50 protein-coding genes and 1 pseudogene are annotated in these 57,671 nt (G+C 68.4%); 25 read left to right on the top strand and 26 right to left on the bottom strand.

The genetic code is table 11. The annotated features are described in order from the left end of the window. From CLM62_RS38585 to CLM62_RS38600, 4 genes are all read right to left on the bottom strand, one after another. On the bottom strand, positions 1-401 hold a 401-nt coding region (locus tag CLM62_RS38585; RefSeq protein WP_107483850.1), incomplete at its 3' end, for a hypothetical protein. A 150-nt stretch (positions 402-551) separates the two neighbouring features. Next, the gene (locus CLM62_RS38590) at positions 552-1,331 is read right to left on the bottom strand and encodes an HAD-IIA family hydrolase (protein ID WP_095754542.1); all 780 of its coding nucleotides are present in this window, start codon (positions 1,329-1,331) and stop codon (positions 552-554) included. Positions 1,332-1,599: 268 nt separating this feature from the next. Further along, the gene (locus CLM62_RS38595) at positions 1,600-2,427 is read right to left on the bottom strand and encodes a hypothetical protein (RefSeq protein WP_257004335.1); all 828 of its coding nucleotides are present in this window, start codon (positions 2,425-2,427) and stop codon (positions 1,600-1,602) included. 146 nt (positions 2,428-2,573) lie between these two features. Continuing rightward, complete coding sequence (locus CLM62_RS38600) at positions 2,574-3,725, bottom strand: ROK family transcriptional regulator (RefSeq protein ID WP_095754543.1); 1,152 nt, start codon at positions 3,723-3,725, stop codon at positions 2,574-2,576. 48 nt (positions 3,726-3,773) lie between these two features. Here CLM62_RS38600 and CLM62_RS38605 point away from each other — a divergent pair, with 48 nt between their 5' ends. From CLM62_RS38605 to CLM62_RS38615, 3 genes are all read left to right on the top strand, one after another. Then, positions 3,774-4,859, top strand: coding sequence for a Gfo/Idh/MocA family oxidoreductase (locus tag CLM62_RS38605; RefSeq protein ID WP_095754544.1), 1,086 nt, complete (start codon positions 3,774-3,776; stop codon positions 4,857-4,859). Next, entirely contained in the window at positions 4,856-5,371 is a 516-nt protein-coding gene (locus CLM62_RS38610) for a heme-degrading domain-containing protein (RefSeq protein WP_095754545.1), read from the top strand. Before CLM62_RS38605 ends, CLM62_RS38610 begins: the two co-directional genes overlap by 4 nt. Positions 5,372-5,446: 75 nt before the next feature. Continuing rightward, positions 5,447-6,313 (top strand): LLM class F420-dependent oxidoreductase, encoded by an 867-nt coding sequence (locus tag CLM62_RS38615; protein ID WP_095754546.1) that lies wholly within the window; start codon positions 5,447-5,449, stop codon positions 6,311-6,313. Between the two features lie 124 nt (positions 6,314-6,437). On the opposite strand, the gene CLM62_RS38620 is transcribed toward CLM62_RS38615, so the two are convergent. After that, positions 6,438-6,764, bottom strand: coding sequence for a hypothetical protein (locus CLM62_RS38620; RefSeq protein ID WP_143659223.1), 327 nt, complete (start codon positions 6,762-6,764; stop codon positions 6,438-6,440). Positions 6,765-7,325: 561 nt separating this feature from the next. Here CLM62_RS38620 and CLM62_RS38625 point away from each other — a divergent pair. Further along, positions 7,326-9,854, top strand: a complete 2,529-nt coding sequence (locus CLM62_RS38625) for a peptidoglycan recognition protein (RefSeq protein ID WP_095754548.1) — start codon at positions 7,326-7,328, stop codon at positions 9,852-9,854. 390 nt (positions 9,855-10,244) lie between these two features. Here the strand turns inward: CLM62_RS38625 and CLM62_RS38630 are convergent, their stop codons facing one another. The 3 genes from CLM62_RS38630 to CLM62_RS38640 all read right to left on the bottom strand — a co-directional run bounded on the left by CLM62_RS38630 (position 10,245) and on the right by CLM62_RS38640 (position 12,368). Beyond that, positions 10,245-11,102 carry a fumarylacetoacetate hydrolase family protein gene (locus tag CLM62_RS38630; RefSeq protein WP_095754619.1) on the bottom strand — a complete coding sequence of 286 codons (858 nt, stop codon included), beginning with the start codon at positions 11,100-11,102 and terminating at the stop codon, positions 10,245-10,247. A gap of 143 nt (positions 11,103-11,245) precedes the next feature. Then, on the bottom strand, positions 11,246-11,968 hold the full coding sequence (locus CLM62_RS38635) for a YidC/Oxa1 family membrane protein insertase (protein WP_095754549.1): 723 nt from the start codon (positions 11,966-11,968) through the stop codon (positions 11,246-11,248). 88 nt (positions 11,969-12,056) lie between these two features. Next, complete coding sequence (locus tag CLM62_RS38640) at positions 12,057-12,368, bottom strand: DUF6412 domain-containing protein (RefSeq protein ID WP_095754620.1); 312 nt, start codon at positions 12,366-12,368, stop codon at positions 12,057-12,059. 266 nt (positions 12,369-12,634) lie between these two features. Here CLM62_RS38640 and CLM62_RS38645 point away from each other — a divergent pair, with 266 nt between their 5' ends. The 3 genes from CLM62_RS38645 (at position 12,635) to CLM62_RS38655 (ending at position 16,629) form a co-directional block, all read left to right on the top strand. Continuing rightward, positions 12,635-14,107 (top strand): glycoside hydrolase, encoded by a 1,473-nt coding sequence (locus CLM62_RS38645; protein ID WP_095754550.1) that lies wholly within the window; start codon positions 12,635-12,637, stop codon positions 14,105-14,107. 226 nt (positions 14,108-14,333) lie between these two features. Then, a complete protein-coding gene (locus CLM62_RS38650) occupies positions 14,334-15,575 on the top strand; it encodes an MFS transporter (protein WP_095754551.1) in 1,242 nt (413 codons plus the stop codon). Positions 15,576-15,612: 37 nt separating this feature from the next. Further along, complete coding sequence (locus tag CLM62_RS38655) at positions 15,613-16,629, top strand: SEC-C domain-containing protein (RefSeq protein ID WP_095754552.1); 1,017 nt, start codon at positions 15,613-15,615, stop codon at positions 16,627-16,629. A gap of 43 nt (positions 16,630-16,672) precedes the next feature. Here CLM62_RS38655 and CLM62_RS38660 read toward each other — a convergent pair whose 3' ends face one another. After that, positions 16,673-17,638, bottom strand: a complete 966-nt coding sequence (locus CLM62_RS38660; RefSeq protein ID WP_143659224.1) for a hypothetical protein — start codon at positions 17,636-17,638, stop codon at positions 16,673-16,675. Positions 17,639-18,007: 369 nt separating this feature from the next. Between CLM62_RS38660 and CLM62_RS38665 the strand changes: the two genes are divergently transcribed. Continuing rightward, a complete protein-coding gene (locus CLM62_RS38665; protein WP_095754554.1) occupies positions 18,008-19,165 on the top strand; it encodes an NAD-dependent formate dehydrogenase in 1,158 nt (385 codons plus the stop codon). Between the two features lie 205 nt (positions 19,166-19,370). Here the strand turns inward: CLM62_RS38665 and CLM62_RS38670 are convergent, their stop codons facing one another. After that, positions 19,371-20,783, bottom strand: a complete 1,413-nt coding sequence (locus CLM62_RS38670; RefSeq protein ID WP_095754555.1) for an HNH endonuclease signature motif containing protein — start codon at positions 20,781-20,783, stop codon at positions 19,371-19,373. Positions 20,784-21,230: 447 nt separating this feature from the next. On the opposite strand from CLM62_RS38670, the gene CLM62_RS38675 reads away from it, so the two are divergent. Then, the gene (locus tag CLM62_RS38675) at positions 21,231-24,308 is read left to right on the top strand and encodes a DEAD/DEAH box helicase (RefSeq protein WP_179382414.1); all 3,078 of its coding nucleotides are present in this window, start codon (positions 21,231-21,233) and stop codon (positions 24,306-24,308) included. A gap of 113 nt (positions 24,309-24,421) precedes the next feature. Here CLM62_RS38675 and CLM62_RS38680 read toward each other — a convergent pair whose 3' ends face one another. Next, positions 24,422-25,060, bottom strand: coding sequence for an ATP-binding protein (locus CLM62_RS38680; RefSeq protein ID WP_095754556.1), 639 nt, complete (start codon positions 25,058-25,060; stop codon positions 24,422-24,424). 238 nt (positions 25,061-25,298) lie between these two features. On the opposite strand from CLM62_RS38680, the gene CLM62_RS38685 reads away from it, so the two are divergent. The 9 genes from CLM62_RS38685 to CLM62_RS52825 all read left to right on the top strand — a co-directional run bounded on the left by CLM62_RS38685 (position 25,299) and on the right by CLM62_RS52825 (position 32,515). After that, positions 25,299-26,147, top strand: a complete 849-nt coding sequence (locus tag CLM62_RS38685) for a helix-turn-helix transcriptional regulator (protein WP_095754557.1) — start codon at positions 25,299-25,301, stop codon at positions 26,145-26,147. Further along, entirely contained in the window at positions 26,144-26,356 is a 213-nt protein-coding gene (locus tag CLM62_RS38690) for a DUF397 domain-containing protein (protein ID WP_095754558.1), read from the top strand. The genes CLM62_RS38685 and CLM62_RS38690 overlap by 4 nt, the downstream gene beginning before the upstream one ends. A gap of 804 nt (positions 26,357-27,160) precedes the next feature. Next, positions 27,161-27,901 (top strand): DUF6879 family protein, encoded by a 741-nt coding sequence (locus CLM62_RS38695; RefSeq protein WP_095754559.1) that lies wholly within the window; start codon positions 27,161-27,163, stop codon positions 27,899-27,901. Further along, a complete protein-coding gene (locus CLM62_RS38700) occupies positions 27,898-28,746 on the top strand; it encodes a helix-turn-helix transcriptional regulator (RefSeq protein WP_095754560.1) in 849 nt (282 codons plus the stop codon). Before CLM62_RS38695 ends, CLM62_RS38700 begins: the two co-directional genes overlap by 4 nt. 545 nt (positions 28,747-29,291) lie before the next feature. Next, positions 29,292-29,699, top strand: a complete 408-nt coding sequence (locus tag CLM62_RS38710) for a hypothetical protein (protein WP_095754562.1) — start codon at positions 29,292-29,294, stop codon at positions 29,697-29,699. Positions 29,700-30,140: 441 nt separating this feature from the next. Further along, positions 30,141-30,578, top strand: coding sequence for a hypothetical protein (locus tag CLM62_RS38715; protein ID WP_095754563.1), 438 nt, complete (start codon positions 30,141-30,143; stop codon positions 30,576-30,578). Between the two features lie 78 nt (positions 30,579-30,656). Continuing rightward, the gene (locus CLM62_RS38720) at positions 30,657-31,097 is read left to right on the top strand and encodes a hypothetical protein (RefSeq protein WP_257004337.1); all 441 of its coding nucleotides are present in this window, start codon (positions 30,657-30,659) and stop codon (positions 31,095-31,097) included. Beyond that, a complete protein-coding gene (locus CLM62_RS38725) occupies positions 31,094-31,711 on the top strand; it encodes a DUF5753 domain-containing protein (RefSeq protein ID WP_095754564.1) in 618 nt (205 codons plus the stop codon). Before CLM62_RS38720 ends, CLM62_RS38725 begins: the two co-directional genes overlap by 4 nt. Before the next feature lie 324 nt (positions 31,712-32,035). Continuing rightward, a complete protein-coding gene (locus CLM62_RS52825; protein WP_095754565.1) occupies positions 32,036-32,515 on the top strand; it encodes a hypothetical protein in 480 nt (159 codons plus the stop codon). A 314-nt stretch (positions 32,516-32,829) separates the two neighbouring features. Here the strand turns inward: CLM62_RS52825 and CLM62_RS38740 are convergent. From CLM62_RS38740 to CLM62_RS38750, 3 genes and pseudogenes are all read right to left on the bottom strand, one after another. Continuing rightward, positions 32,830-33,063 (bottom strand): annotated as a pseudogene (locus CLM62_RS38740) (dienelactone hydrolase family protein); the annotation flags it as partial. Between the two features lie 15 nt (positions 33,064-33,078). Continuing rightward, positions 33,079-33,555 carry a cupin domain-containing protein gene (locus CLM62_RS38745; protein WP_179382410.1) on the bottom strand — a complete coding sequence of 159 codons (477 nt, stop codon included), beginning with the start codon at positions 33,553-33,555 and terminating at the stop codon, positions 33,079-33,081. Positions 33,556-33,807: 252 nt separating this feature from the next. Further along, complete coding sequence (locus CLM62_RS38750; protein WP_095754568.1) at positions 33,808-34,494, bottom strand: NADPH-dependent F420 reductase; 687 nt, start codon at positions 34,492-34,494, stop codon at positions 33,808-33,810. A 71-nt stretch (positions 34,495-34,565) separates the two neighbouring features. On the opposite strand from CLM62_RS38750, the gene CLM62_RS38755 reads away from it, so the two are divergent. The 5 genes from CLM62_RS38755 (at position 34,566) to CLM62_RS38775 (ending at position 45,220) form a co-directional block, all read left to right on the top strand. Continuing rightward, positions 34,566-34,946 (top strand): helix-turn-helix domain-containing protein, encoded by a 381-nt coding sequence (locus tag CLM62_RS38755; RefSeq protein ID WP_095754569.1) that lies wholly within the window; start codon positions 34,566-34,568, stop codon positions 34,944-34,946. Between the two features lie 305 nt (positions 34,947-35,251). After that, positions 35,252-41,881, top strand: a complete 6,630-nt coding sequence (locus tag CLM62_RS38760; protein ID WP_095754570.1) for a polymorphic toxin-type HINT domain-containing protein — start codon at positions 35,252-35,254, stop codon at positions 41,879-41,881. 115 nt (positions 41,882-41,996) lie between these two features. Beyond that, positions 41,997-42,302, top strand: coding sequence for a hypothetical protein (locus CLM62_RS38765; RefSeq protein ID WP_257004338.1), 306 nt, complete (start codon positions 41,997-41,999; stop codon positions 42,300-42,302). A gap of 1 nt (position 42,303) precedes the next feature. Further along, a complete protein-coding gene (locus CLM62_RS38770; RefSeq protein ID WP_095754572.1) occupies positions 42,304-42,816 on the top strand; it encodes a hypothetical protein in 513 nt (170 codons plus the stop codon). A gap of 331 nt (positions 42,817-43,147) precedes the next feature. Then, a complete protein-coding gene (locus CLM62_RS38775; RefSeq protein WP_373559230.1) occupies positions 43,148-45,220 on the top strand; it encodes a peptidoglycan recognition protein in 2,073 nt (690 codons plus the stop codon). Positions 45,221-45,233: 13 nt separating this feature from the next. Here CLM62_RS38775 and CLM62_RS38780 read toward each other — a convergent pair whose 3' ends face one another. The 8 genes from CLM62_RS38780 to CLM62_RS38815 all read right to left on the bottom strand — a co-directional run bounded on the left by CLM62_RS38780 (position 45,234) and on the right by CLM62_RS38815 (position 54,457). After that, positions 45,234-45,575: a hypothetical protein gene (locus tag CLM62_RS38780; RefSeq protein ID WP_143659226.1), complete on the bottom strand. Its 342-nt coding sequence runs from the start codon at positions 45,573-45,575 to the stop codon at positions 45,234-45,236. Between the two features lie 87 nt (positions 45,576-45,662). Beyond that, positions 45,663-46,205 (bottom strand): hypothetical protein, encoded by a 543-nt coding sequence (locus tag CLM62_RS38785; RefSeq protein WP_095754575.1) that lies wholly within the window; start codon positions 46,203-46,205, stop codon positions 45,663-45,665. A gap of 60 nt (positions 46,206-46,265) precedes the next feature. Beyond that, on the bottom strand, positions 46,266-47,810 hold the full coding sequence (locus CLM62_RS38790; protein WP_095754576.1) for a fused MFS/spermidine synthase: 1,545 nt from the start codon (positions 47,808-47,810) through the stop codon (positions 46,266-46,268). 493 nt (positions 47,811-48,303) lie between these two features. Beyond that, positions 48,304-49,758, bottom strand: coding sequence for an argininosuccinate synthase (gene argG, locus CLM62_RS38795; protein WP_095754577.1), 1,455 nt, complete (start codon positions 49,756-49,758; stop codon positions 48,304-48,306). A 142-nt stretch (positions 49,759-49,900) separates the two neighbouring features. Further along, the gene (locus tag CLM62_RS38800; protein ID WP_095754578.1) at positions 49,901-51,301 is read right to left on the bottom strand and encodes a condensation domain-containing protein; all 1,401 of its coding nucleotides are present in this window, start codon (positions 51,299-51,301) and stop codon (positions 49,901-49,903) included. 183 nt (positions 51,302-51,484) lie between these two features. Beyond that, positions 51,485-53,152, bottom strand: coding sequence for a glycosyltransferase (locus CLM62_RS38805; protein WP_095754579.1), 1,668 nt, complete (start codon positions 53,150-53,152; stop codon positions 51,485-51,487). 297 nt (positions 53,153-53,449) lie between these two features. Next, positions 53,450-53,932: a DUF2267 domain-containing protein gene (locus CLM62_RS38810; RefSeq protein WP_179382411.1), complete on the bottom strand. Its 483-nt coding sequence runs from the start codon at positions 53,930-53,932 to the stop codon at positions 53,450-53,452. A 99-nt stretch (positions 53,933-54,031) separates the two neighbouring features. Beyond that, positions 54,032-54,457 carry an Hsp20/alpha crystallin family protein gene (locus CLM62_RS38815; RefSeq protein ID WP_179382412.1) on the bottom strand — a complete coding sequence of 142 codons (426 nt, stop codon included), beginning with the start codon at positions 54,455-54,457 and terminating at the stop codon, positions 54,032-54,034. A 181-nt stretch (positions 54,458-54,638) separates the two neighbouring features. Between CLM62_RS38815 and CLM62_RS38820 the strand changes: the two genes are divergently transcribed. Continuing rightward, positions 54,639-54,941, top strand: coding sequence for a hypothetical protein (locus tag CLM62_RS38820; RefSeq protein ID WP_095754581.1), 303 nt, complete (start codon positions 54,639-54,641; stop codon positions 54,939-54,941). An 84-nt stretch (positions 54,942-55,025) separates the two neighbouring features. On the opposite strand, the gene CLM62_RS38825 is transcribed toward CLM62_RS38820, so the two are convergent. From CLM62_RS38825 to CLM62_RS38835, 3 genes are read right to left on the bottom strand one after another with little or no spacing between them, the layout of a single operon-like run. Beyond that, positions 55,026-55,319, bottom strand: a complete 294-nt coding sequence (locus CLM62_RS38825; protein WP_095754582.1) for a DUF6510 family protein — start codon at positions 55,317-55,319, stop codon at positions 55,026-55,028. 1 nt (position 55,320) lies between these two features. Further along, a complete protein-coding gene (locus CLM62_RS38830) occupies positions 55,321-56,076 on the bottom strand; it encodes a ferredoxin reductase (RefSeq protein ID WP_095754583.1) in 756 nt (251 codons plus the stop codon). Beyond that, entirely contained in the window at positions 56,046-56,645 is a 600-nt protein-coding gene (locus CLM62_RS38835; RefSeq protein ID WP_095754584.1) for a molybdopterin-dependent oxidoreductase, read from the bottom strand. Before CLM62_RS38835 ends, CLM62_RS38830 begins: the two co-directional genes overlap by 31 nt. Before the next feature lie 176 nt (positions 56,646-56,821). Between CLM62_RS38835 and CLM62_RS38840 the strand changes: the two genes are divergently transcribed. Then, the gene (locus CLM62_RS38840; RefSeq protein ID WP_095754585.1) at positions 56,822-57,247 is read left to right on the top strand and encodes a DUF5959 family protein; all 426 of its coding nucleotides are present in this window, start codon (positions 56,822-56,824) and stop codon (positions 57,245-57,247) included. 42 nt (positions 57,248-57,289) lie between these two features. Here the strand turns inward: CLM62_RS38840 and CLM62_RS38845 are convergent, their stop codons facing one another. Beyond that, complete coding sequence (locus CLM62_RS38845; RefSeq protein ID WP_095754586.1) at positions 57,290-57,664, bottom strand: VOC family protein; 375 nt, start codon at positions 57,662-57,664, stop codon at positions 57,290-57,292. Between the last annotated feature and the right edge of the window lie 7 nt (positions 57,665-57,671).

Below are 57,671 nucleotides of genomic sequence, written 5' to 3' on the forward strand. Positions count from 1 at the left end.
GTGCCCCCGCCGCCCGCCTGTACGGGGGCGACGGGCGAGGCGGAAGCGGACGCGCCAGGCCGCGCCGAACTCCCGGCGACGGTGATCGTGCCCTTCAGCTGCGAGTCGGCGCAGGTGACCCGCACGTCGTGAGGGCCGGGCCGGATCGAGGAGCGGACGCGGGTCTCGCCGGCGAGCGTGCCGCCGCTGCCCGTGAGCCGGGCGTCCGCGACGAACGCCGCCGACGCGGCGGTGGCCGTCTTCCCGGAGCAGCCGCTCACCCTGAGGGCGACCTCGGCGCCGGGAGCGGGGGACGAAGGGGTCACCGAGACGCTGCCGCCGCCGTCCGCCGCGTGGGCGGCCGGGGTGAGGGCGGCGGCAGCGAGGACTGCGGAACAGACAGTGAGGCGTAGGGAACCCATCGTGAACCTCCAGATATCTGGAGCCTCCCCCGCAGACTCCTGCCCCGCACGCTCAGCGGGGCCTCACTGCTCCATACGGGTCCAGAAAGGTTTCAGATCAGGCGCGATCCGTTTGAGGGTGGTCTGAATGTGGTCAGCGTCCGGATTCGGTCAGATTCTGTCGACGAGGTCCGCGATCGAGTCCACGACCTTCGACGGCCGGTACGGGAAGTCCTCCACCTGCTCGGGCCGGGTCAGGCCGGTGAGCACCAGGAACGTCTGCATTCCCGCCTCCATACCGGCCAGCACGTCGGTGTCCATACGGTCGCCGATCATCGCGCTGGTCTCGGAGTGCGCCCCGATCGCGTTGAGCCCGGTGCGCATCATCAGCGGGTTCGGCTTGCCCGCGAAGTACGGCTTCTTCCCGGTCGCCTTGGTGATCAGCGCGGCCACCGCGCCGGTCGCGGGCAGCGGGCCCTCGGTCGACGGGCCCGTCTCGTCGGGGTTGGTGCAGATGAAACGGGCGCCGTCGTTGATGAGCCGTACGGCCTTCGTCATGGCCTCGAAGGAGTAGGTGCGGGTCTCGCCGAGGACGACGTAGTCGGGCTCGTGGTCGGTGAGGATGTAGCCGATGTCGTGCAGCGCGGTCGTCAGGCCCGCCTCGCCTATGACGTACGCGGAGCCGCCGGGCCGCTGGTCGTCCAGGAACTGTGCGGTGGCCAGGGCCGAGGTCCAGATCGAGTCGATCGGCACGTCCAGACCCATGCGGCGCAGCCGGGCGTGCAGGTCGCGCGGGGTGTACATCGAGTTGTTGGTGAGGACGAGGAAGGGCTTGCCCGACTCGCGCAGCTTCTTCAGAAAGGCGTCGGCGCCGGGGATCGGTACGCCCTCGTGGATGAGCACACCGTCCATGTCGGTGAGCCACGACTCGATGGGCCTGCGTTCTGCCATGTGCTGGATCTCCTGCCGTACCCAAAGTGCGCGGTGCGTCGCGCGTGTACCCGGTGCCGGGTGCCGGGCGCGCCCCAGCCTAAACAGTGGCCGGATCTTGAGGGAATGGCCGGGTTCTGAGGAGATGGGTGCGGCTGAGGAGGTGGATACGGCTATGGCATGGATGCGGCTGTCGCATGGAGACGGCTGCGGCATGGAGACGGCTGCGGCACGGATACGGCTGCGGCACGGATACGGCTGCGGCACGGATACGGCTGCGGCTGTGGCCTCAGCGGCGTCTGCGGACCAGCAGCAGCGCACCGCTGGCGACGAGCAGCAGGGCCGCGGCGGCGAGGGCGACCGCGGGGCCGAGTCCGGTGCCGGCTAGTTCCTCGGCGAGGGAGGGGCGGCCGTCGGGCGCCGGGGCGGCCGCGTCGGAGGCGGAAGCGGTGGCGTCGGGGGCCGAAGCGGCGGCGTCGGGGGCGGTGGCGTCGGGGGCGGGTTCGCGCTCGGGTCGCGGGGCCGGTTCGGCCTCGATGCCGAAGCGGTAGTCGTTCGACTGGCCGACCCAGTCGCCGTCGTCGTCGTGGCGTTGTACGACGGCCGCGTTGGCGATGACCTCGTTCGGTTCGGCGTCCGAGGTGAGCGCCATCCGGACCTTCACGGTGAGGGTCTTGCCGGGGCCGACGGTGAAGCCGCGGAAACGGTCGCGGTCGTCGGCGAAGGCGCCGACGAGTTCGTCCGCGTCGGTGCGTTCGAAGCGGACGGAGTGCGGGCGGGCGCCCGCTGTGCCGTCGTAGAACTCCAGGCGGGCCTGGGCGGGCTCGAGGGTGCGCCGCTCGTCGACGAGGACGACGACGGGGTGGATGTTTGCGCAGGTCCGGGTGGTGGTGTTGGTGAGGTCCAGGTACCAGGTGCCGTAGCCGCCGCCGATGTCGTAGGAGTCGGGGCCGCCGTGGATGCGGGTGGTGACCGGGAAGGCGCGGTCGTCGGCGGCGCAGGAGGGACGGGGGTCGGCCTGCGCCGGGGAGGCGAGGAGGGCGGCGGCTGCGAGGCAGAGGGAGGCGGGGGCACAGAGGTATACAGGCGTAGGCGGTCGCATGAACGGCAGTCGCATGAACACATGACCATGCCGGGTGCTTCCGGCGGATGGCGGGTGCCGCTCCGTACGGCCTGGCAAGTCCCCTCGATCAGCGCACGCGGGCGACCGGTGTCGCGCCTGAGACCGGCAGAGGGCGCACACGTGGGGTGCGCCTGGGCGGGTCAGCCGTCCGCCCGTCCGAACAGCGGTCCCAGCAGCAGCTGAGCCGCCCCCTCCGCGACCCCCCGCTCCCCGCCGGGCGCGACCCGCACCGGTACGGCACCCGCACCCCGGGCGCGCTCGTCGAGGACGGCGGCGACCCCTCGTACGAACGTCTCCGGCGCGGCGGCGACCGTACGACCGCCGAGGAGTACGAGGTCGATGTCGAGCAGCCCGACGAGGTTCGCGGCGCCGGCGCCGAGCACCCGCGCGGCCTCGCCGATCTCGCCCCGGGCGACCGCCCCCAGACACAGCGCCTCGATGCAGCCACGGTTTCCGCAGCCGCAGTGGGGCCCGTCCAGCTGGATGACCTGATGCCCGAACTCCCCCGCGCCGGTCCGGGCGCCCCGGTGTACGGTCCCACCGATCACGAGCCCGGCACCGAGCCCCGTACCGAGGTGCAGATACGCGAAGGACCGGCCCGCCCCGCCGACGGCCAGGCCGAGCGCCGCCGCGTTGGTGTCCTTGTCCACGACGACGGGCACCCCGAGCCGCCGAGCCAACGCGTCCCGCAACGGGAACCCGTCCCACTCGGGAAACCCGGTGACCCGGTGCAGCACGCCCCGGGCGTGGTCGAGGGGGCCGGGGAGGGCGACCCCGACGCCGAGAAGGGAGCCGACTCCGACGAGGGCGCCCGTCGGCCGCGGCGCCTCCGCCGCCGGTCCCCCGCTCCTCGGCCCCAGCGCCTGCGCCGCCATCCCCTCCGCCTCCCGCGCCACCGCCGCCACCACGGCCTGTGCGCCCGCGCCGAGGTCCAGCGGGGTGCGCCGCTCCCCCACCACCATCCCGTTCAGGTCGACCAGGACCGCTCGCAGTTCGTCCCGGTCCAGATGTACGCCCACCGCATGCCCCGCCCCCGGCACCAGCCGCAGGACTGTGCGCGGCTTGCCGCCGGTCGACGCGCGGCGGCCCGCCTCCGCCGCCATCCCCTCCTCCCGCAGCCGGGCGGTGATCTTGCTGACCGCCTGGGGGGTGAGCCCGGTGCGGTCGGCGAGTTCGAGGCGGCTGATGCCCTCCGGGCCGGCCGTGCGCAGCAGGTCGAGCACCAGCGCGGTGTTGTGGCTGCGCAGAGCGAGCAGATTGGCGCCGCCGTTCGTCCTGTTCACGCCAGTCATTCTCCCTCGTACTTGCACTTTGGCAACAGCGTTGCGAAAGTGGGGGCCATGACAGGTACGACTGGTACTCCCGGCACCCCTCTCCGCGTGGGCCTCGTCGGCTACGGCCTCGCCGGCTCCGTCTTCCACGCCCCGCTGATCGCCGCCACCGAGGGCCTCGCCCTCGACACGGTGGTCACCTCGAACCCCGAGCGGCAGGAGCAGGCCCGCGCCGAGTTCCCGGACGTGCGCGTGGCCGCCGTTCCGGACGAACTGTTCGACCGGGCCGGCGACCTGGACCTGATCGTCATCGCGTCCCCGAACAAGACGCACGTCCCGCTCGCCACCGCCGCCCTGAAGGCCGGCCTGCCCGTCGTCGTGGACAAGCCCGTCGCCGGCACGGCCGCCGAGGCACGCGAGCTGGCCGCCCTGGCCGAGGAGCGCGGCCTGCTCCTCTCCGTCTTCCAGAACCGCCGCTGGGACAACGACTTCCTGACCCTCCGCAAGCTGATCGCCGACGGCGAGCTGGGCGACGTATGGCGCTTCGAGTCCCGCTTCGAGCGGTGGCGGCCGCAGCCGAAGGGCGGCTGGCGGGAGTCCGGCGACCCCGCAGAGATCGGAGGTCTGCTGTACGACCTCGGCAGCCATGTCGTCGACCAGGCACTGGCCCTCTTCGGCCCGGCCGCCTCCGTGTACGCCGAGTCGGACATCCGCCGCCCGGGCGCCGAGACCGACGACGACACGTTCATCGCGCTCACGCACGCGAACGGCGTCCGCTCCCACCTGTACGTCTCCGCCACGGCCGCCCAGCTCGGCCCCCGCTTCCGGGTGCTGGGCTCGAAGGCGGGTTACGTCAAGTACGGCCTCGACCCGCAGGAGGCGGCGCTGAAGGGGGGCAGGCGCCCCGGCCCCGACTGGGGACTGGAGCCCGAGTCGCTGTGGGGCCGCGTGGGCTCCGGGGAATCCCCCCTGACCGGTGGCGGCCGCCCCGAACCGACCCTTCCGGGCGACTACCCCGCTTACTATGCGGCCGTGGCGAAAGCCCTGCTGGACGGCGGTCCCAACCCGGTGACCGCGCTGGAGGCGGCAGCCGCCCTCGAGGTACTGGAGGCGGCGCGCCGTTCGGCCCGCGATGGAGTGGCGGTGACGCTGTGACGAACAAGCAGACCCATACCCAGGAGCTCACCCCGAAGTTCCACCCGGAACTCACCCCGAGCCTGGAGGAGTTGGAGGCGCAGGAACGACGCCTGGTCTTCCGCCAGTTCACCTACGACGACGCCTGGGCCCTGGGTTCCCTCCTCGTCGACCTGGCCCGCGAACGCCAGGCCCCCGTCGCCATCGACATCCACCGCGCCGGCCAGCAGCTCTTCCACGCGGCACTCCCCGGCTCGGCCCCCGACAACGACGCCTGGATCGCCCGCAAGCGCCGGGTGGTGGAGCGCTACGGCGCCGCCTCCTACCTGGTCGGCGCCCGCTTCCGCGCCAAGGGCTCGACGTTCGAGGACTCCTCGCGCCTGGATCCGGACGTGTACGCGGCCCACGGCGGCTCTTTCCCGATCAACGTGGAGGGCGTCGGCGTGATCGGCGCGGTCACGGTGTCCGGGCTGCCGCAGCTGGATGACCACCGGTTCGTGGTCGAGGCGCTGGAGCAGTTCCTGGGTCACTGATCGGGCCGGGAAGATCCCAAGGCTCCCTCCGGTTGGCACCGTCGTACAGCAATCGATCGGAGGGACCGCAAACCCATGAGTGACGCCTTGAAGGACACCGTCGGCCGGTACGGCATCTGGAGCGTAGGCCTGCGCTCGGAGGACCCGGCGCGGCAGGGCGAACTCGCCGAGGCGGCGGCCGAGTTGGAGCAGCTCGGCTACGGCGCCCTCTGGCTGGGCGGCAACAGCGCCGCCCGCAACGCCGTACCGCTGATCGAGGCCACCTCGACGCTGACCGTCGGCACCAGCATCCAGAGCATCTGGGAGCACGAGCCCGCCGACAGCGCGGCGGCCTTCGCCGACCTGGAGGCGACGCACCCCGGCCGTTTCACCCTCGGCCTCGGTGTCAGCCACGCAAAGCTGGCGGACCAGTACCGCCGCCCCTACTCGGCCCTGGTCGCCTATCTCGACGGCCTGGACGCGGCGGGCGTACCGGCGAACCGCCGGCTCCTGGCGGCCCTCGGCCCGAAGAGCCTGAAGCTGGCGCGCGACCGAGCCGCCGGTTCGATCCCGTACCTGGTCACCGCCGAGCACACGGCCCAGGCCCGCGAGGCCCTGGGCGAAGCCCCGCTGCTGGCCCCCGAGCTGGGGGTGGTCCTGGAAACGGACCCGGACAGCGCCCGCACCCTGGCCCGTGATTTCCTCGCCATGTACCTGACGCTCCCGAACTACACCAACAACTTCCTCCGCCACGGCTTCACGGAAGACGACCTCAAGGACGGCGGCAGCGACCGCCTGATCGACGCACTGTTCGCCTGGGGCGACGAGGCGTCGATCCGCGCCCGCATCGAGACGTTCCGAGATGCGGGAGCGGACCACGTGGCGCTGCAGGTGGTGGACGGAGAGCCCCGGGACGCACTCCCGAGGCAGGCCTGGCGCACGCTGGCTTCTCTACTGGCGTGAGCCGAGAGCTCGACCGCAACGTCGACTCCGCCTCCGGCGACGTTCTCCTCGAACCCGGTCCGCGTCGCCTGCACCGTCACATCCGTGCCCCGCGAGACGTTCGCGTAGGTGGCTGTGCTCCCCTTCAGCCGGGGCTTGGGCAGTGTGCCCTCCAGCCGACCGCCACCCGGCGCGCGCCGGTGCCCACCGCCGCCAGGGTCGAGTTCTCGCCGCCCCGGGCGAGGGTCAGACCCTGCGGCTGCGCCTCGGGCGCCACGCCGCCGGACGTGGCGTGCAACGTGGTGTCGACATCGACCCACGCTCCGCCCCGCTTGAAGCGGATCGGCGCGGCGTAGGACTTCGTGGTGAGGGTGCCGTTCGGATTCGCCCATGTCGTCGACTGGGCGGTCCGCTCGTCCACCACCTCGACCCTGTGCTTGCGCAGTCGTGCCATGGCGATGGCTGACGCCACGTCGGGTGCCGTCAGGGGACCGGTGGACCGGGCCGCACTGGCGGTCCTGTGGCGCGCGGGAACGGCGACCGCCTGACCGGTCGATGACAAAGCTACCGCCACCTCGGCGGCCATGAGCAGGGCCAAGACGCCCGCTATCGGCCTGATTCGCCCTGGTGATGACCCGCTGCCCGGCCTTCTTCGAAGGCCGACGACGCGATCGCTTCTTCTCACAGAAGCACTCCTCTTCCGATGTCCGGAGAAAGGTCGTCCGGAGCCGGAGGTGAGTATCGATCCATGGGGCGGCACCCAGGTTTGGTCGCGGTGTGAGTAGTGCAAAGCGGCTGTCAAGTCAAGTTGAACACTCGTCAGATGCGCGCATTCTTTTGCGGATGGACGTCCATATTTGATCCACGGGATCGTCACCGAAGGTAAGAAATAGTTGAATATAAGGGAAATAAGATATTCATCAGATCGTTATGTTGACACGTCGGCCCCATCCACCAAAGAAACGAAAGGGACCCTTGGTGCGCTGAGTCTCTCGAGTGCCCCGGTAGCGGGCACCTTTCTTGAAGGTGGGGCATGAGAACTGCACACGGAGGCGGGCGCGCGCGCTGGTCCTGGCTGAAGAGGCGCACGTGGGTGGCGCTGGGGGCGGTCCTCGCGGGAGGCGGGGTGGCGGTGGCGGCCGTCGCGGCGACCGGATCGGGCGCGGACTTCGCGGCGCCGGCCGCGCAGGCACCGATCAGGACGCATGTGCACTCGCTGCGCCTGACCGGGGCGAGCGCGTCGCTCAGGACGCTGGGTGCCAGGTCCACGGCCCCGTTCAGCATGGTGGGCGTCACCTGGAACGGCGCCCGTGCCGTCCTGCACGGCACGGTGGAGGTACGCACCCGGTCCGCCGCGAGCGGCCACTGGACCCCGTGGCTGAAGATGGGGCAGCCCGACGACATCCCCGACCCCGCCGAGCTGAACCGCCCCGGCGTGCGCGGCGGCATGTCGCCGATGTGGTCCGGACCGTCGACCGGTGTCCAGGTCCGCGCGTCCGGTACGCACGGGACGGCCGCGCTGCCCACCGGTCTGCGCGTGGACCTGATCGACCCGGGCAAGGCCTCAACCACCGGCAGGGCGGCGGGCTCCGGCCTGTCCCCGGCCGCCTACGCCATGGACGCCACGGCCACTGAGACCGCGACAGCCCAGGACACGGTCACGCCCACGGACACCGGCACCGGCACCGGCACCGGGGCGGCCACGGACAGCGCCACGCCGACGGACACCGCGACGGCGGCGGGGTCGGCCTCGCCCACCGACACCACGGCCACCCCCACGGCCACGGACTCCGCGTCGGCCTCGCCGTCCACCGGCACCTCGGCCTCGGCTCCCGCATCCGCTTCTGCTTCCACTTCCACTTCCGCCTCGCCGAGCGCGTCGGCGACGTCCTGGCCGAGCCAGTTGCCGACCATGGCCCAGGCGTACCCGTCCTGCCCGAACTCCTCGGCCAGCCCCTCCGCGTCGGCATCGCCGACCCCTCCGGACCCGATGCCGGCCGCGACCACCTCGACGGTCGCGCCGCCGGCCGTGGTCACCCGGGCCGGCTGGGGCGCGGACGAGTGCGCCCGGGAGGCCGGCTACCCGTTGTACGGCTCGGCGGTGAAGGTGATGTTCGTCCACCACACCGACACCACCAACAACTACTCCTGCGCGGACTCCCCGGCGATCGTGCGGAGCATCTACGCCGAGCACCTCAACCAGGGCTGGCGCGACATCGGTTACAACTTCCTGGTCGATAAGTGCGGCACCGTCTTCGAGGGCCGCTTCGGCGGGATGGCGCTGCCCGTCGTGGGCGCCCACACCTACGGGTTCAACACCAACAGCATGGGCGTGGCCGCCATCGGCACGTACACCGACCTCAGCGGCGGCGACTCGACGGCCAGCACCTTCCCCGGAGCCACGCCGAGCAAGGCCATGCTGGGCGCCATCGCCCGGCTCGCCGCATGGAAGTTCGGCATGACGGGCGTGAACCCGGGCACCGGCACCGCCTACCTGCCCGAGGGCGCCTCGGACAGCTACGGCTTCACCCTGGGGACGAGCTACAAGTTCAACGTCGTCTCCGGACACCGCGACGGCTACGCCACCGACTGCCCCGGCAACCAGCTCTACAACGCCCTGAGCACGGTCCGCGCCTACGCGGCCGGCCCGGTCGGCCCGGTCACCGTCACCGGGATGTCGGGCGGAGCGGCCAAGTCCGGGACGAGCTACTACACCAAGGGCGCGGCCACGGTGAGCTGGACGACCTCCACGCCGTCCGCGGTGATCTCCGGCTTCGACGTCTTGGTCGACGGAAAGGCCGTGGCACACACCTCCGGCTCCGCCCGCTCCGCCTCGATCTCGGTCGCCGCCGGCAGCCACACCGTCCAGGTACGCGCCACCCACGTCCGCGGGTCGACCACCCTCTCCGCCGGAGTCGGCCTGGTGGGTGACACCACCGCGCCCACCTTCCCGACCGCTCCCGGCGTGAAGGTGCGCACCGGCACGGTGAGTTCCACGGCGGTGCCGGTCACGGTGACCTGGAAGGCCGCCGACAACGCGGCGCTGGCCAAGGTCCTGGCGACCGCGCCGTCCTCGGCCACCTTCGGCCCGACCGTGACCTCCTGGAACGCCAGCGCCAAGCCCGGCGCCTCGGACCTGTTCGTCCTGAAGGCGTACGACGTGGCGGGCAACTCGGCCGGCGCCTCCGTCTACCGGACCCCGAACATCATCCAGGAGACCTCCACCACCCGCACCGGCACCTGGACCCGCAAGAGCAGCACCAGCTATCTGGGCGGCTACTCCTACAGCTCCTCCTCCGCCGGAGCCTCGATCAGCTGGACCTTCACCGGCCGCTCGGTGGCGTGGATCGTCTCGCGGGCCGCCACCTCCGGTCAGGCGTACATCTACATCGACGGCACCAAGGTCACCACAGTGGACCTGAAGTCCTCCACCACCCTGTACCGGCAGGCGATCTGGACCAAGACCTGGTCCACGTCCGCCAAGCACACCCTGAAGATCGTCGTCGTCGGCACCTCGGGCCGCCCCACGGTCACCACCGACGCCATCGCCACCATCGGCTGACCCACAGCCCTGCCGCGGCGGACGCGAGCCCGCCGCGGTCCGAGGCATGCCGCACAGTCCCCACACAGCCGTGAGCCACGTGCCCGGCACAACCGCACCCGGCGCCCCACGTCGCGGGACGCCACCGAGCCCGCGGCCCGCTTCGGGCCGCGTCCGGCCCGCGACACCGGCACGCGGGCCGGACCACGGCGGCGGCCACTACCGACAACCAACCCCAGGGAGAGGCCACTCACCCACCGACGACGGCAGCTGGGCACCTACAGCCTCATGGCCGAACAGGTCGGCGCAGCCATCCTGCGCCACCGCCAACTCCTGCCCTGGGACCACGCCAACTGCACACGCTGCGTCATCTGACGCCAGGTCTGTCACCGCCAAGCATGCACGAGCTCGTCAGGCGTCCTTGAACTCCTGCCGCTGCCGACCGAGCCCCTGAATCTCCAGCTCGACCACATCCCCGGCCCGCAAGTACGGCTTGGGCTCGGGCTCCCCGAGCGCGACCCCCGCCGGCGTCCCCGTATTGATGACGTCCCCGGGATACAGCGTCATGAACTGACTGACGTACCGCACGACCTCCCCCACCGGAAAGATCTGCTCAGCCGTCGTCCCGTCCTGCTTCAACTCCCCGTTGACCCACAGCTTCAGCCACAGATCCTGCGGATCGCCCACCTCGTCCGCCGTCACCAGCCACGGCCCCAGCGGATTGAACGTCTCGCAGTTCTTCCCCTTGTCCCAGGTCCCGCCCCGCTCGATCTGGAACTCCCGCTCGGACACGTCGTGCGCCACCGCGTACCCGGCGACGCACCCCAACGCCTCTTCCACCGACCCCGCATACCGAGCCGTACGTCCGATGACTACCGCCAGTTCGACCTCCCAGTCGGTCTTCACCGACCCGCGAGGAACGAGCACCGTGTCGTGAGGCCCGACCACCGTGTCCGCGGCCTTGAAGAAGATCACCGGCTCGGCGGGCGGCTCGGCCCCCGTCTCCCGCGCGTGGTCGTGGTAGTTCAGCCCGATGCACACGATCTTGCCGATCCGGGCCAGGGGAGGCCCGACCCGCAGCCCCGCCGCATTCAGAACGGGCAGCGAACCCGCCTCGGCGGCGGCGCGGATCCGGCCGAGCGCGTCGTCGTCGGCGAGCAGCGGTCCGTCGATGTCCGGGACGAGGCCGGAGAGGTCCCGCAGGGTCCCCTCGGCGTCGAGCAGCGCGGGCCGCTCCGATCCCGCCGTACCGACTCGCAGCAGCTTCATGATCACAATCTCCCTCGATCGCGGGGCGCCCGGCCGATGGGTGCAGCCATCGGAGGTCTGGTCGATCCTCCAAGGTCAAGCGCCCAGTCCGCAAGGGCCCGTTCACGGACTGGACCTCACGGACTGGACCGGCCCCAGCGCCCCTACCGGTACAGCACGGCCCGCTCGATGGCACTCCACGTCGTACTGGTCACCACGTACAGCGCGGCGGCCAGCGGTACGACGGCCACGGTGACGAGCGTGAAGAAAGACATGAACGGCATGACCTTGCTGACCGCCCCCACCGCCCCCATCCCGGGCACCTGCTCCCCGTCGGCCGCGGGAAGCGGACTGTTGGTGGCCATCATCAGCTTCGTACGGCGGTAGTTGAAGGCGGCCACCGCGGCGACGAGGGCGAACAGCCCGACGTACACGAGCCCCGCCGCCCCGAACATCCCGCCCTCGCCCAGCGCGTCCGCCCAGCGGTCGCCGAGGGGCGCGGCGAACAGCTGGTGGGTGAGCAGTTCGTTGGCCTGCCCGCCGATCTTCGTGTTCGAGAACAGGTGGTAGAGGAGGAAGAACGCGGGCAGCTGGAACGCGCTGGGCAGGCAGCCGGACAGCGGGGACACCTTCTCCTCGGCGTGCAGTTCCATCACGGCCTTCTGCAGCTTCTCGGGGTTCTTCTTGTGCTTCTTCCGCAACTCGGCGATCTTCGGCTGCAGCGCCCTCCGGGCCTTCTGCCCGCGCGCGGCCGCCCGGGACAAGGGGTGCACGAGCAGCCGTACGAAAGCGGTGAACAGGACGATCGCGGCGGCGGCCGCGGTGGCGCCGAACAGCGGTTGGAGCAGGTCGGCCAGGTGCTGGACCAGGTCGGCGAAAACGGACATGAGTGAGCCCTCCGGGGGTCTCGTCGTGCCGGAAGTGGTGAAGGCGGCATGACGACCCGCGCGGGGTCAGGCTTGTGGAGCGCGTGCCCTACGCGGTGGTCGCCGGGAGGGCGAGACCGGGCGCCCGGGGCCGCCTGCGCCCCTTGGCGTCGGGGTCGCGTTGCGGCAGGAACGCCGTACGGCGGTTGCGGTCGCGGATGGCCGTACGCACCCGGGTGGGCGGCACGGCCGGCGCGGCGCGCGAGGCGAGGAGCGAGCAGGCGGCGAACGCGGAGCTCGCGGCGGCGGTCGCGGCGAGCGCGACGGTGGCGGAGAGGCTGCCGGAGTCGAGCAGGACGACGTCGAGGAAGAGGAGCAGCAGTACGGCGGCGGGGCGCGGGTTGGCCCAGCGACGGATCACGACCACACCCCTCCCCTCGTACGTCTGTTTGTCCTGCCCTCGGTTATACCTGATCGGCGTCGGTCGGCCGCAACCGATTGCACGTCAACCGCAACTGTCCGAAATCCCGTACTTCCTCCACAGGTTTTAGAAAGGGCTGTCAAAACCCTCGACAAGCTCACACACCGCACCCGATGCTTCGTCCTGGCATGAGTCCTGGCATGAGCCGGACAGGCCACGGCGCCGGTTCAGGGACCGGTGTCGATCGACTCGGAGCCGGAGTAGCCATGATCCGACGCAGAACCCTGCTGGCCGCGGCAGGCGGAACGGTCCTCGGCAGCGCCCTGGCGACGGGCACCGCACACGCGGACGCCACGATCGCCGTCAACCCCGGGACGTCGTACGGCACTTGGGAGGGCTGGGGCACCTCCCTGGCCTGGTGGGCCAACGTCTTCGGCGCCCGGGACGACTTCGCGGACATCTTCTTCACCACCAAGTCGGTGTCGTACAACGGCACGACACTCCCCGGCCTCGGCCTCAACATCGCCCGCTACAACCTGGGCGCGTGCAGCTGGAACACCGTCGGCGGCGAGTCGATGGTGGAATCGCCCAACATCCCCGCCTTCAAGCAGATCGAGGGCTTCTGGCAGGACTGGAACAACGAGGACGCCGCTTCCTCGGCCTGGGACTGGACGGCGGACGCCAACCAGCGGGCGATGCTGGTGAAGGCGACGCAGCGGGGCGCGGTGAGTGAGCTGTTCGCCAACTCCCCCATGTGGTGGATGTGCAGCAACCACAACCCGTCGGGCGCGGCGAGTGGCGGCAACAACCTCCAGACCTGGAACTACCGCCAGCACGCCTCCCACCTGGCCGCGACCGCCCTGCGCGCGAAGAACAACTGGGGCGTGAACTTCGCGACGGTCGACCCCTTCAACGAGCCGGCCGCCAACTGGTGGACCGCCACCGGCACCCAGGAGGGCTGCCACATGGACCCCGCGGTCCAGGCGGCCGTACTTCCCCACATGCGCAGCGAGTTGGACAAGCGCGGCCTGACGGGTCTGCGGATCGCCGCGTCCGACGAGACGAACTACGACACGGCCCGCTCGACCTGGAGTTCCTTCGGCTCGTCGACGAAGGCCCTGGTCAGCCAGGTCAACGTGCACGGCTACCAGGGCTCGGGCGGCCGTAGGGACCTGCTCTACACGGACGTGGTGACGACCTCCGGCAAGAAGCTGTGGAACTCGGAGACCGGCGACAGCGACGGCACCGGTCTCACCATGGCGTCGAACCTCTGCATGGACTTCCGCTGGCTGCACCCGACCGCCTGGGTCTACTGGCAGGTCATGGACCCGTCGTCGGGCTGGGCGATGATCGCGTACGACGCCAACACCCTGCAGCCGACGACCATCCAGACGAAGTACTACGCAATGGCCCAATTCAGCCGCCACATCCGTCCTGGCATGCGCATCCTCGACACGGGCGTGAGCTACGCGGCGGCGGGCTACGACGCGTCGGCGAGGCGCCTGGTGATCGTGGCCGTGAACACCTCCACCTCCGCCCAGACCCTCACCTTCGACCTCTCCCGCTTCACGACGGTGGCGGGCGGCTCGGGCGGCCTGGTCCCGCGCTGGAACACGGTCACGACGGGCGGTGACAAGTACCGGTCGTACTCGGACACGCGGCTGAGCGGCAAGTCGGTGAGCGTGCCGTTCGCGGCGAAGGCGGTGCAGACGTTGCAGATAGACGGGGTGGTGATCTGATCTGACGAACGGCGGCAGGCCCTACGGCACACCTGGCGGCGGGCCCTACGACACACCCGGCGGCGGGTCCTACGACACGCCCGGCGGCGGGCTCTACGGCACGCCCGGCGGTACGCGCGACGGCATTCCCGGCGCCACACGGGACGGCGGGGGCGAGGGCGTACACGCCGGCAGGGGCGACGGCATACCCGGTGAGGTCGACGGCATACCCGGCGGGGCACGACGGATGCCCGCCGGGCTGGTCGCGCTCGCCCTCGGCGGTTTCGGGATAGGCCTGACCGAGTTCGTCATCGCCGGGCTGCTCCCGCAGGTGAGCCGGGGCCTGGCCGTGTCCGAAGTCGCGGCCGGGTGGCTGATCTCCGGGTACGCGCTGACCGTCGCCGTCGGCGCGATCGCGGTGACCGCCGCCACCGCCCGCCTGCCCCGCAAGCCGGTCCTCGTCGGGCTGGTGGTGCTGTTCGTCATCGGCAACCTCCTGTCCGCCGTCGCACCGAACTACCCGGTGATGCTGCTCGGCCGCGTGGTCGCCGCACTGTGCCACGGCACGTTCTTCGGCCTGGGCTCGCTCGTCGCCCGCCGCCTGGTCCCTCCGGAGCGGGCGTCGAGGGCGGTGGCGGTGATGTTCGCCGGCCTGACGGTCTCGAACGTGCTGGGCGTGCCGTTCGGCGCCCTGGTCGGCGAACGCTGGGGCTGGCGGGCCACGTTCTGGGCGATCACCGGCATCGGCGTTATCGCCGCGGCGGCGATCGCGACGCTGGTGCCGTACTGGGCGGGCGAGGTGCCCGCCGGTGGCCGGGCGGGCAAGGTACCCGCCGGTGACCGGACGGACAGCCTCCGCGCCCAGGTGAGCGCCTTCCGATCCACCCAGGTATGGCTGACCCTGGCCGCCACCGCCCTCGGCTACGGCGGGATGTTCGGCGCGTTCAGCTACCTCGCCTACACCTTCACCGAGGTCACCGGCTTCTCCAGCACGGACGTCGCCTGGCTGCTCGTCGTCTACGGCGCCGGCCTGGTCGCCGGAAACATGGCCGGCGGACGCGGCGCCGACCACAACCGCGACCTGACCCTGATCGTCTCCCTGGCCGGTCTCACCGCCACGCTCATCGCGTTCGGCCTGCTGGCGAGCAGCCCCGCGGCCTCCGTGGTGCTGGTCTTCCTGACAGGCGTGTTCGGCTTCGCGAGCGTCCCCGGCATGATCACCCGCGTGACGGACCACGCCCACGGCGTCCCCCTCGCCGCCGGCGCCAACGTCTCCGCGTCCAACATCGGCAACGCCCTCGGCGCCTGGCTCGGCGGCCTCGCCATCAGCGCGGGCCTCGGCTACACGGCTCCGCTGTATGTCGGGGCGGGCATCGTCCTGCTGGGCCTGGCGGTGATGACGTACGCGGCGGTGCGGCAGGCACACGCACGGGAGACACACTCCTCTCCGAACTCCGCACGGTCTCCCGACCGCAAGGCCTCGATGTGACCGTTTCTTTGTCGGTGGTCGGCAGTACGGTGATCCCATGCGCCCCGACACGCCCGCCGAGAACGTCGACCACCCCGCCGAAGCGGCACGCCTGGAGCGGACCGCCGGCCTGTACCCCGAGGACGCGGAAGCTCTGCTGCTGCAGGCCGCGGCCCACCTGGAACTCTCCGGCGACCGCCCCGCCGCGACCAAGCTCTACGACCGCCTGCTGTCATCGCCCGACGGCCTGGAGAACGCGTATCTGGTACGGGCCTTGAAGGCGTCGAACCTCTGGGAGCACGGCCACGAGGCGGAGGCCCGGGCCATCATCGACGGCGTCAGAGTGGCGTCCCCCCGAGACCCGGCCCCGTGGGTCATCGTGGCGGAGGCCCTCGAATCCCACGACGAGCTGGAGGCGGCGCAGGAGACGTTCACGGAGGGGGCGCGGCTGCTGTTGACGGACGTGGCGGAGCCTCCGTACTCCACGCATCCGCTGCTGTTCGGCCGCCATAGAGTACGGCGCATGCTGGGCGCCACCCACGACGACTGGGACCTCCTGGCCGACACCCTCCACTCGTCCCCCGTCTCCCTGGACGAGCTCCACGACCCGAAGCGCGTGTGGTCCCTCGGCTCGAACAACCCGGCGGAACTGGAGGCGGAGATCTCCCGACTGCGGGCCGAGCTGGGGACGTATCGGGAGGCGTTGTCCCGGCCCTTCCCGGTGGCTGTGCTGCACTGGCCGGCGGATGAGCTGGCGGAGCTGGTGGCTTCTTATCCGGCCCTCGCTGCCGAGTACCCGTCGCATGAGGAGCATCTGGCGACGATAGAGGGGGCGCTGCGGGAGCTGGCGGCTTCTGGGACGGCGAACCTGGGGATTGTGACCGGGACTGTGCCGTCTTATGAGGCGTTTGCGGCTTCTGAGGGGGCTTCGCCGGGGGATGTGGAGTTGTTGCCGCAGTATGCGACGACGTTGGCGGCGAGGGGACGGGCGGTGGAGTGGCCGCCCCAGCGGGGCACGTCGTGCTGGTGCGGCTCGGGACGGGCGTATGAGGGGTGCCACGGAACGGCTGTCTGACCGAACGATCGCGATGCAGCCCAGCCTTGGCTCCCGATGCCCCTCAGAACGTTCCCCACCCCACCTTGCCGCCGGAGCGGTAGTAGTCGACCACGAAGCCGTGGTCGCGGCACCAGGCATGGGCTGCCTCCTGGAGGGGGCCCGCCCCACAGTTCAAGTAATCCTCAGCGATCTCCCGCGATCCGTACCGGTCAAGCAGCGTCAACAATGCGTTCAGCGATCCCGAGATACCCAGTTTTATTGCCGTTTGCGCGACTTTACGTCGCCCCTCGGGCTCCAGCGCAGCTACAAGAAGCGCTTGGGAAAACACCACAGGATCCTCACGGCCCAGTTCGACGTAGAGCCGCCTGGCACGATCCGCGTCTGTCCAGCCGATTGGCTGCTCAATCACGTGGTTGTCAGGCGGAAGCACACGACCATCAGCGGACAACACGAACGTCATCCGGCCTATAGCCGGTTTCAGCAGCCGCGACAACGCCGCAATTCGATTCGCGACGTCCCGAACCTCGTCCATCACCATATCCTCTGCTCCCTGCGCAGCGAGTTGCTGCCGCTTCTGTTGTTCCGAATGCCGACGCCGTTCCCGGAGTTCCACATCCCTCAGGCGGTTCAGCTGCTGCCGACGCTCCCGCTCTGTTCGCAGCTGACGGCGCATCGACTCCAACTGACGCAGCCTGCAGCTGAGGGGCATCGGTATCCATCGGTGCTGAGCGGCTACCAGGACACAAGCGCTGTATGAGGAATGAGGGCCGACGACGAAGCCACTACTCGCCGCGCCCTCCTCACCTTCGACAAGGCGCACCTGATATTCGTAGAGCGACAACCGGACAGCCCGGCGCACCACGACAGGCAGAAGGCCCGGGGATATTCGCGATATGCCGACGAGCAGCTTCGCTTCACGTCCGATAACAGCGTGCAACTCATCGTGTGCCGTCTCGAACCAAGCCGAATGCAGCCGCCGCTGCCTGACAAGCGCCTTTCTGCGGCGCCACATGTTCAATAGCCGCACGCTTCCACGCTTCCCTCAGCATGACCCGCGGACCGGCCGCTACGGCGTCCTGCCCGTACAAAGTGCCACCATCGTGGCAGGCGAGTCCGGGACCCCTCCCGGTGGCTTGTGCCGATCGGAGTCAGCACCCGGAGGTGTGCCGGATTCCGGTTAGTTAGGAGGTTCGGTCGGCTCAGGTGGTCACCGCGCACTGACCGCGGTCTTGCGGCCTTCGGCCCCTCCGCAGTGGGACGGCGCGGTGATCAGCGTGTTTGGGCCCGTTTGTTGTGCGGCGGGCCCGGGCACTCGGCACTGGACAGGAAGGCCGGCCGGAGCGAATGCGCGGTTACGGGGCCACGCCTGTGCGCCGGCCCTCATGGGAGTACGGCCATGGCAAAGATCCTCACGGTGCTCTATCCGGATCCCGTCGACGGCTACCCGCCCAGGTATGCCCGAGATGAGATCCCCGTCATCAGCGGTTACCCCGGAGGGCAGACGGCGCCCACCCCCCGGAGCATCGGCTTCAAGCCGGGTGAGCTGGTCGGCTGCGTCTCCGGCGAACTCGGTCTGCGTACGTTCCTGGAGGAACGGGGCCACACACTGGTCGTCACCCCCGACAAGGAGGGGCCCGATTCCGTGCTGGACCGCGAACTCCCCGACGCCGACGTGGTGATCTCGCAACCGTTCTGGCCCGCCTATCTCACCCCTGACCGGATCCGGCGTGCCCCGCGCCTGAAGCTGTCGATCACAGCCGGGATCGGTTCGGACCACGTGGACCTTCCGAGCGCCATCGAGCACGACATCACCGTCGCGGAGGTCACCTACAGCAACAGCATCAGCGTGGCGGAGCACGCGGTCATGCAGATCCTCGCTCTCGTCCACAACTATCTGCCCGCCCACGAGTGGGTCACCGCCCGACGAGGCTGGCACGTGGCCGACAGCGTCTCGCGGAACTACGACCTGGAAGGCATGGACGTCGGCGTCTTCGGCGCCGGACGGATCGGCCTGGCAGTACTCCGCCGGCTGAAGCCGTTCGATGTGAGGCTGCACTACAACGACGTGCACAGGCTGCCACCGGACCTCGAGCGGGAGCTGGGGCTGACCTGGCATACGGATGCCCACTCCCTGGCGGCCGCCGTCGACGTGCTCTCCATCCACGCGCCGCTTCACGCCAAGACGGTGAACCTCTTCGACGACGAGATGCTCGCGACCATGAAACGCGGGTCGTACATCGTCAACACGGCCCGCGCGCTGATCGTCGACCGGGACGCCGTGGTACGCGCTTTGGAACGAGGCCATCTGGCGGGCTACGCCGGTGACGTCTGGTACCCCGAGCCGCCGGAAGAGGACCACCCCTGGCGCAGCATGCCGCACGAGGGCATGACACCGCACGTGTCCGGTTCGACGCTCTCCGCGCAGGCCAGGTACGCGGCAGGAGTCCGGGAAATCCTGGAGTGCTGGTTCGACGACCGCCCGATCCGTCAGGAGTACCTCATCGTGGAGGGCGGCAGGCTTGCGGGGACCGGGGCTCGCTCGTACACGGTCTGAGGCAGACGGTGGGAGTCGGCGGGACCCTCGCCCGTGCCGGTGGCCACCGCTAAGAGAAGCGCGGCTACGTCTTCCTCCGCACCGCCACCGGCGCAGCCCTCGTCATCTGGCTCGGCACATGATCGCCCGGGCAGCCCCTAGCCGACCGGTTTAGGGCCGGCCGTACCGGGACGGGTCGCGTTTACGAGGAGGGCCACGGGGACGACTAGCCGTTCTCCATAAACGAGCGATGGCGCGAACGTGCTATCACGCGCAGCTCCTTTTGCAGCTTGTGCCGGTTCCTGCCACGCGTCTTGAGAGCGTGGCAGTTCGGACAAAGAGCGATCATGACTTCGGGGATGTCCTGTCCGGTACGGGCCAGGCCATTGACATGGTCGACCTCCAGAATGGGTTCGTCAGCGTCGGTGCGCTCGAGCGGATGTCCCTTGCAGGAGGGGTTTTCGCAGCGGCCTTCGCTGCGGAGTACCACTGCTTCCCGGGCAGCGGGTGAGCGCAGGTATCGCTCCACTTGAGCGATCTTGGATCGGCGGGTTCGGCCGGCTGCCGTCCGACGAGCGGCCGCCGCTAGCCGCTGATACCTCTCACGGGCACTAGTCCGCTTCGTCTCCAGCGTTGAGTCCACCTCAAGGGGGATGACGTCGACAGAGTCGTCGTGAAGTTGCCCGTCATCTTCGTTGAGGGCTTCGATGACCTCAGGAGGCCAGGTCTCCCGCATCGGCGAGGGCACCGGCGCGAGGATCCAAACGAACTCTCTACGCTGCCGACCGTCCTGTCCGAGGCCCCAGCGTTTCCGGCGCTGAACGACGACGGCCCAAGTCTCGAACGTCCAGTGACCTTTGTAGGGCTTGTGCCAGTAGCGCAGAGCCTTCTGCTGCTCCTGGTACTCCGCCATCCTGCGATTGCCAGCACTCAAGGTCTGGTCGCCGGACAGCCCATCGCCGGTGTAGGCAATCCAGTCCATCTCCGGAAGGCGCTGGTCAGCGTAGGGACCCTTGTCGTCCGAATAGACGGTGAGGATGCCATCCGCGAGAGGAGTGATACCCAGTACCCGATTGCCCCCATAAGCATCGGCGATTGCATCGCGATGCGGATACGGCTCCCCGGGAACAGGACGCAAGCAGGTGGCAACCTGTCCGGCCACCAACTCCTTTAGCCTCAAGGCTTCCAGCAACAAGGGAGGCGTCGGAGTGAAGAACCGAATGATCAGCGTACTGACAGCCCATGCCGCCAGCTCCAAGTCCTCGGACAGACGGTCGTAGTCCTGTTTCGGCAACCCAGCAACAGGGTTCGCCTCATCCAGGGCAGACAGCTTCGGACGCCGCCCTTGACTCGTCAGGGGAAGGTCAGCGGACTCCGCTACCTCCCACAGCTTGACCCGCTGCAGCGCCCAGAACGGATACAGCACATCCTGCTGGCCGTCGGATGAGTCGGCGAACTCGGTGAGTAGCGGCCCCACGTCCTCCTTGACCACCGACCAGGGCTGCTCCCGTGTGCGCCCGTGGACGGCTTGGGCAATTGCCCACAAGAGCAGCAGCGGGCGGTGCAGCGGTTGACCGGTGCGCCGGTTAGCGGGGCGCAGCTTCCCTATTCGCTCGATCAGATCCCGTCCGTCGGTCACTTCGCCACTCCAGCCCTCTAGTACTACCAGTAGGACTATCTGACCAGACGGCACTGACACTGCTCCCCGCACCAGCACCCACGTCGGCTCTAGGCGTTGGTGCACGACATGCGAACAAGAGCACTCACACCTGAAGCCGACGCGCGAGACTTCCCAGGTCAGATGCCAGAGCGGTTCCATCAGGAGCTGCCCTCCGGAGCCGTGTGCGCAGGCTCGAATCAGCCGAGGACCCTTTTACTCTTGCTCCCTGACGTGAACGGCTACTGGCTCCGGATCCCGGACATGCCTCGAATTGATCACCTTTCGACGCATCGCCATCGGTCGTCAGTGGCTGCTGTTAGAACTTAGCCCAAGTCGGCACGAACGATCGAAGGAGCAGTCGTGGCGGACGCGGGGGACCTGGCACAGCCTGTCGCGGGTGTGTACGAGGAGCTCATCACGCAGCGCATGCAGGCACAGATGGAGAAGTTGAGTGCAGCCGGCTGGAAGGCCATCGACGCGGACGTCAGCGAGGAGTCGTCTTCCCACGTACTCGCCCGCCACATCAGTCAGGCCATAGGACGAAGGCTCAGTCAGCTGCCGCATGACAAGCGCGTCGCCGTAGCCAACCAGATCATCGAGTCACTCGCCTCTCAACCAGCCGAGCCCGGCACCAGTGACGCTGTCGAGCTCATCGCCGAAGGACCTCGCCAACTTCTGGCTCTAGCGGAGCAAGAGGCCCCCGGCGTCTATGCCGTTCGCCCGCTCACGCCGCTCTCTGAGACAGCGCTCATCACAAACTCCCCCGAGGATCCGAGCCTCGGCAGCGAACTGAGAGCTGAACTGGCCACAGCAGACCGTATCGATCTGCTCTGTGCCTTCGTGAAGTGGTACGGCCTGCGTGTACTCGAAGACTCCCTCCGAGCTGCCAAGGAGCGCGGAGTCCCAATCCGTGTCATCACGACCACCTATATCGGCGCCACCGACCGTCACGCTCTGGACCGACTCGTCAACGACTTCGGGGCCCAGGTGAAGGTCAACTACGAGATCCGCTCGACACGGCTGCATGCGAAAGCCTGGCTGTTCCGACGTAAGAGCGGCTTCGACACCGCGTACGTCGGTAGCTCCAACCTTTCCAAGGCTGCGCTGCTCGACGGACTGGAGTGGAACGTACGCCTGTCGTCAGTGGCCACTCCGGCGGTCCTCAACAAATTTGAGGCCACCTTCGACGCCTACTGGAACGACAGCGCCTTCGAGAGGTACGACCCGGCTGACGACGGTGAGCGTTTGGACCGAGCCCTGGCCCAGGCCAGCGGGGCCCACCCCACAACTGACCTCAAGATCAATCTTTCAGGTCTCGAAGTACGCCCCTTCCCTCACCAGCGAGACATGCTCGAACGCCTCCGCATCGAGCGCGAGATCCGCGGCCGAACCCGCAATCTCCTCGTCGCCGCAACAGGAACCGGCAAGACCGTCATGGCTGCCCTGGACTATCGGAGTCTGCGCAAGAAGCTCGGCCTAGGGAATCCGAGGTTGCTGTTCGTGGCCCACCGCAAGGAGATCCTCCAACAGTCTTTGCGTACATACCGTGAGGTACTCGATGATGCCTCCTTCGGGGAGCTTCTCCATGGCGGCGAAGACCCGCGCGAATGGAATCACGTCTTCGCCAGCGTCCAGTCGCTGAATGTTCAGCGACTGGAGCAACTCGCCCCCCATCACTTCGACATCATCGTCATCGACGAGTTCCATCACGCCACGGCGACGACCTACCGCCGGGTCATCGACCACTTCAAACCGAAAGAGCTGCTGGGACTGACGGCTACTCCCGAGCGGATGGACGGGCTGAACGTCCAAGACGAGTTCTTCGACGGTCGCATCGCAGCGGAGATGCGACTCTGGGAAGCTCTAGAGAACGATCTTCTGTGCCCCTTCCACTATTTCGGCATTCCAGACGGCACCGATCTGACGAACCTCAACTGGCAGGGTGCATACACCGAAAACGAACTCGACAATGTATTCACTGGCAACCACGCTCGTGCCCGAATCGTCGTCAAGCAGATTCGCGACAAGGTCTCCAACCCAAGAGCCATGCGTGCCCTCGGCTTCTGCGTGACCAAGAATCATGCGCGCTTTATGGCCGAATTCTTCCGTAAGGCTGGATTCCAGGCCGTAGCGCTCAGCAGTGACTCATCCGCCGAGGTCCGTTCACAGGCGCTGGCTGACCTACGGGACGGAAGACTCCAAGTGATCTTCTCTGTCGACTTGTTCAACGAGGGCCTCGACATCCCCGACGTCGACACTCTGCTGCTCCTTCGCCCTACGAGCAGCGCCACGGTCTTCCTACAGCAGCTGGGTCGTGGCTTGCGTCGCACTGAGACGAAGCCCGTCCTCACTGTCCTTGATTTCATCGGTCAACACCGAGCGGAGTTCCGCTTCGAGGAGCAGTTCCGAGCTCTAACGAACCTCTCCCGCAACCGTCTCATCGACCACATCGAGCACGACTTCCCACAGCTTCCCTCCGGGTGCCAGATCATCCTGGAAGGCAAGTCAAAAGACCTCGTTCTCAACAACATCCGTACCCAACTGGGCGCCACCGTCAAGACGTTGATGAAGGAGGTCAAGGACTACAACACTCCCCGCCTCGCGGACTATCTGCGGGAGAGTCGTCGGGAGGTCAAGGAGCTATACAAGAGCGACAACTCCTGGACATCGGTCCTACGCAAGGCAGGTCTGGTCGAGGAACCGGCCCCGTCCGGAGAAACGGCACTCCTCAAGCGCGTCCACGCCTTCCTTCACGTCGACGATCCAGAGCGCGCCCAGGCCTACCTTCGCCTCCTCGGCGACGACGCTCCGGCTTACGAGGCACTGTCTCCGACCGACCAGGCATACGCCCGCATGCTCTTTTTCAACCTGTGGGACAACGCAGGTGGCTTCACGAGTTTCCAGGAGGGCCTCGAATCGCTACGCCCCCAGCGGGTGTTCCGCGACGAGCTGCGGCAGGTCCTGTCGTACGTCATCGACCAATCCGACCACTTTCCCATTCCACTGTCAGGCCATCACCGCGACATCCCGTTGAAGGTGCACAGCGCCTATAACCGCTCCGAGATCCTGGCCGCGCTCGGCGTCGCCCGCTTCGGCGGTCAGATGCCCAGATCTTTCGCCCAAGGTGTGCAGTGGGTCGAGGAAATCATGACCGACGCCCTGCTCATCACTCTGGAGAAGAACGAGAAAGACTTCTCCCCGACGGTCCGCTACAAGGACTACGCCCTGAGCCCCACGCTCTTTCACTGGGAGTCCCAGAACGCGACGGCTGACAGTTCACGCACGGGCTTGCGGTACCAGAACCACGTGCAGCAGGGCAGCCATGTCCTTCTGTTCATGCGCCGCTACAAGAACACCGACATCGGCAAGTCGCATCCCTGGATGCTCCTCGGACCGGCTACGTACGAGGAGCACACGGGCAGCAAGCCGATGGCGATCACGTGGCGCTTGGAGCATGAGCTTCCGGCCGACGTGTGGACGTACTCGGCCATTGCAGCAAGCTAATTCCCAGTGGCTCACTGTCAGTACGATCAGCTGACGTCAAGGCTTACGCCCACGGTGCCGATGGGCACGCAGGCCGGACACTGGCAGCGCCGCTCAACTTCGAAGTCCCGGCTTCACAACTCGTTACCGGACAGCTCTGCCTCGAAGTGCATCTGGGCGCGGTCGAGGACCTCGTCCACGTCGCAGCCGTGCGCTCGAAGCCAGTGGAGGAAGTCTGCGATGACATCGATCACCGCTTCCTCGGCCACAGCCGTGCTCAGTCTGCCCAGGCTTGAACCGCAAGGCCGTTTCGACGCCGCGTAGAGGTCTAGGAATGCCTGAGCCCGCGCCACACTGGGACCTTCGACGTGGCCGGTCGGTGAGGTGAGCCCTGTTGCCAGCTCACACCACGTCACCTTCCGGTCAGGACGAAGTTGAACGCCCCAACGGTCGGCCAGAGCGTCGACAAGGGCCATGCCGCGTCCACCCTCCGAGTCGGAATCCGCGGCCATTAGCGTGGGGAGGGCGCGTGTGTCGGGGTCGTGGACTTCAATGCGCAGGTACGTGCCGTTCATGGAGACCGCGAGTGTGGCCGGCGTGCCGTTGCCGACGTGCGTGATGACGTTGGACACGAGCTCGCTGACGCAGAGCTGGGCTCCGTCGGTCACTTCGTGCAGTCCCCAGAGCCCCAGGTGGAGTCGCATGACGCGCCGCAGGGCGGCTACTTCCTCGGGTTCGGCCGAGAAGGCCAGGTCCCACGGCTTTCGTGACATACACGCTTCCTGGATCACGAGGACCTCTCTCGTCGCATGTCGCCTCCGCTCTGACCTCACATGACCAGCGGAGCGTTACGCGCACTCACGGTGAGTCGCGTTGCTCGCTAGGATGACCTCAGCTCATCCCGTTCTGCAATGTGCACGGCGGGATTCCCACTTCCGAGTGATTGGCAAGCACGCCCCTTGGCGTGAGACTGAACACCCGCTACTCCACAGATGGTTGAGAGGATTTGAGATGGCCGGTTCACCGACGGCACGCCGCCGCCGTCTCTCGATCGAGCTGAAGAAGCTCCGAGAGAAGAGCGCACTCACCTGCGCTCAGGTCGGCGAGGCGCTGGACTGGAGCGGCTCCAAGGTCAACCGTATGGAGACGGGCAGCGGCCGGGTCCAACCGTCGGACATCGATGCCCTGTGCCGGTTCTACGGCACCACCGACGAGCTGCGCGAGTTCCTCAAGTCATTGGCCCGGGAGGCCAAGACGCGTGGTTGGTGGCAGGTACACGGCTCCGGCGTCCCCGAGTGGTTCAACATCTACATCGGTCTGGAGCAGGAAGCCTCCACGTTCCGCCAGTACCAATGCGAGCTGGTCCCAGGCCTCATGCAGACCGAGTCGTACACCTGCGAGCTCCACAAAACGGGAGCTCACATGTCGGCCGAGGACATCGACAAGGCAGTGCGTGTACGCATGGAGCGCCAGACCATGCTGACGGGAGCCGACGCCCCCGATGCCTGGTTCATCGTGAACGAGGGCGCTCTGCGCAACGTCATCGGGGATCGAGCACTCATGCGCGAGCAGCTTGAACGCGTCCTGGACATGAGCGAGTTGCCGAGCGTCACCTTGCAGGTGCTTCCCTTCGACTCAGGCACCTATCCGGTCACAGGTTCCTTCACGATGCTCGGCTTCCCCGACCCGGAAGACCAGGACCTGGTGTACCGGGACGGCATCACCGATGCCGTGTACTTGGAAGGCGAGCATCATGTTCGTGAGTACACGAGGGCATTCGACGGCTTGCGAGCCGCAGCCCTCAGTCCTCAGCGTTCTGCCCAGCTGATCAACTCCGTTCTGAAGGAACACACAAGGTGAGCACTGCAAAGCCCAAGGACGACGGCCGCCTGACGTGGTTCACGTCGACGTACAGCAACGGCGCGGGAGGCGAATGCGTCGAGTGCGCATTGACCGATGCCTGTGCGCTCGTGCGCGACTCCAAGAGCGCGAGGGGTCCCGTGGTCACGGTTCGAAGTGGTGCCTGGTGTTCCTTCGTGGAGGCTTTGCAGCACGGCAAGTTGGCGTAATCCCATATTCGTCTTCAGGAACGAGGCGCGCGCATATCTGTTCCTCAGACGTCCGGGCCCTGGTGGCTTGCCATTACTGATTGCTCGTTCGCTGAAGGCTCACCCTGGCTGTGTGACGGATCCGCTTGGTGCGGCCCTCGGCAGCAAGGAGCGTGAGGGCTGCGGAGGGGATGGTCGCCGCCCGGGGAGACGGGGTTTCGGCGATCTTGAGTTGCAGCCAGTTGGATGCCTCTGCGAGGGATGCGGGATCCCACGGCGGGGTGAGCGCGATGGCTCGTAGAAGGGCCCATTTCCCGAAGGCGCTGGGTCAGGAAGGCGTTGTCGGCTGTTACCTGGGCGACTGATTCAGCCCAGGCGTCGTAGGCCGGGGTCAAGTAGAGAGTGGCGGCTTGTCGATCGATGGGGCATGTCCGGTCGGGTGGTGTCGCGACCTGGACTGGCGACTCCGGACGGTCAGCACGAGGCCGACGACCGGGATCGAGGGGTGATTGGCAGATCTGTTCCACCCCCGCGAAGGAAAACCCCAGGTGAGGCGGCCGTGCCGGTGGAACAGATCTGCCAATCACTCGGTGAGCGTCCGGGCCCCGCGCAGATCGCGTCGTGCCCCGGGGCCGCGGCCTCGTGCAGCCGCCCGGACTCCGGCAGTCCGGATGGCTACACCACGCGGCGGGACGCCACGTCGCCACTCCCGCTTGCGCGCAATTCACACCCCCCGCGCTGGATGCGCAATCTGCTGCAATCCTTGGATGCACCCGGGCGTACCCAAGCATCCTGGATTTCCAACGAGCGCATACGGAGGGCCACATGACGCTCAGGTTCATCGGTACGACCAGCGACGACGGTGACTGCCCCACCCTGTACGACATCGAAGGAACGGACGAGGTCCTCGTCCAGGGCGAGCGGGAGACTGACCCCGAGCACCTCGCCCAGCTGCGGGACGTCAAGGAGTCCGAGACCTTCGTCCGCGTGCCGCGCAGCCTGCTGACCCGTTACGCGCCCAGGAGTGACGCCCCCGAACTCCAGCCGTTCGCCTCGATCTCTCACCTCTTCAGCGACTTCAAGCACACCGCCTGGCGCCTGGAGACGCGCCGAGGCTACGCCTCCGACCGAACCAGCCCCAAGTGGCGGCGGTTCCTGGCGGGCGAGGACATCGCCCAGGACCCGGACAACGCCTGGCGTGAGAACGTCCGCGCGCAGACGGCGACGGGCAAGCGGTTCGAGCGCGTACGCCTGGTAGACGAACCGCCCACCCAGGGGCAGGAGTTTCTCCTCGCGAGCGCCCCGAGCAACGTGGCCGCGGGGGAGGACATCCGCATCCTGAGTCGCGCCCAGGCGCAGGAATTGCGGCTGCCTGACTACGACTTCTGGCTCTTCGACTCCAAAATCCTCGCCCGCTTCGCGTTCGACGACGAAGACACCACGCTCGGCGTGTACGTCACCGAGGACCCGGCCGAAGTCCTCGCCGCCTGCCAGGCTCGGGACGCCGCCTGGCACCATGCTGTGCGTACCGAAGAGTTCGCCAGGCGGGTACGTTCCACCGTGTGAGCACGGACTACCAGACCGCCAGAGAAGCCCTCGGCGCGCGGCTGCGCGAGCTGCGCACCGAGGCCGGTCTGGAAGGCAAGGATCTTGCCGCCAAGCTGGGCTGCCAGCCCTCGAAGGTCTCCCGGCTCCAGAACGGCAAGCAGACCCCGACCGCAGCCGACCTGACCGCGTGGGCGCAGGCCTGCGGCAGGCCCGACGTAGAGGATGAGCTCCAAGGGCTGCGGGCCGGGCTTGAGATGAAGCAACGGCACCGCTCTTGGCGGCGCCAGCTGGCCGGCGGACACCGAGGCCGCCAAGAGATCGCCGTACGGCAGACCGAGGCCACGAAGGCAATCCGCGGGCTCGAGGTGTCGCGTGTCCCGGGGCTGTTCCAGACGCCGGAGTACGCCAGCGTCATCTTCGACGCCAACGCGGAGTTCCGGGGTATCCCCCCGACCACCGAGGCCGCCGTCGAGGCCCGGATGCGCCGCCAGGAGGCGCTGTACGACCCTGAGAAGACCTTCCGGTTCCTCGTGTGCGAGGCCGCCCTGTACCACCGCTCATGCCCTGCGGACGTGATGGCGGAGCAACTGGACCGGCTGTACAACCTGGTGGGCCAGCGCCGGATTGAGCTGGGCATCCTCCCGTTCGGCGTACAGTTGCGCCGCACGGCCCCGCACGCCTTTTGGATCTACGACCGAAGGCTGGTCATCGTCGAGACGATCAGCGAAGAGCTGTGGCTCACCGGCGATGAGGACATCCAGCTGTACGAGCGGGCGTGGGACTGGCTCGCCGAGTCCGCTGAGTACGGGGCGCCTGCACGCCGCCTGATCGGCCGGGCGAGGGCTTCCTTGGACCTGTCGTAAGCAATCGACCGCAAACGCTGGGTCCGTAGGTGCAATCGCACGCAATCGCCAGACAGGCGCGCAATTGCTCGGCCTAACGTCCTGGTCATGGTCACGAAGCCCATCACCGGAACGACCCGGCAGGCAGGCCAGGACTGGCTCCTCTCCTGCACTCGCAACCCCACTGACGTGCGTCGGGCGTGGGCAGCCGAGGACTACGCTCGAATTCCGAGTGGCGAGCACTGGCGCGTAGTCGAGGGCCCGTTGCTCCGCTCTGTCAGAGCCATGAAGCACGTGAGCAGACGGCAACTCGGCCCCGTCCTGGTCGATGTTGGGACGGCACAGGCCTGGTGGCTTGTATCCCCAGGTCTCGGTGACGAACTGGACGACCTACGACAGCTGACAGTGCGCCCGCCCGGTTGGCTGCTCGCCTGCCCGCCGGTTCTATACGCAATCGACGAGCGCGCATGGCTGGAACGCCCGGACGGATCCGGTCGCCTCACCGACCCCGGGGCGCTTAGAGCAGCCTTCGTCCAAGGCGGACGACCTCTTGCGGAGGCACTCGGATGACGACCCCCGCAACCTCCTCCTGCACACCGGTCGACGAGCCCCACGCCCCGCAACTGGGCCAGCTCCTCGTGGGGTCAGCGGCCGGCCTCCGCGACCGCACCGCGGTACGGGCCCTCATCGAAGAGGAGAAGCTCCTCGTCCGCGACAACGTCCGTGCAGCGCTCGTGACGAAGCAAGACGGCGTCATGACATGCCGGTGGGAGAGCATGGCCGGACGCCTCTACTCGCTCGGGCTCGACGATGGCGAGCGCGCGTTTCTCGGGCTTGTGCTGTCGATCGTGGGCGTACGGCAGAGCTACCTCTCCGCCGTGGAGCACCTCGACGAGCGCCGCTTGAAGATCGTGCTCCAGGCGATGATGCGTCTGAACGGCAACGACCGGATCGCCATCGGCGCGCGATTGTGAGCCTTCGCGGTCGGCATCCTGCCCGACCCCACGGAAGAGACGGCCATCTCGACGCTCCAGTTGGCCGTTCGCTGACACCCAAATTCCCTCGGACGACCCGGGCGACGTGGCCAAGGTCCTGTCGCGACAGATGAGCTGTCCGGCGTCTGCGCAGGCTCAAACCGTACGAGATCTGATCGAGATCGGCCGCAGCAACTCCCCCCGCCCAGCAAGGCGTCGGCTTGATCTCCATTTTCCCGCTGTGTACGGGCTACGCCACGTTGCTCGGCGGTCTACACGCTCCCTCTCCCTGAACGCACGAACCGCATTCGGCACTCCGGGAGAGGGCCACCCAAAGGTCCTCCAACTGTGAGGTGAACCCGTGCTCCGCACAACCCCGCCAGAAAGGCCGCCCGGCCCAACCCCGCCCAGGAGCGGCGTGAGCGTGAAGGAGGCGGCACGATGACTACCGCCGTCGCCTCAGAAACGCGCACTGGCCGCTCTCTCGTCACCGACGCCGAGTTCGACGTGCTCGCCGCGTTCTGCGCCGACGAGTACGGCCTGGAACGCTGTGTCGCCGAACGCGTCGTCGACCAGGCGCTTGCACTGGTCTTCGTCATGGGCTCGACGGGCGAAGGTGCCGCCATGGCGCCGTCTCAGCAGGTCGACCCCGGATGGCACACGCTCATCCTGCACACGAGTTGGTACGCCGACTGGTGTGAGCGGAACTTCGGCTGCTTCCTGCACCACCAGCCGAACTCGAAGGTCCGCACACGCGGTCTGATGGTCGACGTCGTGGACAAGATCAGGTCCGCCGGGTTCGAGGTCGACGAACGGCTGTGGGGCACGGCTGCGGAATGCAACGCGCCCAGCTGCTGCGGCGACGGCCCCTGCTGCTGACTCGCACTCCCCCGCAGAGCGGGTCGGCCCACCCCCGGCCGGCCCGCTCGGCCCCCGCGCCAGAACGGATAACACCCCATGCCCCTCACCGAGCTGACCGCGACCAGCCGTGTGACCGTCTTTCCCCTCGAAAGCCTCACCGTCGCCTACACCACGCAGTCCAGCGACGAGCGCGGCCTGGGAGACATCGGCCTCGTCACCGTCGTAGACGAAGAGAGCGACGGCGAAGAGCTGTGGCAGCTCGCACGGGACCTGGGCGGACGTACCCATGGTGGTGACCAGGCCCGATGGATCTTGACTCAGGCGAGCCGCGCCCGGATGGTCAAGGCGTACACGGACCTGCCGGACGCGAAGTGGTCGGCACACATCCGCCGACGCATCGTCCTCGACGCGCTCTTCGCCAATCACGACGTCCTGATGACCGGCCGTATCTCGCTGTTGAATCCCTGTGCGCGATCCGCTGCACCGGGTATGACTTCGACTGGTTCACGATCAGCAACCGAAGGGAACGCACAGTGACCAGTTCGGTCCCCTGGCAACAGCGACTGTCCACCGGCACGGAAGACATCCAGGACGAGGTGATCGGCTGGTATCAGCAGACGCGGCACGGCAAGGCGTACGTCCCCACGATGATTTGGGGCACGCTCCAGACCGAGGAGTACGCCACCGTGATCCTCCGCCAAGTCGTGGAGTTCCTCGGCATCCCGGACGACGTGCCGGCGGGTGTTGCCAAACGGATGGAGCGCCAGAAGGTGCTGTACGACGGCGAGCACCGCTACGACGTGATCCTCGGCGAACAAGCCCTGTACACGAACATCGGTGGGCCGGAGGTGATGCGCGGGCAGATGGAACGGCTCCTTCGCGACATCGACCTCCCTTCCCTCACCCTCGGAGTACTGCCGACCACCGCCGAGGTGGGCGTGCTCCCCATGCCAGGCTTCAACATGTACGGCGACAGCCGAGCCCACTACGAACTCGTCTCAACCGGCGTGGACGTCACCGACCCCGACCAACTCGCCCTCCACACCAAGGCATTCAGCGCCCTCAGCAACGCCGCCTGCTATGGAAACGCCGCCGAGAAGCTGATCGGCAAGGCCCTGGCCTTCTGGGGCCGCTCGGCGGTGGCTCCGTGAGCGTCCTCACCCGCAGGGAGGCCACCCCGCATGAGGCCAGTTCCCGCCGAAACCCGGACGCCCACCAGCAGTGGCTCGCCGTCCGCTGATCAGGCTGCCGCACCGGGAAACTCCAAGATCCGCGACAGGGTCGAGCTGAGACGGCCTCACCCGTTCAGCACCATGGGATGGGTCACCGGAAAAGCATGCTGACCAGCGAAAACAGCCGACGGCCCGGTCATGGTGACCGTCTCGTGCGGGTGCGTGATGTGAGCGCGTGGGGCAACGTCGAGGACGCAGGCCGCCAAAGAGGCGGGCCGCACTCACTGAAAGGAAGCGCTCCCTGTGAAGCGTTCTCTCATCCGCGTCGCCATAGCCGGCGCCCTCACTACCCCTGTCCTGTTCATGGCCTCCGGCGTGGCCTCCGCTGACAGCTCCTCGTACGGCAAGGAGCACGGCGCGTACAAGGAGCACAACTGCTCCAAGGACTACGCCGACGACAAGGGCAGCGACCGCCACGGCGACAAGTACGGGTACGACAAGTACGAGTACGGCAAGTCCGAGTACGACAAGTCCGAGTACGACAAGTCCGAGTACGAGTACGACAAGCACGAGTACAACAAGCGCGGGCACGACAAGTCCGAGTACGACAAGCACGAGTACGACAAGTCCGAGTACGACAAGCACGAGTACGACAAGTCCGAGTACGACAAGCACGACTACGACAAATCCGAGTACGACAAGCACGACTACGACAAGCACGACAAGTACGAGCACGACAAGGGCCACTACGGCCACGGGCTGCTCAGCCTGTTCGGCCTGTAAGGCGCCGGGGCGCCAAAGGGCCAAACCGCACTGAGTGACGTACGCGGTGACGTGCAAGGTGCCGTGCACTCGGGCACTGCGGGTCACCGCAGCGAACGCCTTGGCCGCCGATCAACCAGAGGGTGTCCTGGGCATCATCGCCACCAGCACCGGCACCCGGTGTGGTCCAAAACTGACGATCGGTCTGAAACTGACGATCATCGTTGACATCTGGGTCTCCGATCACTCCGGAGATCCGCATGTCGGATTCCACCCCCATCACCCCGCCGCTTGGCCGTGAGGCCAAGCGGCGTCTGGCGGTGCTATGGGCGGGCTCAGCTGTTGGTCAGGGTGCCGTCGAGGAGGGGGAGCAAGCGCTCCCAATGGCGCTGCAGTGCGGAGGCGTTGAAGGCGTCGGTGTCGGACATGGTGAAGCCGTGGATGGTGCCGGGGTAGATCTCGGTGGTGTAGCCGACACCTGCGGCGTCCAGGGCCTGGTTGAGCTCGGTGATGGCCTCGGGCGGCATGTCGTTCTCGGAGAGGCCGAGGTGGACTTGGGCGGTGAGCTTGGGGGCATGACACGCTCAGCTCTCCGGCTTCGGCCTCATTTGGATTCCGTGCCGCGCGGCGATCTGCGCGAGACTCTCGAAGTCCGGCGGCTCGGTGGGGGGAGTGGGCAGTTCATTCGCTGTGGCAGGTTCGCCCGCCTCGGCGAAGAACTTCTCCATATACCCACCCGGTGTGTAGATGACGAGGAGGCGCGACGTCTCGAGCGGCTCGAACCTCTCCCAGGTGCCCTCGGGAATGTGGAAGAAGGATCCTGGGCCGCTTTCGATCGTCTCGCCGTTGATGTAGTAGCGGATCCTGCCCTCCAGGACATGGACGCTCTCGGTTCCGGGGTGGGTGTGCGGTGGCGGTCCCCAGCCGGCGGGAATCGTCATCTCCATGACGGTCAACGCGCCACCGGTCTCGTCGGCGGATGCCTTCACCGTGTACAGGCCGTTCAGCACCCAGAACGACCTGCCCTCGCCCTGCTGGAGCAACACCGTCTTCTCTGCCATGGGGAAAACCTCCTCTCCCCCTTGGTTTCTCCTTCCAGCGTCCGCCCCGCCAACACCCGCCGCAACCTCCGATACAGCCGGCTCCGCTGTGAGCACCGAGCGTGTTCGGCCCGACGTCTCCGACGGACACGGCGGGAAGGCGCAGCTCGGCTGCCAGCCGGACGCCATGCGGCCGGCGAGGGCGCGTCTTCGACCAGGCGCTCGCCCTGGTCTCGTCATGGGCTCCCCCCGGCTCCGGGCGAGGGCGCCGCCTCACCGTGGTTCGCCGCGATGATGCAGCGATGTGCCCTCATGTCTTGGTCCGGCCGCGTACGCCAGCGGAGGTGCGATCGCCTGGGCGTCCGCTCCCTCGCCGACCCACAGCCCGATGAACAGTGCGGCGGTCGCCTCCAGGAGTCCTGCCCGCTCGAGACCTCCGCCGGCCACCGGTTCACAGCCCACATCCCGCACCAACTCGTGTACGCGCGTCAGGGCTGCCTGGTCGTCCCCGCAGACCGGAACGGCCAGTGGCCGCCCGTCGAAGACGGGTGGCCGCATGCGCCACACGTCCTCGTGGCAGAGATTGAACGCCTTGACGACGTGGGCTCCCGGTGCCGCCGCGGCCAGCTGCTGCGCGGCCGAGGGGCCTCGCTCCGTCAGCAGTCGGAAGCCGGGCCCGACCGGATTGGAGCAGTCGAGCAGCACCTTGCCGTCCAGGGCTGTGTGCAGTTCCCGTGCCACGCCCGCTCCTGCGCCAAAGGGCAGCGCGGCCAGCACCACCTGACCGAACTCGGCCGCCGTACGCAGACCGGCAGGCTTCGCGCCGTCCCCGATGCGCGTCGCGAGCCGCTCTGCCTTGTGTGCGTCCCGTCCGCCGATGGTCACCTCGTGCCCGGCCCGCGCCCAGTGGGTGGCGAGCGCGTCCGCCATGTTGCCCGTTCCCAGTACGCCGATTCTCATCACGCGTTCCTCTTTCGTGCCTTCGACCGTTCGCAACGACGCTAGGTGGCCCGTCGGGCACCATTTGGTACGTGACGACCGACGCTTTCCTCGCCGACTGCCGCGCCCGCCTCGCTTTCGACCTGCTCTCCAACACCTGGAACGCCGTGGTGCTTTGGGCGCTGCGTGATGGTCCCAGGCGCCCGGTGGAACTGCGGGAGCGCATCGGGGGCATCAGCTCCAAGGTCCTCACCGAGACGCTGCGGCGCCTGCAGTTCAACGGGCTGGTGGCACGGCACGCGCATCCAGGAGCGCCACTGCGGGTCGAGTACCAACTCACAGCTCTGGGGCGGACCTTGTTGGCACCCATCGACGCCGTCGGAGCATGGGCCTTCGAGCATGGCGATGAGGTCGTGGCCGCCCAGGAGGCGGCATGCACCCACACCACGCCGTGCACCCCTCGTACCCACTAGGGCCTGTTGCGAAGGTCCCGCCTGCCCACCCGAACTCGCCCTGCACGACAAGGCATTCGGCGCACTCCCCAACGCCGCCCGCCATGGAGACGCCGCCAACATGACGCCACCAACATGACCTTTGAAATTTCTTTACATGTTCACTACATCTCCCTAGGCTTCCTTCGCCGGGCCACTGTGGCCTGTGTTCATTAGGGGGATTCGTGAGACCGGTGGAAGATTTGCCCTCTCCTATGGAGAGAGGGCGGATATGGCATGAGAAGAGCAGGAGCCTGCGCTGGATAGCGGGCGGGCTCTCCGCTCTGATGGTGGCGGCCGCACTGGAGGGCACGGCGCTGGCCGCCCCCGCCCAGGAGCAGGCGAAGGCCCCCAAGCCGAAGACCGCGACCACCGCGGCGGACATCCCCTCGGCGAGGGTGGCGGCCCGGCTGTCGGGGAAGCGGGTCGAGGCCCTGTCGGAGCGTAGCGAGACGTCGAAGACCTGGGCGAACAAGGACGGCAGTCTGACGACGGAGCTGTCGGCCGGGCCGGTCCGCTTCGAGCGGGACGGCAAGTGGGTCGCCGTCGACGTGGAACTGCGGGAGTCCGGCAAGGGCGTGGAGCCGGTGGCGCACCCCAACGGGCTGCGGCTGGCGGGGAAGACCGGCACGGTCGCGACGTCCCTGCGGGCCGGACAGCGGCAGAAGGCCGTCGACCTGGTGACCCTGGGGGAGGGAAGTGAGCAGATCACCCTCCAGTGGAAGGGCGGTCTGCCGGAGCCGAAGCTGGACGGCACGCGGGCGGAGTACGTCAACGCCGTGCCCGGCGCGGATGTCGTGGTCGAGGCGACCCGTACGGGCTTCGAGCAGTTCGTCGAGATCAAGAAGAAGCCGGCCGCGGACGGCTACGCGTACACACTGCCGCTGAAGGCCGCGGGCCTGAAGGTCAAGCAGCTGAAGAACGGTAGCGTGCTGTTCACCGACCAGAAGAACAAGAATCGGGCTGTCATGCCCGCGCCCATGATGTGGGACTCCACCGTCGACAAGCGCTCCGGCGAGCACACCCGCCGTGTGCCGGTGGCGATGAAGGTGGTGCGGAAAGGTTCCTCCGTCGATCTCGTGGTGACTCCGGACGCGAAGTTCCTCGCCGACCCGGACACCAAGTACCCGGTGACGGTGGATCCGTCCACCTCCTCGCTGTCCAACGTCTTCGACACGTACGTGCAGCAGGGCGAGACGGTCGACTGGTCGTCCGACACCGAACTGGACCTGGGCAACCCGGGCACGACCAACTCCGACGGCACACCGCGCATCGCGCAGTCCTTCATCTCCTGGAACACCACGCCGATCCAGGACGCATTGGTGCTGGACGCCAAGCTGTCCCTGTGGAACTTCCACTCCGGCAACAACGTGGACTGCAAGGCGTACCCGTGGGAGGTGTGGGCGTCGGGCGCGGCCTCCACCTCGAGCCGGTGGACCAACCGCCCCACCATGACGGCGAAGAAGGCCACCTCCACCGAGACCCGGGGCAACGCCTCGTGCACCACGCAGCCCGATGGATGGATCAACGCTGATGTGACCACCCTGACCCAGGAGTGGGCATCCGCGAACGCCACGCGCGGGCACATGGGCCTGCGTGCCACCAGCGAGTCCGTGGTCGCTCAGTGGAAGAGGGTCAACTCCGCCAACGCCGCTTCGAACCCGCCGAAGCTGGTGGTGAACTACAACTACCGGCCGCGCACGGGAACGAAGCAGGAGGCCGGGCCTCCGTACTTCTCCTACAGCGGCGCGTACACGGTGAACACGACCACACCGACGCTGCGGGACACCTTCGTCGACGCCGACGGCGACAAGGTCAACGGCACCTTCCAGATCTACGACAACGCCACCAACACGCAGGTCGGCGACGTCATCGTGTCGAAGTACGTGCCCTCCGGGCAGGCTGCCCCGGTGACCGTCCCGGCCGGTGTGCTCAGCAACGGCAAGACGTACAAGTTCCGCACCAGCCCCTATGACGGAACGCACTACAACAACGGCTGGTCGGCGTGGAAGACCTTCACGGTCGACACCTCCGCCCCCTCCGCCCCTTCGAAGATCCTCTCCACGGACTATCCGAGCGGGCAGTGGGTCAAGGGCGCGGGACAGACCGGCACCTTCACCGTCACGCCGCCCGCCGCCGACCACAACTGGCTGGAGTGGTCACTGGACGGCTTGACCTGGACGAAGGTCGCCACGGGTGGTTCGACGGCGGACAAGGGCATCGCCATCACCCCGCCGAAGAACGGCACCCACACCCTCCAGGTGCGGGCCGTGGACAAGGCCGACAACAAGTCCGAGGCGGTCGAGTACGTCTTCCACGCAGGTCCGGGTGGTTTCATCCAGCCGAGCGAGGGCGAGCGCACCGCGCGCAGGCTGCCCCTGGTCGCCGAGGCCGACGCGGCCAAGTACGACTCCGTGTCCTTCTCCTGGCGTCGTTCCGAGGCCGACCCCTGGGTGAAGATCCCCGCCGGGGACGTCACCTCCGGCGGTACCCCCCTGACCAGTTGGCCCGTCCCGCTCACGGGCGGCAAGAACGCGCCCTTGACCTGGAACGCGACGAGCACCGTCGATCCTGACGGCAGTGTTCGGATCAAGGCCGACTTCACCGGCGCGGGCTCCGCCTCCGGCAGCACCGAGCCCCTCACCGTGGTCGTCGACCGCACCGCGGACGGTGCCGCTGCCGACGAGGTCGGCCCCGGCTCGGTGAACCTGCTGACGGGCGACTACACGCTCTCGGAGACGGACGCCTCCTTCTTCGAGCTGTCGGTCAGCAGGACCGCTTCCTCCCGGGCCCCGGACGCCGCCACCGCCCAGACCGGGCAGGCGCCGATCTTCGGCAAGCAGTGGGTGTCCGGCACGGTCGCCGAGGCGACCGAATCCGACTACTCACACATCCGCCGGATCTCGGACACAGCGGTCGTCGTGGTGGACTCCGACAACGAGGAGACGCACTTCACCGCGAACACGGCGAAGACCGGCTGGGTCCCCGAGCCCGGCGCGGAGGACCAGACCCTCAAGGGCAGCGTCAGTGGCAGCTTCACCCTGTCCGACACCGAGGGCACGGTCACCGAGTTCACCAAGCCCGACGCCGCAGCGGACACCTGGCAGGTCTCCAGCACCCTGCTGGACGGGCTGTCGGGCTCGACCACGACCGTGATCTCCGAGACGGTCACCGTCGACGGCGCGAAACTGGCCCGCCCGAAGCGCATCCTCGCCCCCACGTCCGCGGCGACCGCCGCGACGTGCACCGCGACCCCGACCACCAAGGGTTGCCGGGCACTGGAGTTCGTCTACGCGACCACCACCACCGCCACCGACACCGGCTACGGCGACTACAGCGGCCAGGTCAAGGAGATCCGCCTCTGGTCCACCGAGCCGGGCGCGTCGGCTGCCACCTCCAAGTCCGTACAGATGTATCTCTACGACGGCACCGGTCGGCTGCGTCAGACGTGGCACCCGCAGATCTCGCCCTCGCTGAAGACCGAGTACGGCTACGACAGCGCGGGCCGTGTCACCAAGATCACCCCGCCGGGAGAGCTTCCCTGGACCTTCACCTACGGCAAGGCGGGATCCAGCAGCGCCGCCGGAGAGGGCATGCTGCTCAAGGCGTCCCGGCCCGGTCTGCAACAGGGCAGCGCCGACACCGTCTCCGGTGAGGCGGTCACGAGCATCGTCTACGACGTGCCGCTGACGGGTGCCAGTGCCCCCTACAAGCTGGGCGCGAGCGAGGTGAAGGCATGGGGGCAGACCGATGCCCCGACCGACGCGACGGCGGTCTTCCCCGCCGACTCCGTCCCCGCGTCCCACTCGGGTGACGCGCTGACCGCGTCTTCCTACGCCCGTGCGGATATCAGCTATCTGGGAGTCTCCGGACGCTCGGTCAACTCCGCCGCGCCGGGCGGGCACATCAGCACCACCGAGTACGACCGGTTCGGCAACACCGTCCGTGAACTGACGGCGGCCAACCGGGCCCTCGCCCTGGGCGTCTCCGCCGCGGACCGCGCGGCACAGGCGGAGCTCGGCATCGCCTCCCTCGCCACGGCCGAGCGTGCCGAGTTGCTGACCACGCGCTCGCTCTACAACGAGACCGGCACTCGCGAACTGGAGGAGTCCGGCCCGCTGCGGCGCGCCGATCTGACCGCCGATCTCAAGTCCGGCACCACGACGCTCGTCGCCGCGGGAACCCCGGTCACCGCGCGCTCCCGGACGGTCAACGAGTACGACACGGGCCGCCCCACGGACGGCACCGCCACGATCAAGGACCAGGTCACCAAGGTCACCACGGGTGCGCAGGTCCGGGAGCACCCGACCGTCCACGCGGAGACACGAGTCGTCCAGACGGAGTACGACTGGGCCAGGGGAATGCCGGTGAAGTCCATTCAGGATCCCGCCGGACTGGCCATCACCACCACGACCGAGTACGACGCCCTGGGCCGGGTCGCCAAGACCATGAACACCGGCAGCACCGGCACGGACGCCGGCACGGTCGTGACCGCCTACTGGTCCGCCACCGGCACGGGCAGCTGCGCCGGCCGCCCCGAGTGGGCGGACCTGGTCTGCTCCGTCGGACCCGGCGGGGCCGTCACCTCAGGCGGCTCCAACCCCAGCCAGTTGCCGACCACCACCACCGAGTACGACTGGTGGGGCAACGCGGCCAAGGGAACCGAGACGGCAAACGGCGTCACCCGCACCACGACCACGTCGTACGACGCGGCAGGGCGCCCGACCACGGTGAAGGTCACCGGCGGCAGCGGCCAGGCGGTCCCCGAGACCACCACCGAGTACGACCCGGCCACCGGGAAGGAGACGAAGACCACTTCGCCCACGGGCGGCACCATCACCCGGGCCTACGACAAGCTGGGCCGCGCGATCTCCTACACCGACGCCGACGGCGGAAAGACCACCACCGAGTACGACCTGCTCGACCGCCCGGTCAAGGTCACCGACACCGTTCCGTCCACTGTCACCTACACCTACGACCACACCGCCGAGCCGCGCGGCCTGGCCACGAGGACCACCGACTCCATCGCCGGTGCCTTCTCCGCCACCTATGACGCGGACGGCTCAGTCACCACGGAGAAACTGCCCGGCGGCTACACCCTCACCGTCACGGAGGACACCACCGGCGCACCCGTCGACCGCACCTACACCCGTGACAGTGACGGCACCGTCGTGATGTCGGACGCGGTGACCGAATCGGTTCACGGCCAGACCGCCAGCCACTCCGGATGGTCCGACCAGACCTATCGCTACGACGCCGTGGGCCGCCTCACCACCGTCGAGGACACCGTCGAGACGGTCTGCACCCGTCGCACCTACGGACTCGACAAGCACAGCAACCGCACTTCCCTGATCAGCGCCGCCGCGGCACCCGGCCTGGACTGCCCGACCACCGGAGGCACGACCAAGAGCTCCACCTTCGACAGCGCCGACCGCATCACCGACAGCGGCTACGCCTACGACGCCTTCGGCCGCACCACCGCCCTGCCCGGCGGGGTGAGCGTCGGCTACTACGCCAACGACCTCGTCCGCCAGCAGACCGCGAACGGCAAGCGCCAGACCTGGCAGCTGGACGCCAACCTGCGCTTCCGCTCCTGGACGGTGGAGACCGACAACGGCGGGACCTGGTCGCCGACGGAAAACAAGCTCAACCACTACGACGGCGACACCGACAATCCCCGCTGGATCATCGAGAACACCGCCACCGGGGCCCTGACCCGCAACGTGGACTCCCTCTCCGGGGACCTCGGTGCGATCACGAGCGCCTCCGGCGACACCGTGCTCCAATTCACCGACATCCATGGTGATGTCGCCCTGCAACTCCCGCTCAACGCGGGCGAAGCGCCCGTCGTCCTCGACACGGACGAGTACGGCAACCCCCGCAGCCAGCAGAAGGCGGTGCGCTACGGCTGGCTCGGCGGCAAGCAGCGCTCCCAGGAGACCGTCGCCGGCTACACCCTCATGGGCGTACGCCAGTACAACCCGGCCACCGGGCGCTTCCTGTCCGCCGACCCGGAACAGGGCGGCAACGCCAACGCCTACGAGTACTGCATGGCAGATCCCATCAACTGCGTCGACCTCGACGGGAAATGGGGCTTCAAGAAGTTCTTCAAGAAGGCCAAGCGCTGGGCCTGGCGCAACAAGTGGGACATCGCCCTGACCGCGGCCGGATTCATTCCCGGCCTCGGCGCGGCCGCCTGGGGCTACCGCGCCTACCGCGGCTACCGGGCCATCCGCGCCGCACGGTCCATCGGACGGTCGTGCCGCAGGAACTCCTTCCTGCCCGACACCCCGGTGATGATGGCGGACGGCAGCACGAAGCCGATCAGCGAGGTGGCCAAGGGCGACATGGTCCGGGCCGCCGACGAGGTCACGGGCGAAATCAAGGTCTCCCCCGTCACCGACGTCATCATCGGTGACGGCATGAAGGACCTGGTGACGCTGTCCGTCGACTCGGACGGCGACGGACGGACCGAGCAGCTCACGGCCACCACGGAGCACCCCCTGTATCTGCAGGGGCGGGGCTGGGTCGACGCCGGGAAGGTGCGGTCCTCGGACCGGCTGCTGGCGCCCGACGGGAGAACCCCGGTCGTCACCGGGGCGGTGCGGGATCGGGCTGTGCGTCAGGTACGGAATCTCACGGTCGGTGGGACGCACACCTTTTACGTTCTGGCCGACGGAGCACCGGCGCTGGTTCACAACTGCCGGATCATGAGCAGTAAATGGTTCGGAAGTCGTCGGGGTGCCTACCGGGCACGGAGGAACGACTACAACAGGATGCGGCAGAGGGGTTATACATGTCAGCTTCGTGGTCCGTGCCGTAATGGCGGACACGCTCACCTGGACTGGTGGCGCGGCAACAAGTCGGGCACGATTCACTACCGGTGGCACGGCCGTGGGCTGGGCCGCCGAGGCTGACTGATCTGATGCGCGCATTCTCTGGGGGCAGAGATATCTCTGCCCCCAGGGGACCGAACCACCGAACTACCGAATCACCGAATGAACTACCGAACCACCGAACCAGGACACGGTCATGAGTGATATGACGGGATTCGTCCGCTCGGGATCCTTTGTTGTCGCCTTCGCGATCCTCGACGACGGCAGCGGGGCCTGTGACCCGAACGACGAGGTGCTCGTCGCCGCCCCGAACTGGGCAGGCGCCGCGAGGCTGATGCGCGAACAGGGCTACCGGCATGTGCCGAAGCAGCCCGCCCGGATGAAGCCGGACCAGGACGCCGTCGCTCTCGCCTTGAAGACGCCCGGAGTCGTGTACCGGCGGAAGTGGGCGGCCGGAGAAGAATGGCAAGCGATGGACACGGCAGGAAAGGAGGGGGAGTAATGTGAACCTTGACACGGCGATTCAGGAGTTGCTTTCCGCCCTGCGCAGGCATGCCGAAACGGTGTCGACTTCGGGTGCCACGGACGAGGCGTTGGAAGAGGCATTCGCAGCTGTCCGCTCGGCGGCCCGTAGATACTCCGAGACCGTATACGACATGTCGGGTCACGAAGGCCCGTTCTATGACCTTGAACTCGCGTCTGCGGATTCTGAGGAGGATCACGAAGCCGAGGAACTCGCCGGTGCTGGTCCCGGAGACATCCTCAGGATTTCTGGTACGTGGGACTTCCGGGTGGTCGACGGAGATTCCTGGACCCGTTATGTGTCCCAGCGGCTCGGCGACGTCGAGTCGGAAACCGGGTTGGGACTGTCCGGGGATCCGGCGGAGGCCGCCGCCGCACTGCTGGAGTTCGGAGAGCCGTGGGCCTGGCTCCGCGAGCATGGGCTGGAGAGTGCGGGAAGCGAATGGTCGGTGGGGGACAGCCTGGACCCGTTGGGCGAAGAGCAGGATGAATAGAGGCCTTGACCGGGGCCCAACTTCTCGTCGGTCAAAGGAATATTGTGCAAAGCCCGGCCGAGTTGCTCGGCCGGGCTCTTTTCGGGTTCACGGGAAGGGAATTGCGGACCGGTATGAGAGTTCGTCGTTGGTGGGGTGCGGCCGCGGTCGTGGCTGCGGGAGTTCCGGGGTGCTGGTGGTCCAGGGGGTGACCGGCGGCCCCGCGGACAGCGCGAAGGATGGCGACGGAAAGCCCGGGCCGGTCAGGAGCGAGGCGCGTACGGCCGCACTGGAGGTGGCCGGAAACGGCACTTCCGCGCAACTCGGCAAGCGGGATACCGAGCCGTTCAGCATGCTCGGCGTCACCTGGGCGGATCCGTCCGCAAGGGTGACCGGGGCGGTCGAGGTCCGCACCCGGGACGCGGAGTCCGGAAAGTGGTCCAACTGGCTGAGCCTGGACGGGGACAGCGGGCAGGGCGAGAGCGGGGCGGCACGCGGAGGCACCGAACCGGCGTGGGTGGGACCGTCCGACGGGGTCGAGGTCCGGGTGGACGGGAAGTCCTCGGAGCGACTGCCGAAGGGGCTGCGGCTGGACATGATCGACCCGGGCGGCGAGGCTTCGGCGCTGGAGCCCGCGGCGTACACGGTCGAGGAGAGCGAGAGCCCGTCCGCCGCCACGGATGCGCCGGCCCCGGAGGAGTCGGTGACGGGCTCGGCGGAGCCGTCCGTGTCCGAGCCGGTGCCCTCCGAGCCGTCCGTGTCCGAGCCGTCCGTGTCCGAGTCGCCGTCCCAGTCGGAGCCGGTGACGCCGAGTGCGACTCCGTCCGAGTCCGCCTCGGATTCGGCCTCACCATCGGTTTCGCCGTCCCCGTCGGTGAACGTACCGACCGCTCCGCCGTCCACCGCGCCCAAGCCGCCGATCACTTCACGGGCGGGCTGGGGTGCGGACGAGTCGATCAGCCCGGAGGAGCCCGGCTATCTCCCCGGCGGGAAGATCAAGGCGGTGGTCGTCCACCACACCGCCGAGTCCAACGACTACACCTGCGCCCAGGCCCCGGCCGTCGTACGCGGCATCTACGCCTACCACGTGCGGCAGCTCAAGTGGAAAGACATCGGCTACAACTTCCTGGTCGACAAGTGCGGCACGGTCTATGAGGGCCGCAAGGGTGGCGTCGACCTGCCGGTGATGGGAGCGCACGCGTACGGCTTCAACTCCGAGACCACCGGCATTTCAGTCCTCGGCACCTACACGACGGTCGCCCCCTCGCAGGAGGCGATGACGTCGGTCGCACGGATCGCCGCGTGGAAGCTGGGCCAGTACGGGGTCGACCCGACCGGCACCACCACCCTCACCGCGGGCGCGGACGGCACCAACTACTTCCGCAAGTCCTGGACCAAGGGTGCGCAGCTGAGCTTCCCGACCATCCACGGCCACCGCGACGGCTACAACACCCAGTGCCCTGGCGACGCCTTCTACGACCGGCTCGGCACGATCCGCAGCTGGGCGGCAGGTCCGGTCGCCGGACTCACCCTCAAGTCGGTGACCGGCACGGGCGTTTCGGGTTCGACGTACTACACCAAGGCCGACGTCACGGTGAACTGGTCGGCCACGACGCCCGCCGCGCTGATCGCGAAGTACGAGGTGCTGGTCGACGGCAAGGCCGCCGCCACCGCCACGGGAACCGCCGGCTCCGCCAAGGCGACTCTGGCCGTGGGCACCCACAAGGTGGCTGTCCGGGCCGTCCACCAGTCGGGGAAGACCACCACCACCGCGGCCGCGACCGTTGTCGCCGAGACCACCGCCCCCACCTTCACCACCAAGCCGAACCTGGCCCTGCGCACCGGCACGGTCACCACCACCGCCGTACCGCTGGCCGTGAAGTGGAAGGCCACGGACGGCGGGTCGCTGAAAGAGGTCCGGCTCACCGCCCCGGTGGCCAAGACCTACGGCCCGACCGTCACCAGCGCCAACCACACCGCCAAGTCCAACGCCGCGACGAAGTGGTCCCTGACGGCGCACGACCTCGCGGGCAACACAGCCCTCGCCTCGGTCACCGGCACCCCGGTCATCCTCCAGGAGACGTCCGCCACCAAGTCCGGCACCTGGACGACCAAGTCCTCCAGCAGCTACCTCGGCGGCAAGTCTTACACCAGCAAGACCAAGAACGCCTCGCTGAGCTGGACCTTCACCGGTCGCTCGGCAGCCTGGGTGGTCTCCCGCGCCTCCACCTCCGGCCAGGCGCACATCTACGTGGACGGTACGAAGGTGACGACCGTCGACCTGAAGTCCTCCACGGCGAAGTACCGCGACGCGCTCTGGACCAAGACCTGGGCGTCCAGCGGCAAGCACACCGTCAAGATCGTGGTCGTCGGCACCAGTGGTCGGCCGACGGTCACGACGGACGGACTCGTCTACCTCAAGTAGGCGATCAGCGTTCTCAGAGATTCCAGTAGTCGCGGTGGTCCTCGTCCCGCCAGCGGTCGTAGTCGGTGAAGGGGGTGGGCAGCCCCAGTGCGACCCAGGTGAGGCGAAGGACCCCGTATGCCACCGGAACAGCCAGGCCCACGAACAGGCTCTGCCGCTCCGCCGTCCCGAGGGCGAAGCGGGCAGTGGCGAACCCGGCGGCGAAAAGGACGCCGGCTCCAGCGGTCGCCAGCAGGAAGTCGGCGGCACGGACCGCGTACGACTCCATCGACCAGTGCAGCAGCTTGAGGTAGCCGATGATGGCCACGCTTGCCATTGCCAGGCCGCCGATGAGAACAAGGAGATGTCGCTCCACACCACCGGAGAGTAGGGACCTGACTCGGGACGGGTCCCCGAGCGCGATCAGTACGTGCTGCTCAACGCCTGCTGTAGCGTGCGGTTATCAGGGTGAGGTTGAGCCGTTCGAGCTTCCCTGCAACGTGTTGGCAGGCCTCGGATTGATCGTGTCGAAGTAGACGCTGTCCGTACCCGGATCGAAGTAGAACGCGCCGGAATCGGTCGTCATCTCATTGTCGAAGGACTCGCTGCGGACCCACCTCGCGCTCTTGGGCATGAACTGCGCGAGGGCACTCGGCGGTTGGGGCGGCGTCGCGGGCTGGAAATCCCGCTGCGGCGCCCCGACGACAGCGGCGACGCCACCCGCTCTCAGCCGGGCCAAGCCGACGACACGAACGTCCGTGGGACCCGGGGCGGACACCCGTGAACCGGAGCCCAGTACAACGCCCAGCCAGTGAGCGTCGGAGAGCGGGCCGAGCGCGGTGAACCGCCGCTCCAGTGGTTCGAGGTCTGTACGGACCTTGCTGTCATCGGTGTTGCCGTCGTTGCCGCCATCGGTGCTTCTCGAATCCGGCGTGCACGACGAGAGCACCACCGCCGCGCCGAGCGCGAGCACTCCCCGACGTCCGAGATCTACCGAGCCGCCCATGAGACGCCCTCCCCTGCAGGGCGTTGGTGATGGTGAACGGAGTGGCAACGCTGAAGGGGCTCACCGGCTGCTCTGTGGGCTGTAGGGCTGGAGGAGCTGGTCGACGGGTGCGTAGTCGTCGGTGAGCAGTCGGGCATCGCCGATCCAGGAGGTGAGGTCGTCGCCGGTGGCGATCTTCCAGCCGGTTTGGCGGGCGTCCAGCGCTTCCTGGGCCGCACGTAGGTCGACTTGCCGGTTGGAGGCGAGCACCACCAGATTGCCCCCCTGGGGGATGGCGGTCGGGTCGAGGCCGATATCGGTGGGTTCGCCGACGAGGGCGACGTGCTCGAAGGTCTCGCTGAGGGTGGCTGCTTCGGCACGTGCGAAGGCCATATCACCGTGATCGATGAGGTTGGCGACGTACAGGCCGTCCTCGTTGAGCACCCGTCGTACGTCAGTCATCGCTTCCACCGTGGTGAGGTGCCACGGCACGCTGACGCCCCCGAAGGCGTCGCCGACGACGAGGTCACGACTGCCGGCGTCCAGTCGCCGCAGGCCGAGCCTGCCGTCCTCGACGCGTACGTCGATACCGGCCTGCGATCTCAGACCGAGTTGGTCGCGGTCGATACGCACGACCCCGCTGTCGATCTCGGATACGAGGCTGCGCGTCCCGGGCCGCGTGGCCGCGAGGTAACGGGGAAAGGTGAGCCCGCCGCCACCCAGGTGGTGGGCGGCAAGGGGCTCACCTTCGGGGAAGGCGGCATCGACCACCGACGCGATGGCGCGCACGTACGTGAACTCCAGGAACGTCGGGTTGTCGATGTCGACGTAGGAGTGCCGCACACCGTCCAGAACAAGTGTGCGGCCGCTGTCCCGGTCGGGGTCTGCGACGACCCGTGCGCAGTGGTACCTGGTCTCCGTGTCGCAGCCACCGGGCGCGACCGTGGTGGCGAGGCCGCCGGCGACGACCACGAGTGTCAGGGCAGGGGTGCCGCTCCACCCGCGCGTTCGCCACTCGACCAGCGCCGCGCCGACCACCAGCAGTGTTCCGAGGCCGATCAGGATGCCGCTGACCGGCAACCGCGATACGAGGACGAAGCCGGTGAGGACGGTGCCGACGATGGCGCCGACTGTGCCGACGCCGGACAGTCGGCCGACGACCGTTCCGGTCTCGGCGAGGCTGGTGAGACGCAACTTGGTCACGATCGGTGTCACCGCGGAGAGCAGCGCGCCCGGCACGAGGATGGTCATCGACGCGATGAACAAGAGCACCGGTGGTGCCCACTCCCCCGTGGTACGCAGCACGGCAGGGGTGAGCGCCACGACCGCTCCCGACACCCCGAGCGAAGGGCCCAACAGCCGGCGTGGATTGACCTGGTCGGCGAGGCGCCCACCCATCCAGGAGCCGACGGCGATCGCGGTGAGGGCGATGCCGATCACCATGGTGCTGGTCTCGAGGGTGAGGCCGAGGTAGGGAGCCAGCAGCCGTAAAGCGACGATCTCGACCACCAGGACCGCGGCCGAGGACCCGAACACAAGCACGGCAGCGGCACGGGGACCCAGGCCGTCGTTGCGAGGCGTGCCCTCGGCGACAGGCGAAGAAGACGATCCGGTCACGGGCGACATCCTTGCACGCACCACTCGTCGGCGGCCGTAAAGAGCCTTCAGCGGTACGACGTTGGGGAGGTCATTCGTGTCTCGCTCGTGGGCGCTGACGAATCTGCCGAGCTGCTCGTGCCCTCGGATGCGTGCGCACCGTCCGGTGTAGAGGCGGCGGCTGATGCGGAGGAGACGGCGAGCGATGTCCTTCGCCTGACGGTGGGCCTGGGCGTTCCGCTCGGCGTTGAGGTAGGTCGCGGCGCGCCAGGACGCAGTTGATCGACGCCGGCAGCGAGAGAGGTTCCGAAGCCGTCACGTATGTACTCCTCGGATTGTTCGCCGCTCTCGATGGAGTGGGGCGCGTTGGCCGGTACGCCCACTCTGCGCTCGGGGTCTCGGGACCGGTCCCGAGTGCGCGGTGCCCAGGGCACGAAGAAGGCCGGCTCGACGCCGTTGGCGCCGAGCCGGCCTTTTCGGTGGTGCGTCCCCCTTGGGGGCGGTGCGTCCCCCTTGGGGGTGGTCAGTCCGTGCCCGACTCCATCGCGGCGCGGTCCAGCAGTTGGTCGTCCTCGGAGACCTCGCCGCGGGAGGCGATGGCCTCCGCGCCGCCCTCCGGCATGGCCGGCATCGTGCCGATCAGGCCGGTCGCAGCCGCCTGGGCGGCGCCGATGGCGGGGCTGCCGGTGCCGATCAGGCCGAGGCCGGCGTACTGCTCCAGCTTGGCGCGCGAGTCGGCGATGTCGAGGTTGCGCATGGTGAGCTGGCCGATCCGGTCCACCGGGCCGAACGCGGAGTCCTCGGTGCGCTCCATGGACAGCTTGTCCGGGTGGTAGCTGAACGCCGGTCCCGTGGTGTCGAGGATCGAGTAGTCCTCGCCGCGCCGCAGCCGCAGGGTGACCTCGCCGGTGACCGCCGAGCCGACCCAGCGCTGCAGCGACTCCCGGATCATCAGCGCCTGCGGGTCCAGCCAGCGGCCCTCGTACATCAGCCGGCCCAGGCGCCGTCCCTCGGTGTGGTACTGGGCGAGGGTGTCCTCGTTGTGGATGGCGTTGACCAGGCGCTCGTAGGCCGTGTGCAGCAGGGCCATGCCGGGCGCCTCGTAGATGCCGCGGCTCTTGGCCTCGATGATCCGGTTCTCGATCTGGTCCGACATGCCCATGCCGTGGCGGCCACCGATGGCGTTGGCCTCCGTCACCAGGTCGACGGGGGAGGCGAACTCCTTGCCGTTGATCGTCACCGGGCGGCCCTGGTCGAAGCCGATCGTCACGTCCTCGGTGGCGATCTCGACCGACGGGTCCCAGAACCGCACGCCCATGATCGGCTCCACGGTCTCCACGCCGGTGTCCAGGTGCTCCAGGGTCTTGGCCTCGTGGGTGGCGCCCCAGATGTTGGCGTCGGTGGAGTACGCCTTCTCCGTGCTGTCGCGGTAGGGCAGGTCGTGGGCGAGCAGCCACTCCGACATTTCCTTGCGGCCACCGAGCTCGGTCACGAAGTCCGCGTCCAGCCAGGGCTTGTAGATCCGCAGGTGCGGGTTGGCGAGCAGGCCGTAGCGGTAGAACCGCTCGATGTCGTTGCCCTTGAAGGTGGAGCCGTCGCCCCAGATCTGTACGTCGTCCTCGAGCATCGCCCGGACCAGGAGCGTGCCGGTGACGGCGCGGCCGAGCGGCGTGGTGTTGAAGTACGCACGCCCGCCCGAGCGGATGTGGAACGCCCCGCAGGTGAGCGCGGCCAGGCCCTCCTCGACGAGCGCCGCGCGGCAGTCGACCAGGCGCGCGATCTCGGCGCCGTAGGTCTTGGCACGGCCGGGCACCGAGGCGATGTCGGGCTCGTCGTACTGGCCGATGTCGGCGGTGTAGGTGCACGGGACGGCGCCCTTGTCGCGCATCCACGCGACCGCGACGGAGGTGTCGAGGCCGCCCGAGAAGGCGATGCCGACGCGCTCGCCGGCGGGAAGGGAGGTGAGGACCTTGGACATGGGAAGAGTATGCATTGAAATGCATGATCATGCAAAGGCGCCTGCAGGTCCAATGCCGCCAGGTCGAAGGTGCTGCCCGCCGATCCCGATGATCCCGCTGATTCCGATGATCCCGCTGATCCGATGACCCCGACGAGACCGCTCAGCGACGCACGGCCGCCTCTCGCGCCACGGAGACGATGAGTTCCCGCAGCCCCTCGGCGTACAGCCGCATGTTCTTGTAGGCGACCTCGGTGTCCGGGTAGCGGCTGGCGAACTGCAGGCCGTCGTGGAATCTGGTGACCCACGCGCACACCTGGTCGCCGTACGAGACCCGCATCAGCGCGTACGCCTTCATCTCCTGCCACCGGTCCGATCCCGGGATGCCGCGTGTGTCGACGAACGAGACGATCGAGTACAGGTCCGGAGATGTGGGCCGGAAGTCGGTGCCCAGCAGGCGCAGCACGCGGGCGAGGGGCATCCGGGACAGCGGCTTGTTCTTCCGCAGTTCGGCGCGGACCATTTTCAGCGCGCTGTCGAAGTCCGGCGCCTGCGCCACGGGGATATCGATCGGCGCGCCGCCCACATACCAGCCGACCGAGTCCAGCCACTGGGACTTCACCCTGGTGTGGAACGGCACGACGGTGCGGTACACCTGTTCTCCGCCGATCTCGTGGACAAGGAGGGCGGTGGCCGCGAGGACGCCGACCAGGCTTCCGCCGTACGGGCGGCAGTACGCCTCGAAGGCTCCCGCGTCCGCGTCGTCGACGAGCATCTCGCGCATCAGCTTCTGGGTGGGCAGCGGCCCTTCGGGGTCGAGGCCGAGGTCGACGGGGAAGTTCGGCAGCCTCCCCTCGCACTGGGCGACGAACTCGCGCCAGCGGGCGACGATCGCGTGGGTGTCGTCGATCCGGTCGGCGTCCGTCCGCTCGATCGCGCAGAAGTCGACGTAGCTGGCGAGCGGTGTCGGCTCCAGGGCTCGGCCGGCGAGGGCGGTCTCGTAGAGTCCGTGGATCTCGGCGGGGATGCGGTAGATCGAGTACGCGTCGACGTTGCTGTGGTCGAACGCCATGTAGACGCTCGCGCCGTCCTCCCTGACGACCGCGGTGTAGATGAAGTTCGGCCAGCCGAGGGCGTCCGCCGCGACGTCGAAACGATCCTCCAGGTACCGGGTCAGCGTCGCCGCGTCCGCGAAGTCGCCGACGTCCTCGCGGTGCAGCGCGACGGCATCGGCGTCCAGCGTGAACCGCCGCATCTCGTCGCCGACCCAGCGGAAGCCGCTGCGCAGCGTCTCGTGCCGGAGGGTCCAGGCGCGCAGTGCCTCCTGAAGGGCCCCGGTGTCGACCGGCCCGGGGATGTCGAACGCGGCGCCGGACCAGGTGGGTACGAACAGTCCGTCTTCGCGCACCGACCGCGCTGTCCGTACGTGGGACTCCTGTACGTACGCGGGCGGGCGGGAATCCTCCGGCAACGCGGCCGCCGTTTCGACGGTCCTCGGATGCAGCGTCCATTCCACGAGATATCCGGGCCGGATCTCACAACGCTGGATGTCGGTCGTGTGCAAGGGGGCTCTCCGTTCGCGGCATCGTTCGATGTCGACATCAGCCCAACGAGGGATTGATCCGAAAGAGACGCCGAGGTCCTGCCGGGTCCTCCGGACGGCAGTCAGTTCCGGTTCACGGCACGGGGAGCGGGATCGGTCAGCTGGAAGTGCCAGATGAACATGGATTGAGTGACCAGGTCCGGCTCATCTCCCGCTCCACGGATCCGCCCGGCGGGCCAAGGTGTGGGCTCGGCGCCGTAGGTCCGGTGGGAGGTGGTGGAGGAGGTCTCGGGTGGTGCGGCGGAGGCGGGGGGTGGCTGTGGTGTGCAGGAGGATGCGGTGGGGGACGGTCGCTCGGCCCGGTTGTCCTACGGCCAGGCGGAGTTGACCGGCCGGGCCGCCCCAGGTGGGGAGGATCAGGCGGGGCGGGGTGCCGAGTTTCATCGTGGCGGGGCGGGCGCGGTCGTCGTCCGGAGTGAGGCGGGTTCGGCGGCCGATGCCGAGGAGTTGGGCGCTCGCCCAGACCAGGTGGGTGCCGCTCTGCATCGCCTCCCCTCCGGCCAGCGTCAGCGGGTCGATGGCTGTCTCGCCGGTGAGGACCACGCGGTGGCGGCCGGCGCCGAGGGGTTCGGTACGGGGGCTGAGGTCGGCGTCCGGGAACCACCACAGGTCGCGGGCGGTGTCGTGGAGGAGGAGTTCGCCGCGGGCGTGTCCGAGGGGGTGCGGGGCCTCCCAGTTCTCGGCGCCCTTGATGCCGTCGAGGAGGTCGGGGTCGAGGAGCAGGCGGCCGTGCCGTTCCACGAGGGTGAGGGGTTCGCCGTCGGGGCGGAGCATGCCGATCGTGGTGGTGACGTGGAGTCTGCCGGACTTCCAGCGGATGTCGTCGAGGGTGAGGTGCGGGGTGATCGCCTGGGTTCTTCGGGCGAGTTCGACCAGGGACTCCAGGTGGCCCTCCTCCAACAGGTGTCCTCTGAGCCGGCTGATCGCCGGGAGTCCCTGCCGTACGCCCGGCGGGTAGCTGTCGAGGGCCATGCGGCGTACGACGCCGAAGTGACGTTCGAGGGCCTTGCCCGTGCGTTGCAGGACGCGGGGTTCGCTGACCGGGCGGAGGAGTTCGACGCGGTAGGAGCGGCGGAGTATGTGGTCCTGGAGGGGGCCCGGTCGGGTGGCCTCCTTGATGGCTTCGACGACCGTGCGCAGATGACCGTAGTAGTCCTCGGGGGCGGTCGCTCGTCCGCTGGTGTTGCCGCCGTCGTCGCGGCGGTTCCATACGTAGCAGGGGTGGTCGCCGAGGATGGAGACGGACTTGGCCCGCAGGTAGGCCCGGGCCATGAAGAGCTGGTCCTCCAGGCGGACCCGTCCCTCGGGGAACTCGATTCCGTGGTCCAGCAGGAAGGCGCGGCGGAACATCTTGTGCGGGGTCAGGCTCTCGAAGAGGGGCATGTCCTCGGCCGTGCAGTGCTCGACGGTGCGTTTGAAGAGGCTGCTGGGGCCCTGCATGGTGCCGATTACCTTGCCGAGGACGATGTCGGAGCCGTTGCGGGTGGCCAGGCGGTGGAGGCGCTCGAGGGCCTCGGGGGTGAGTTCGTCGTCCTGGTCGACGAACTGGACGTACTCGCCGCAGGCCTCGCGGACGCCGACGTTGCGGGGTTTGCCGGGCCAGCCGGAGTTCTCCTGGCGGACCACGCGGACGTGCGGGTGCCGGGCCGCCAGGCGGTCGAGGCGCTGGGCGGAGTCGTCGGTCGAGCCGTCGTCGACGTAGATGACTTCGTACGCGTCCCGGCCGAGGCTCTGGTGGATGAGCGAAGGTGCGCAGAGCTCGACGTAAGGACCCGCGTTGTACACGGGCACCACAATGCTGACCTTGAGCATGAACGTCCCCCCAAAACCAAGTCCCCTGTTGTTCTACGAACGTTCATACTCTGGCAAACGTTCCTTAAGGACGGTCACGATCGCCTCACACAGTTCGTCCGGCTGGTCGAGGTGTACGTCGTGGGACGCGCCGCGGATGACGGTGTGGGGGCTGCTCGGGGTCGCCGGGGCTTCGGCCTCGCCGCCGCCGGGTGCGCGATCTCCGCGGGGTATGTGTCGGAGCTGCGCCTCCGGGGCGGCGGGGCGCGGAGAGAGGGCGAAGCCCGCCGGGCGAGGGGGTGACTCGACGGGCCTGCCTCAAGCCGTCGGTGTCAGTTCCGCACGGCCGAACAACAGGGCGTATCCCGGTGGGAGTTGGGCGAGGATACGGTCCACCAGGTCGTCGCCGATCAGCGGCGGCAGGACGCTCAGGACCGAACTGACGTCCCAGCGGGCCGTCGCCGGGGTGGCGCCGTCGATCCGGAGGGCGATCGCGTCCACGAACTCAGCTGCCGTCAGTGGGCGGGTCGCCGGGATCTGGGACGCGATCACCTGGGCCGCCTCCTCGGGCAGGGCCCGGGCGAGATCGACGCGTTCGTCGCCGATCACGTGGCCGCCGAGGGCCGACAGGACGATACGGGTGACGCGTTCCGCCTCCGCCCTGGTGGGGTACTGGCCGGCGTCCTGTACCGCGTCGACCAGGTCGGTCCATCTGGTCTTCCGCTGCGGGCTCGCGCTCTGCTGTGGCTGCCGTGGCGCGGGTGCGGGTGCGGGTGCGGGTCGCATGCTCAGTGCGGTCATGGTCGGGGGTTCTCCTCCGTTCCTCCGGGTGGCCGCACGGCGTCCCGCGGGCGCGTGCTCGCGGGACGCCGCTGATGGACTTCGCTTCCATGGGCTTGGTCAGCTGCCGAGTTCCTTGCGTTCGCTGCCGCCGCCCGTGATCTGGATGCGACGCGGCTTCGCCTGCTCGGCCACGGGGATGCGCAGCGTCAGGACGCCGGCGTCGTACGAGGCGTCGATGCGATCCGTGTCGAGGGTCTCGCCGAGGAAGAGCTGACGGGTGAAGTTACCCGTGGGGCGCTCGGCGACGACCATTTCCGCGTCCTCGGGGGCGGGGGAACGGCGCTCGGCGCGGACGTTCAGGACGTTGCGTTCGACGTCCAGCTCGATCGACTCGGGGTCGATGCCGGGCAGGTCGAAGTGGACGAGGAACTCGTCCCCGGACCGATAGGCGTCCATGGCCATCGCGGACGGGCCGGTGGGCGTACCGAAGACCTGCTGCGCGAGTCGGTCGAGTTCACGGAAGGGGTCGGTGCGCATGAGCATCACAGTCCATCTCCTCTCATCAGGCGCTGCTGTTGCGATGCCCTACGGCTTCTTATATAGCTCGGAGGAGAAAACTTGACAAGCCCTGACTCAGGTTCCGGGCGTCGTCCGAGGTGAGCGTTAGTCTCGGGGCACCGGGGGACGGGGACACCCGGGACCCACCAGACAGCAGGAGGCAGGCATGGCCAAGGTTCCCAGCGCGGTGGTCGCCGCGAGCGGGCTCGTCGGCGGGTACGGCGTCGCCCGCTGGACCGGGAAGCGGCAGCTGGGCGGCGTGGTCCTGGCCGTCGCCGGGGCCGCGGCGGCGCAGCAGTGGCGGCAGCAGGCGGGCGGGAAGTCCGCGGGGGCGCTGAGCGCCGCGTACGTCGCCGCCTTCGCCGGCTCCCACCCCCTGGCCAAGAAGGTGGGAGCCTGGCCTGCCGTGTTCGGGGTCGCGGGGTCCGTTGCCCTGGCGTCGTGGGCGGTGGCGGACCGGAACGGCTGAGGCCGCTGAAGCGGCTCAAGCGGTGAAAGCAGCTGAAGCGGTGAAGCGGCTGAAGCGGCAGGACAGGCTGACCGTCCTGGAGCGTCAGGTGCCGAGGGTGAAGGTGAGGGCAACGGTGCCGCGGAGGTCGAGCCAGGCTCTGTCGGGGCCGCGGACGAGGCGGAGGATCACGTGGTCGCAGTCGGGGCAGCGGCCGACGTATCCCGGGGCGTGTGCGTAGACGTGCAGGCGCGCCAGAGGCCACTGGCTGCCGCAGCCGGTGCAGCGGCCGAGAGCGGTGGTCGGGTCGACCGCGAGGATCTCGGAGAGGGGGCCGGCCAGGGCGTTGCCGTCCTCGTACTGGCCGGTGTACGGGTCCTGGTCGGGGTGGTGGGGCATGTCATCCTCCACTGGGGCCGAAACGTTCGGTGCGGATACGGTCCGGGGCGTGGCCCAGCGCTACCAGCAGGTCGGCGGCCGTTTCGACGAAGCCGGTGGGCCCGCAGACGTAGCAGGTGGGTTCGAACTCCGGCGGCCACCCGGCGCGCGAGAGGTCCTCTGCGGTGAGCCGCCCGGCGGGCCTGGGCCATTGCGGCGGGGCGGAGCGGGTGTAGACGTACGTCTTGTCGAGGCCGGGATCGTCCCGGCTCAGCTCGGGTCCGTAGAGCCGGTCTTCGGGTGTGCGCACGGAGTACACCAGCCGGAAGGGCGTACGGCTGCCGGCCGCGCGGCGGACGCGGATCATCGCCATCAGCGGTACCAGGCCCGAGCCTCCCGCCACGAGCAGGACCGGTTCCTTCTGCTCGTGGCGCCACACGAACCAGCCGCCGACCGGCCCGCGCAGTTCCACCAGGTCGCCGACCGCGAGTTCGTCCGTCAGGTACGGGGACACCTCGCCGTCGGTGACGCGCTGCACGGTCAGCTCGACGCGCTCGCCGTCCGGCGCCGACGCCAGGGAGTAGCTGCGCTGTGTGCTGTAGCCGTCCTCCGCGGTGAGCCGCACATCGACATGCTGGCCCGCCAGATGGCCCGGCCAGCCGGGTACGTCGAAGACCAGGGTGTGCGCGGCGGAGGACTCGGGGCGCCGGTCGGCCAGCCGGGCCGTCTTCCAGCGCAGCCGGTCGCCTAGTCGCCCTGGTACCGCTGCTCGCGCCATGGGTCCCCGTAGTCGTGATAGCCGGCGCTCTCCCAGAAGCCCGGTTCGTCCTCGAGGAGCAGCTGGATCCCGCGCACCCACTTCGCGGACTTCCACAGATACAGGTGCGGGACCAGCAGGCGGGCCGGACCGCCGTGCTCGGGCGCCAGTTCCTCGCCGTCGTAGCGGTACGCGATCCACGCCTGTCCGTCGAGCAGGTCCTCCAGGGGCAGGTTGGTCGTGTAGCCACCGTAGGAGTGGACGAGCGCGAATTCGGCGGCGGTCTCCACGTCCTCCAGAAGGAGATCCAGCAAGACGCCCTGCCACTCGGTGGCGAACTTCGACCACTTCGTGACGCAGTGCAGGTCCACCGTCGGCGTCTGGCTGGGCAGCGCCATGAGCTGCGCCCAGTTCCAGCTGTGCCGCGCGCCCGTCTCGGTGCGGATGGTGAACTCCCACGCGTCACGGTCGACCCTCGGCGTGGGCCCGGCGGACAGCACCGGGAATTCGGTGGTCTCGTACTGCCCGGGAGGCAGTTTGTGGTGCGTGTCACCTGGCCGACCGCGGAATCCGCGCGAAACGATGGCCATGCCGTGCCGCCCTTCTCCGAAGGTGCACTCTCCGCCATTGTCCATGGCATCGCGCGACAGAGCATCTGGTGGAGGAAGGAGGAGGAAGGAGCGGTGTGGCGGCAACCTGTCGGTCGCCCCCGCGCCCGTGCCGACGGATAGTGTTCGGCACCATGCACAAGCCAGGAGGTGCCCTGATGGCTGAGGAGCCGATCGACCTGATCCACCTGGAGGGCAACGGCAACAGCGTCATCCTCCGGATCACGGGGAAGGAGAAACTCCCCGGCGAAGCCGACGTCCTGGTCGGAGAGTTCCAGGTCGACACGCCCTTCGTGCGTGGCAGCCTCAAGACCTGGGTCTTCCCCGAGCATCTGCGGCAGTGGCAGCAGTCCCTGGACATGCTCGACGCAGGACATGACATCGCATGGCTCGAAGGCACCCGCGCCCCATGGTTGTACATCGAACTCGACGAGGACGACGACCGGTGCGAGATCACGATCAAGGACGACTCGATGTCCCAGACGACAGTGACAGTGACCGTCCCGTTGAGCGATGCCTGGTTCAACGATGCGTACCACCGCCTGGACCGGATCTGGGAGACCTGGCCTCTTGACGAAGACTGATCAACGAAGACTGATCAACGAAGACTGAACCGTCCTGACGGCTCAGGGAGACACCCTCCGGGCCCGGTGCTCCAGCACATTCACCACCCGCCCGTTCGGATCGCGTACGAAGAAGCGCCGTACGCCCCACTCCTCGTCCCGCAGCTCCCGTACGATCTCCGCGCCCGACGCCGCCAGCTGCGCGTACACCGCGTCCACGTCCTCGACCTCGACGCTCAGGTCGGGGACGACGGGTGCCGTTCGCTCCTCGGTGAAGAAGCTGATCTGGGCGGTGGGGTTGGCGGGTGAGGCGAGGGTCGTCACCCAGCCCATGTTCATGACCTCCTCGAAACCGAGCAGGCCGTAGAAGTCGTGGCTCGTGCGCATCGAATCCTCGGACGTGACCTGGATGTTGGGGACGATCCTGCGGACGGTCATCGGGTGT

Origin of the sequence: Streptomyces sp. SA15, assembly GCF_002291145.1 — a bacterium.
In the GTDB taxonomy this organism is placed as follows: Bacteria; Actinomycetota; Actinomycetes; order Streptomycetales; family Streptomycetaceae; genus Streptomyces.

Excerpts from the sequence above, each read along its gene's own strand:
- CLM62_RS38590 (WP_095754542.1), bottom strand. The coding sequence starts at position 1,331 with ATGGCAGAACGCAGGCCCATCGAGTCGTGGCTCACCGACATGGACGGT.
- CLM62_RS38595 (WP_257004335.1), bottom strand. The coding sequence starts at position 2,427 with ATGCGACTGCCGTTCATGCGACCGCCTACGCCTGTATACCTCTGTGCC.
- CLM62_RS38600 (WP_095754543.1), bottom strand. The coding sequence starts at position 3,725 with ATGACTGGCGTGAACAGGACGAACGGCGGCGCCAATCTGCTCGCTCTG.
- CLM62_RS38605 (WP_095754544.1), top strand. The coding sequence starts at position 3,774 with ATGACAGGTACGACTGGTACTCCCGGCACCCCTCTCCGCGTGGGCCTC.
- CLM62_RS38615 (WP_095754546.1), top strand. The coding sequence starts at position 5,447 with ATGAGTGACGCCTTGAAGGACACCGTCGGCCGGTACGGCATCTGGAGC.
- CLM62_RS38625 (WP_095754548.1), top strand. The coding sequence starts at position 7,326 with ATGAGAACTGCACACGGAGGCGGGCGCGCGCGCTGGTCCTGGCTGAAG.
- CLM62_RS38630 (WP_095754619.1), bottom strand. The coding sequence starts at position 11,102 with ATGAAGCTGCTGCGAGTCGGTACGGCGGGATCGGAGCGGCCCGCGCTG.
- CLM62_RS38635 (WP_095754549.1), bottom strand. The coding sequence starts at position 11,968 with ATGTCCGTTTTCGCCGACCTGGTCCAGCACCTGGCCGACCTGCTCCAA.
- CLM62_RS38645 (WP_095754550.1), top strand. The coding sequence starts at position 12,635 with ATGATCCGACGCAGAACCCTGCTGGCCGCGGCAGGCGGAACGGTCCTC.
- CLM62_RS38650 (WP_095754551.1), top strand. The coding sequence starts at position 14,334 with ATGCCCGCCGGGCTGGTCGCGCTCGCCCTCGGCGGTTTCGGGATAGGC.
- CLM62_RS38655 (WP_095754552.1), top strand. The coding sequence starts at position 15,613 with ATGCGCCCCGACACGCCCGCCGAGAACGTCGACCACCCCGCCGAAGCG.
- CLM62_RS38665 (WP_095754554.1), top strand. The coding sequence starts at position 18,008 with ATGGCAAAGATCCTCACGGTGCTCTATCCGGATCCCGTCGACGGCTAC.
- CLM62_RS38675 (WP_179382414.1), top strand. The coding sequence starts at position 21,231 with ATGCAGGCACAGATGGAGAAGTTGAGTGCAGCCGGCTGGAAGGCCATC.
- CLM62_RS38680 (WP_095754556.1), bottom strand. The coding sequence starts at position 25,060 with ATGTCACGAAAGCCGTGGGACCTGGCCTTCTCGGCCGAACCCGAGGAA.
- CLM62_RS38685 (WP_095754557.1), top strand. The coding sequence starts at position 25,299 with ATGGCCGGTTCACCGACGGCACGCCGCCGCCGTCTCTCGATCGAGCTG.
- CLM62_RS38695 (WP_095754559.1), top strand. The coding sequence starts at position 27,161 with ATGACGCTCAGGTTCATCGGTACGACCAGCGACGACGGTGACTGCCCC.
- CLM62_RS38710 (WP_095754562.1), top strand. The coding sequence starts at position 29,292 with ATGACGACCCCCGCAACCTCCTCCTGCACACCGGTCGACGAGCCCCAC.
- CLM62_RS38715 (WP_095754563.1), top strand. The coding sequence starts at position 30,141 with ATGACTACCGCCGTCGCCTCAGAAACGCGCACTGGCCGCTCTCTCGTC.
- CLM62_RS38720 (WP_257004337.1), top strand. The coding sequence starts at position 30,657 with ATGCCCCTCACCGAGCTGACCGCGACCAGCCGTGTGACCGTCTTTCCC.
- CLM62_RS38745 (WP_179382410.1), bottom strand. The coding sequence starts at position 33,555 with ATGGCAGAGAAGACGGTGTTGCTCCAGCAGGGCGAGGGCAGGTCGTTC.
- CLM62_RS38750 (WP_095754568.1), bottom strand. The coding sequence starts at position 34,494 with ATGAGAATCGGCGTACTGGGAACGGGCAACATGGCGGACGCGCTCGCC.
- CLM62_RS38760 (WP_095754570.1), top strand. The coding sequence starts at position 35,252 with ATGGTGGCGGCCGCACTGGAGGGCACGGCGCTGGCCGCCCCCGCCCAG.
- CLM62_RS38765 (WP_257004338.1), top strand. The coding sequence starts at position 41,997 with ATGAGTGATATGACGGGATTCGTCCGCTCGGGATCCTTTGTTGTCGCC.
- CLM62_RS38775 (WP_373559230.1), top strand. The coding sequence starts at position 43,148 with ATGCTCGGCGTCACCTGGGCGGATCCGTCCGCAAGGGTGACCGGGGCG.
- CLM62_RS38785 (WP_095754575.1), bottom strand. The coding sequence starts at position 46,205 with ATGGGCGGCTCGGTAGATCTCGGACGTCGGGGAGTGCTCGCGCTCGGC.
- CLM62_RS38790 (WP_095754576.1), bottom strand. The coding sequence starts at position 47,810 with ATGTCGCCCGTGACCGGATCGTCTTCTTCGCCTGTCGCCGAGGGCACG.
- argG (WP_095754577.1), bottom strand. The coding sequence starts at position 49,758 with ATGTCCAAGGTCCTCACCTCCCTTCCCGCCGGCGAGCGCGTCGGCATC.
- CLM62_RS38805 (WP_095754579.1), bottom strand. The coding sequence starts at position 53,152 with ATGCTCAAGGTCAGCATTGTGGTGCCCGTGTACAACGCGGGTCCTTAC.
- CLM62_RS38810 (WP_179382411.1), bottom strand. The coding sequence starts at position 53,932 with ATGACCGCACTGAGCATGCGACCCGCACCCGCACCCGCACCCGCGCCA.
- CLM62_RS38815 (WP_179382412.1), bottom strand. The coding sequence starts at position 54,457 with ATGCTCATGCGCACCGACCCCTTCCGTGAACTCGACCGACTCGCGCAG.
- CLM62_RS38820 (WP_095754581.1), top strand. The coding sequence starts at position 54,639 with ATGGCCAAGGTTCCCAGCGCGGTGGTCGCCGCGAGCGGGCTCGTCGGC.
- CLM62_RS38825 (WP_095754582.1), bottom strand. The coding sequence starts at position 55,319 with ATGCCCCACCACCCCGACCAGGACCCGTACACCGGCCAGTACGAGGAC.
- CLM62_RS38830 (WP_095754583.1), bottom strand. The coding sequence starts at position 56,076 with ATGGCGCGAGCAGCGGTACCAGGGCGACTAGGCGACCGGCTGCGCTGG.
- CLM62_RS38835 (WP_095754584.1), bottom strand. The coding sequence starts at position 56,645 with ATGGCCATCGTTTCGCGCGGATTCCGCGGTCGGCCAGGTGACACGCAC.
- CLM62_RS38840 (WP_095754585.1), top strand. The coding sequence starts at position 56,822 with ATGGCTGAGGAGCCGATCGACCTGATCCACCTGGAGGGCAACGGCAAC.
- CLM62_RS38845 (WP_095754586.1), bottom strand. The coding sequence starts at position 57,664 with ATGACCGTCCGCAGGATCGTCCCCAACATCCAGGTCACGTCCGAGGAT.